The sequence below is a fragment of the Streptomyces sp. NPDC057428 genome (assembly GCF_042803195.1).
Taxonomy (GTDB): domain Bacteria; phylum Actinomycetota; class Actinomycetes; order Streptomycetales; family Streptomycetaceae; genus Streptomyces.
Genome location: NZ_JBHVCT010000034.1, coordinates 1 through 56395 on the forward strand (window position 1 = coordinate 1; position 56395 = coordinate 56395).

Genomic DNA, 56395 nt, shown 5'->3' on the forward strand with positions numbered 1-56395 from the left:
CACCATCGTCAGGGGTCCCGTCGTGCGTCCAGACCCTCCCACCAGCACAAATCACCCCTTGACAGCCCCGCCGATCAGCAAACTTCGCGGTCTTGCAGCAAGACCTGGACCTCGTACGCCGTCGACAGCGACGGCATCGGCTCGTCCGCATCCGTCAAGCTTCCGCCGGGCGACTACTTCTCCGTGGCGCTGCACAGTGACTGGCAGCGCCCGTCCTACCTCCTGACCCGCTCCTTCAAAGTCGGCACGGCGGCCACGACGGTCTCCTTCGACGAGCGTGCGGCGAAAGAGACCGGCATCCGGGTCGACGACACTACTGCCACCCGTGAATCCTCCGCTGTATGGATCTCGGTGCCGGGGAACCAGCTCGCCGGATTCGCCGGGTCGGGTGCGGACAAGGTGTACGTCACTCCGTTCTCGCAGCCCGGTGCGGCTCTGCGGATCCACGACGTGCTCAGCCGCAAGAGCAGCACGGCGAGCACCCCGAGCCCCTTCCGGTACGACCTCACGCGCACCTTCCACAACACGGTGCCCACCGCTCCGTACGCGTCGGTGAAGCGGGCCTCGCTCGCGAAGACGATCACCCGCGTGAATGCCCCAGGCACCCGGACCACCGCCGTGCTGCAGACGGTCCCGGACGTCGGGGAGTGGACCGGCGTCTATGTCGGCTCGGCCGTGCCCGTGGCGGACGCGGTCACCGAGTACGTCACGCCCGGCGTCTCCTACAGCAGGTCGCTCTCCTATGGAACCGGCGACTACTCCCTGCAACTCCCGCCCCGCACCCTGGCCGCCGGAACGGCGCCCGCGGAGACCGTCGGAGCAGCGCCGCTGCAACCGCTCAGGACCGAGGGCGCAGGGTCCCAGCGGCGGGGCGACACCCTCAGGCTGAACGAATCAGGCGGTCTCGGCGACGCCGCGGGACACCTCGGCTACGACACCCGCTCTGCGGTCTCCTACCGGCTGACAAGCGACGGCGTGACCTACGCGGAGACCACCGGTGCTGCGATCAACCAGCCCCTGACGGCTCAGGTTCCCTCCGGTTCCAGGACGTACGCCCTGGAACAGACGATCAGCCACCGCGTGCCGTACCGGAAGCTGTCCACGATGGTGCGCAGCGAGTGGATGTTCACATCCCGCACCGCTTCCTCGGCGATCGCAGTGCCGCTGATCGACACCCGCGTGGAACTCACCGGACTCAACGCCGCGAATCGTGCCGCCACCACCACCCCGGTCACCGTCACCGCCACCGCCAGTTCGCGCGCGCCCTCGGCAGCGGCGTCGGTCACCGGCATCGAGTACTCCATCGACGGTGGCTCGACATGGAACTCACTGCCGCACACCGGCGGGACAGCGTCCCTGACGGTTCCCGCCACCGCGGCCCACGTCTCCCTGCGCGTCACCGCCACCGACGACCAGGGCGGCAGCCTGCGTCGCACCATCGAGCGCGCCTTCGCGGGGCCGGGTACCCAGGGTGACGAGACGGTCGGCTCCACCCGGATTTCGAAGATCGTGGTCAACGGCGGTAAGGCGGTCGAGTTGTCCGACCAGCCGCTGCAGGACTTCAAGGCGACATTCACCGCCACGGATTCGGCGGGCATCGCGAGCGGCGACATGTACCTCTACCACGGCTCGTACGACGCCCCGGACGGGGTGCTCTACGGTTCCTGGCCGGCGACCTGCACCAAGGCCGGCGCGACCAGCTCCTCGTGCGAGACCCATTTCGCCTACATCGCTCCCCGCTGGACCCTCGGTCGCAACGCGCTGGCCGGCACCTGGAAACTTGCGGCCTGGGCAGAGTCGGCGGACGGCAAGAGTCTCACCGACCTGCACGCCGCCGCGTCGGTGAATATCCAGCGCGACTCGGCTCTCACCGCCAACGCAGCGCCGGAACCCGTAGTGAAGGGCAAGACGATCACCGTCACCGGCAAGCTCTCACGCGCCAACTGGGAAACGGGCGGCTACCACGGCTACTCCGCCCAGCCGGTCCGGCTCCAGTTCCGCAAGAACGGGACGACGGCCTACACGACGGTGAAGACGGTGAAGACGGACGGCGTAGGAAACCTCAAGACCACGGTGAAGGCGTCGGTCGACGGGTATTGGCGCTATTCCTTCGCCGGCACAGTGTCGACCCCGCCGGCCACGGCGGCGGGCGACTTCGTCGACGTGCGCTGACGGCGGACCCGCGCATGGGAAGGCCCTGGCCACCGGACTCCGAACACCTCAGGTCCCTGCCAGGGCCTTCGCCGTCCCTGCCGCGATCACGCGTCGCTGGGGAAGAACTCGGTCATCTCATGTGCCACCTGGCCGGTCGACAGGGCTCGCAGGCGAAGTTGGTGACTGATCGCCCGGTGTCCCAGTCGAGGGAGGTGGCGAGGTCGAACACGAGGTAGCGGTGCCACCGCTCCCGGAGAGGCGTGCGGCCGGTTCATGCCCGGGTACAGGCCGCCCAGACAGCGGCCACCGCGAAGGAAGCCCATCGAGTGCTGCGTACCGCGCTCACGGCGGCCGTCCTTGAGGAGCTGATCACGCGCAACGTCGCCTCCCTGGTGGAGCCGCCCCGCGTGAAGCAGCGGGAGATCAGCCCGTGGTCACTGAAGGAGACCCTGTCCTTCCTGGAGGCCGCGCGCAGTGACCCGCTGTCCGCCGCGTTCATGCTGGCCATCTGCATGGGACTGCGGCGCGGTGAACTGGTGGGCCTACGCTGGACGGACGTGGACCTGGACAACCGGGTGCTGCACGTCCGCCACCAGACCCAGCGCCGCCGGGGCACGCTGTACGACGACGACCCCAAGACCAGGCGACGCAGGGTCGTGCCGATGCCCGCCCTGTGCGTCGCACCGCTGCGCTGGCACCGGCTGAAGCAGCGGGAGACGTTCGCCGATACGGGTGTCACATGGTCCGAGGGCGGCTCCTCCGCTCACGCATCGCGCACGCATCGCTCACGCATGAGAGTGGTGGGGGCGTTGCCTCGGCATGGTCGAGGGGGACGCTCGGCGACGACTCCAACCCTCGCGTGGGTGTTCTGGTGATCCCGGCCGGCGTCGATGTTTCCTACGCGGCACCGACGTGAATCCCAGTTCCTTCCGATTTGACTCCGAAGGCAGCTCTGTCAGTGTGGTTGGTGTCATGCCCTCCGCATCCAGCGGCTCTGCCCGCGAAGGCGCCGCCGGGGCCCTGATGCCGAACGGCGATCCAGTTCTCGCTGCCCGGTTCGCCGTCCCCCGCGTGCCGAAGACGTTCATTGAGCGGCCCCGCTTGGCCGAGCGACTCAGCCGGTCCCTGGCAGGTCCGGGCCGTTTGGTGCTGGTCAACGGCCCGGCGGGCGCGGGCAAGACGTTGCTGGTCGCCGACTTGGCCACCGCACCGGATCTGCCGGGCCCGGTGGTGTGGCTGACCGTCGAGTCCGCCGACAACGCCCCGGGGAACTTCTGGGCCTACGTACTTGAGGCCCTGCGTCACCATAGGGTCGCACTTCCCGACGCCATCGGCGTTCCTGCTTGCCCCGACGAGGTCGACGACTCGCTCCTGTCCCGGCTCGCGGCCTACCTGAACAGCCGGACCGAGCCGGTGATCCTCGTTCTCGACGAGTTGGAACGGGCGTCCGCGCCGGAAGTCGCCGAGGGGCTGCAGTTCGTGCTCCACCACGCGGGCGCGGGGTTGCGCCTGATCCTGGTCAGCCGGAATGAGCCTCTGCTGCCGCTGCACCGGTATCGCGCCGCAGGCGAAATGACTGACGTGCGCGGTGCCCACCTGGCATTCCGGCCCGATGAGGCGGCCGAGCTCGCGCGTCGCCATGGCATGTCCCTCTCGGACGAGGCGGCCCGTAGTCTCACCGAACGGACCGGTGGGTGGGCTGCGGGGCTACGGCTGTGCGTTCTCGCGGCGCAGCAGGCGGACGACCCGGAAAGGTTCCTGAAGGACTTCGAGACAGGGCAGAGCACGGTCGCGGACTTCCTGCTGGCAGAGGTGCTTCAAACCCAGTCGGATGCGTGCCAGGACCTGCTGTTGCGGACCAGTATCTGCGAGCGGACCAATCCCGGTCTGGCGAACGCACTCACCGGACGGGACGACGCCGCTCTCGTTCTGGCAGAGCTGGAGCGTATGAACGCGTTCGTCGAGCCGATCGGCCACTCGTGGTACCGGCTTCATCCGCTGTTCGCCGAGATCCTGCGCGCCCACCTGAACACCAGGCACCCCGGGCTTGAACATGAGCTGCACGGCACGGCCGCCCGATGGCTGAGCGACGCCGGACTGCTCACGGAGGCTCTGCCACACGCCGCCGACGCCAGTGACTGGATGTTCGCGGCTGATCGGCTCGTCGACGACCTGGCGATCGGGCAGATTTTCGCGGGACTGGACGCGGACCGTCTCGGCGAGCTGTTCACCAGGATGCCGCCGGACACCCCGGGCCTGGCCGCCGACCTCGTTCGCGCAGCCTGTGCACTCGCTCGGTCCGACATCGACCGAGGTCTTGCGGACCTGGGCCGGGCCGAGGAGAACCTGCCCCCGATCGAGGCACAGGGCGCGTCGGCCGCCCACCTGAGCTGCGCGTTGCTGCGCGTGCTGGTCGGCTGGCTCCTCGGCTCGCCGGACATGACCGAGACCGCTGCCCGACGAGCCGCGGAACTCGACACACCGGGGGTCCTCTCGAAGCGTCTGGCGGCGCATCCAGAGATGCGGGCGCTGAGGCTCGCCGCTCAGGGATCGGCTCAGCTGTGGGCAGGACGCTTCGGCGCGGCCCGCGCGGAGTTGACCGCTGCGGTGGAGGCGACCGACGGCCCCTCGACGGTCCTGCCCCAGCACGAGTCCCTGGAGCGGCTCGCCCTGATCAACTTCCTGGAGGGATGGCCGGGGCGGGCCGAGGCCCTCGCGCGGCGGGCGATCACGGACGCCGAGCGGGCCGGCATGCCACCCTCGGCGCGCACCTCGCTGGGGGAACTGGTGCTGGCGGCCGTCGAGACAGAGCGCGACGATCTCGCCACCGCCCGGGCGCGTCTCCACCGCGCGACCCTTCCTCCCGCATGCACACGTGATCCGATCATTGCGTCATGGCTGGTCGTCGTCCACTCGCGTCTGCTGCTTGCCGGGGGCAGCCCCGCCAAGGCCCTCCGCGTTCTGGACGACATGCAGGAGGTGCCGTCCACCGAGATCCCCTCACCGTGGGTGGACGCGCAGGTGGCGCTGTCCATGGCCGCCGCGCACACGGCCCTGGGGTGCCCGCAGGCAGCGGATGAGGCTCTGGACGGGTGGTCGGGCACCGGACCGGAGTGCGTGATCGCCTTGGCTCGTGCCCGGATGGCAGCCAGCGACGGGAAAGCGGCGTGTTCCCTCCTCGGCACCTTGCGCAGCTCCGAAGGCCAGGGACCAGCCGTCATCGTCCGGATCCTGCTGGTGCGGGCCGAGGCAGCCTGCATGCTGGGCCACGAGGCTACGGCTCATCGCCTTGTTACCCGCGCCCTGGCTGCCGCCCGCCCCGAGCGCCTGGTGCGTCCGTTCCTGGAGGCCGGCCCATGGCTTCGGGGGCTGCTCGACCGCCCGTCTGTTCTGGGGCAGGCACATGACTGGCTTCCGGCCGGTCTCGTCGCGGAGCCACGTGCGGTGCACACGAACGGGGACGCCTTCGTTCCCATGACTGATCCGCTCAGTGACCGCGAACACGAGGTCCTGGTCCTGCTGGCGCAGATGATGTCGACGGAGGAGATCGCCGTCGAGCTCTTCCTGTCCGTCAACACGGTCAAGACCCACCTGCGGAACATCTACCGCAAACTCGCGGTGACCCGGCGGCGTGAGGCGGTGCGCCGGGCCCGGGAGCTCCACATGCTGTGACGCCCTCGGGCGATCGGCCGATGTCACCCGGGCAGGGTGATGTACCGCTTCGTGCGACAGCACAGCATGAGTATCGAGGGCACGGAGGGACCAGACCTGCGAGGGATGCGCTCATGCGATACGAGATCCGCGTCGAGGGACAGATGTCGAGGACGCTGACCAACGCGTTTCCCGAGCTGGAGAGCTGCATCGTGTCCGGACAGACCCTGCTGTTCGGACAGGTCACTGACGAGGCGCATCTCTACGGGCTGCTCGCACGCTTCCAGTCGCTGGGCCTGCACGTGGTGGAGATGCGCAGAATCACCCCCTGAGCTGACAGGGATCCTCGGGAGTGACCATCGACTTGCCACGGCGGGTCCGACGTGCCAGCCGACCACCCGCGTCCGTCCTCACCATCGAGGGGCTGTGGGACCGGTCGCCGATGGCGCCAAGCAGGTGTTGGGCTCAGCGTTCCCGGGCTGAGTGCCCACCTCTGCCGCCACCATTCTTTGATGCAGGAAGTTCGCGAACGCCGGGACCTCTTCGCGCCTCGGGGTGTCGCAGCGCCCCCCGCAGGTTCGCCGAGCGCCTGCATGCCCCGGAACGAGGGCGATCGAAGCCTGCATGGGGCAGGCGGCCCCGATCCGGCTGCGGACTTCCCACTCGGTCGTGGGTACGGCCGCACATCGATGACAAGACGGGCCCAGGGGCGAGGAAAAGCAGCCGATGAGTGGTGAGCGTACCCAGTGGCCATGTCCTCTGCTGGCGTGAAGCTGCCCCTCGGCTCTCTCCCGCGATGAGAACCCCCGCTCCACGTCAACTGCGCCAACCGGTCGACCCCAGGGCGGGTCGGAGCCCGTTCTCCTAGGCGGCTGGGACGATACGCGCATGGTAACCGGGACAAAGACAGCTAAGAGTCCGGCAAAGGCGCGAACCGTTCTGCTGACACTCGCGGCGGGTCAGTTCCTGATGGCGCTCGACAGCTCGGTCATGAACGTCTCGATCGCGACGGTGGCCGAGGACCTGAGCACCACGGTGACGGGTGTCCAAGGCGCCATCACGGCCTACACCCTCGTGATGGCCATGTTCATGATCCCCGGTGGCAAGGTAGGGGCGCTCATCGGCCGCAAACGCGCGTTCATGATCGGCTGCGTCATTTACGGCTGCGGTTCGCTCACCACGGCGCTCGCACCGAACCTGACTGTGCTGCTGATCGGCTGGTCGTTCCTCGAGGGGATCGGAGCGGCACTCATCATGCCTGCGATCGTGGCGCTCGTGGCAGGCAACTTCGCGACCGAGCGCCGTCCCGCCGCCTACGGTCTCGTCGCCGCCGCGGGGGCCGTGGCAATCGCGGTCGGGCCGCTCATCGGGGGTGTCGCGACGACGTACTTCTCCTGGCGGTGGGTGTTCGCCGGAGAGGTCCTGGTGGTGCTCTGCATCTTGGTGCTCGCCCGCCGTGTCGCCGACGCGCCGGTCGGCGAACGAGCTCGCATCGATCTTGTCGGCGCCGTTCTGTCCGCGGCAGGGCTCGGGGTCTTTGTCTACGGCGTGCTCCGCTCCGACGAATGGGGCTGGTTCCAGCCGAAGCCCGACGCGCCCTCATGGCTCGGGATCTCGCTGGTCGTGTGGCTGGTGTTGGGCGGCCTCTTGCTGATCTGGCTCTTCCTCGGCTGGGAGGCCCGCATGGTGGAGCGGCACAGGGAACCACTCGTCGACCCGGCCATGCTGCAGAACAAGCAGCTCACCGGCGGACTGACGATGTTCTTTTTCCAGTACCTCGTTCAGATGGGCGTCTTCTTCGTCGTACCGCTCTATCTTTCGGTCGCCCTGGGCCTGTCCGCGCTCAAGACCGGGGCCCGCCTCCTGCCGCTCTCCCTGACACTGCTGGCCGCAGCCATCCTGATCCCCCGTTACCTCCCTGACGTCTCGCCGCGGCGAGTGGTGCGGCTCGGGGTCCTCGCGCTGCTTGCGGGCGCGCTGGTTCTGATGGCCGCGCTCCACGTGGACGCCGGCGCGGAGATCGTCACCATCCCCCTGCTCCTGATCGGGCTGGGCATGGGGGCGCTGGCGTCCCAGCTCGGGTCGGTCACCGTGTCCGCGGTGCCGGAAGCGCAGAGCGCGGAAGTCGGCGGCGTCCAGAACTCCGTCACCAATCTGGGGGCCTCGATCGGCACGGCGCTCGCTGGGTCGATCCTGATCGCGGTGATGACGACGTCTTTCCTCGCCAACGTTGAGGAGAATCCGGCGATCCCGTCCGAGGTCAAGAGCCAGGCGACTGTCGAACTCGAAAGCGGCGTGCCGTTCTTGTCGGACGCCCAGCTCGAATCCGCGCTCAACGAAGCGGGCACGAGCAAGGAGGTGACTCAAGCGGCACTCGACGCGAACGAAGATGCCAGGATCGACGGTCTGCGTGCCGCAGTCGCCATCCTCGCCCTCGCCGCGCTCCTCGCGATGTTCTTCACCTCACGGATCCCGACCACCCAGCCCCGATCGGCGAGGCCATAGCCGTATGACGGCTGGGGTACATGCTCTCCTTGCTCACCGCTCCGACGAAGAAGGCCCGGAAGGGCCAACGCCGAGGCCGGAGAATCCTTGCGCTGCCACGGCAGCCGACGCCGAACCCGTCGCCGTTTGTCGCCTCGACTGCCATCCGCGAGTGCAGGCTCTGGTCGATCAGCGAGTGGACCGGTTTGTAGAGCATGGTCTCAAGCAGGACAGCGGTTCCTGTGTAGGCGAGCCACCGGCACATCGGCCAGCCTCCCTTGTGTCTAGACCCCACCCTGCGGCGTAGGCGTCCCTCGACGGAGATGCGGCTGCGGCGGTTGCGCGACGCGTCGTCTCCACATGGCCTCGCCGAGTGGATTGCGCATCACCCAGGACCAGGTGAGTGACGTCTGGCTTGCCGACCGCTGGCGGGCCCGCGAGAAACCCCCACGGCCGGGGAATCAGTCGTCCGCAGGACGGAATCAGTAGTCGTTTTCCTGGCGGCTTGGTCCCACCCGCTCCGCGTCGCCGGCCTCGGCACGGCCGGAGGCGGCAAGGAGAGCGAGCAGGGCGAGCAGGACCAGCAGGACGACGACCAGCAGCAGGATGGTCAGAGCCGTCGGATGGTTCCACAAGGCGAAGATCAGCGCAAGGATCAGGAGGAGACCCAGCGTGGTCCACCGGCGATGGGCCTGGGTCCAGGTGCCCATCCGGCCGGTGCGGATGTGGTGACCGTTCGCCCACCGCGCGGCGGAGTCCGCGGCGCGGTCGGAGGTGCCCCTGACGGCGAGCGGCAGTCGTCCGGGGCCGACCAGATAGGCGCCGAGCGCGGTGACGATACCGAGCACGATCGCCGTGCGCAGGCTGACCTTCAAGAAGTTCAGCAGGGTGTCAAACGCAGCCGCCGCGGCGGCCTCCGACAGGACCTTGGGCGGCAGGTGGTCCAGGTAGTAGCGGCGGGCGACGACCAGGACGATGGCCACGATCAGGCAGGCGACGGCGGAGCCGAGAGCGGTACGGGCCAGGGTCCGGCGTCGTCGGTGGGCCAGCAGCACACCGGCTGCGCCGATGAGCACGACGATCACGGGCATCCAGTTCCCGATCGTGTCCAGCATGCGGGCGCCGTCGCGGATCTTTTCCAGCTGGTCGGACTGGAATAGCACAAGCTCTTTGTCAACCTCGGGGATCTTGGAGGCGGGGGACAGGCCGGCGTCCACGAGCTCCTGTTTGACTTGGTCGACGGCTTCGCCGACGTCGAGGGCGACCGTTCCGCCGTTCACCCCCACGGCGCCGCGGCCCTCGCCGGTGAGCGCGTCCACGACCGCGGTGTGGGCGGCCCGGTTGGCGTTCGTCCAGATCTGCTCGAAGCGGTCGCTCTCCACGAAGCGCGTGGCCACTTTCTCGACCGTGTCGTTGATGGCGGAGTCGAGCTGCGGCCCCAGCCCCTTCAATGCCTCGGCGGCGCGTGGTGGCAGCCCCTGGGACTGCAGCCAGGCGGCGATGTCGGACGTGACCTGGGTGCCGTCCACCCGGACGTCGGCGGCCTGTGTGATGCGCCTCACCGCCGCGTCCTCGATCGCGGGTTCCGAAGCCAACGGCGAGACCGTCGACACGTATCGGTCCGTGTCCAGCGCGATGTCGTGCACCCAGACTGTGAGCAGTGCGACCGGCACCAGGATGCAGGTGAGCACGATGAGTACGGCTGAGCTGATGTTCCTGATGATCCCCACCCACCCCAAGCCGCGCTTGGGCCCGCCCCCCGACGCATCACGCGTGACGTCCCGCGAGGCTGCGTCCGGCTCGGACCGCTCGTGTGGACTGGGCATGGAGACTCCGTGGAAATGAGGGATTGGCCTGCCCCCATTTCCACCGAGGCAGGGCGGTATGGCACGCCCGGGCGGGCCGTACGGGCGAGACACGGTCACTTCACCCACGGCGGTACTGCCGCGCCGCTGCGAAGGCCGGATCCTTGCAGGCCGGGCGCAGGTACGGGCCTCGTACATCTCAACTGCCGAAGGTTCCGTGCGGACGCACGCTCCATGGCCGTGGGCCGGAGCGGTCGTGGAAGGCGCGGACGTCAGCCGCACAGTTCAGTCATGCTTCTTCGAGTCCTGTCGGCGTCGGCCCGCCTCGACGGCCTTGACCACCACCCGGGCAGCGACCCCCACCAGCAGGATCCCGCCGACCATCTGGATGATCACCATGACGCGTGCCGTCTCGGTGTGTGCGGTGACGTCACCGAAGCCGACGGTGCTCACCACGGTGAGCGCGAGATACAAGGCGTCGGTGCGGGTGAGGGGCTCGGTGAAGCTGCCGGGTGTGGCCCGCTCCAGCAAGAAGTACGAGGTGGCGAAGAGCAGTACGAACAGGGGGACGACGGCGGCGAGCGATTCCACGGCCCGCAGCTCAGGACGCGGGGAACGGGCGATCGCACGAACCTGCCAGAGGAACAGCGCCGTCACCCCGATCAGACCAACGACGAGACCGGTGACCGTTCCGCCGTCGAACCGCGTGTCCATGGGCAGCGTGTAGTAGGCGACGACCAGCCCGGCCGATACAACGATCGCCCGCGCCACTGTCGGCAAGGCCGTGCGCGGGCCAGGTTCTGCACGGTCACTTTTCATGTTCCTCAGCCTTCCGGATTGCTGTCAGGCCCAGCCGCCGCACCCGGTTCCAGATCATCGGAGGTTTGCTGCGCGGCACGCCGGGGCGGTCACGGGGAACCCGCACGCGCAGAGCGCCCGGGCGGATCCGGCACCGGACCGGGGTCGACAGGTTGAGGGCCTCGCCGTCCACGCCGACCGGGATCGCGTCGGCATCGGCCTCGATGACGACCTCCCAAGCGGTCAGCTGAGCGAGCCCGGGCGCCCCGGGGCCGCAGAGCACCCTCGCCGCCTGCGCCGCACTGCCGACCTTGACGCCCAGCACCCCGAGAACACCGGAGTCCAGCCGCTCCCGGTGGCCCAGACCCGCCGGGTCGTATGTCCGGTACGGGTTGTTGCTGACCAGTACGGCCTGCGGCTGCTCGACGGTCACGCCCCCTGCACGCATGCCCAGGCGCGGGCCGTTCCGGTGCGCGAGCAGATCGGGCAGGATCCGCAGGGGGGTGCCAACCTTGTCGTTACGGTAGGCGGGGCTCCGCACGACGGAGGCGTAGGCGCCGAACGACGCGTTGTTGACGAATACCCGGTCGTTGATGACACCCAGGTCGACGCGGAGCTCGACGCCGTCCCACCACACGCCCGCCGCCGTCAGCGCTGGCCCGGCTGCGCCCACGAGGAGGAGCAGCAGGCTGTCGAGCCCGGCGAACAGCAGCACGACGATCGCCCCGATGCCCCCCGTCACAGCCACGCGTGCGACCCAGCGTGGTGCGAGCACGAAACGGCTTTTGGACATGTCGGCCTCCCACAGGGCGGGTGTACTCCTCCATGTCACCGTGGGCGCTCCGGACTGACATCACCCGCACTGGGGGACCTCCGCACGGAGCGCCCCTCGCACAGGCCGAACGGGCCTCGTGTCTGTGGGTAGGTGTGGCAGCAGGTCCCATGGCGGCCTCCGGCGATCAGAGTCGTTCGCCTGCGCAGGATTCTGGTGGCGGGTAGGCGAGGCAGTACGCCGCGTGTCGGGACGTCGGCGCAAGTTCTGCGCACAACCGCTTTCGCCGAGCAGCCGAGCATGTCGGTGGCACTTTGGCAGCCGCTCCGCACCGCAGCCTCCGAGGCACTGCGGAATTCGGCTGCGGACGACCGGACGATCACCCCTTCCGGGTGAGGCACTCCACGGCGGACCACGCTGTCATGAAGGTGCACGACACCACGCCCAGAAGGGAACTTGACCCATGGCCCAGAAAGAGACAGGCGCCGAAGGCGTCACCGCCCTCGCCGAAGCGGACGCCCCCGTATTTGAGACGCTCGTCCAGATGACCCTCGACACGTTCGAACGTTCCGGGCTGGACGAGGAGGCATACCTTCTCGCGCGCATCGCCGCCCTGGTGGCCATGGACGCCTCCGCACCCTCCTATCTCCTCAACATCGGCACCGCCGCGGAAGTCGGGGTGCCGCTGGAGAAGATCCAGGGAACGCTCGTGGCGATCGCGCCTGTGGTGGGCAGCGCGCGGGTCGTGTCCGCCGCACGCGCCATCGGCGAAGCGTTCGGACTCGACATCAGCACCGAGGACCAGTTGCGGCAAAGCGACCGGGACCGCCCGTGAGCCCCGCCCGCCTTCAGGTGGGACACGGGCAGGTCCGCCGTTGTTCCTAACGGACGACACCAGGAGAAGCGATGAACAGTAGCGTGAATCTGGCCTACGACTTCCCAGTTCTGGGAGCTTTCTGGGCGATCCTGTGGTTCTTCCTGTGGGTCATATGGTTCGTCCTGCTCGTCCGCGTCGTCATGGACATATTCCGTGACGACGACCTGAGCGGATGGGCCAAGACCGGATGGCTGATCTTCACCATCGTCCTCCCATTCCTGGGCGTTTTCGTCTACGTCATCGCCCGGGGCAAGGACATGGGCAAGCGCGAGCAGAGTCACGCCAGGGCCAAGCAGGAGCAGACGGAGCGGTACATCCGCGAGACCGTCGGCAGCGCGGGCACCAGCAAGGCGGACGAACTCGTCAGGCTCTCCGAGATCCGTGCCAGGGGCGAGATCACCGACGACGAGTACCGCCGTGCCAAGGAAAAAGTCCTCCACTGACCCGCGCGTGCCCGTCCGGGCACGGGCTACCGTGGGCGCCGCCTCGGGTCGGTCAGCAGACCGACCGGGTACCGAACGGTACCCATGGGGCGGCGCCCGAGTGTCTGATGACGCCCCGCAGTACGTCTGCCTCCCACGGTGCCCGTTGCTGGTCCTGCCCCAGAATCTGCTCCCGAACGCCGAAAGAGGCAGGCTCCAGGCCAAGGAAGCCGACGAGTCGGTTCTGGCCGCCTTACGTGGGAGGCAACTCGTTCAGCAGGCAGGGCGAGCGCGTGGTCGCCGGTCAGCGGCTCATGCAGGCCGCCAGCGACATCTTCCTGGGCTGGGAGTGTGTCACGGGACTGGACGGCAAGCGGCGGGACTTCTGCATACGCCAGTTGCGGGACTGACCGGAAGAGCCGTGGCCGAGGACATGTCGCCGAAGGGGCTACGTCCGTTCGGTCGGCTGTGCGGCGCCACGCAGGAAAGCTCCCCGACATTACCCACGAGCGGAGGGCAGCGGTAGAAGTCACCCGTTCGGCGGGCCGTCCGGAGGGAGGCGGCATCGTTGGGGACGGTATGGCGGTACAGCACCGTAAATGCGTTGTTATTACCTCACCGTCTCCCCGGCGAACATTGCCGTTGTGACATCGCGCCTTTTGCAGCGTGAGGGGGGCCTGCTGCGAGTGGTGCCTCGATGGTTGCGGACGGCACGACGCGTCTGAAGGACAACGGCCGGGGCAGGGCTGGCCGGCGGAGGTGTGTATGAGTGGTTCGAACGGACCGGCCTGGGCACTAGAGGGGCGGGCCGCACTGTGCCAGATGCTGCGTGACCAGCTCGTCGAGACGATCGACGCCATTCGCTTGCATGCGACGGCTGTGCCGTCGCCTCTGCTCCACCCCGCCCACGTCACACGACGATTCATCGAACTGTGTGAGGAGATCGGCCTTCCGCCGGTCCGGCTCCACGACCTCCGTCACGGTGCCGCGACTCTGGCTCACGCAGCAGGTGCTGGCCTGAAGGACATCCAGGAGATGCTCGGCCACTCCTCGATCACCATCACGTCGGACACGTACACCAGCCTGCTCCCCGGGGCGGATCTGGCGATCGCGGAGGCTGCGGCTCGGCTCGTGCCGCGAGCGCGCACAACCCCTGAGAAAACCGCTCCCGAAGCGGAGAGCGAGCCCGACGACGCGGAGTCTGCCGACAGGGATTTCGTGCCGGATGGTGTTGATCCGTTGGGGAAAATCCGGGAGATCAACTCCCCGTCCGCTCACGCACCGCTCACGCAAACGGCCCCGGACGAGAAGTCCGAGGCCGAGTAAGAGCCCTCCCTGGGGGAGAAACCCCAGGTCAGAGCCGCAACGCGCTGTGCCCCCGGCAGGATTCGAACCTGCGACACCCGCTTTAGGAGAGCGGTGCTCTATCCCCTGAGCTACGAAGGCGTTCGATGATCCGGTCCGCGAGGACTGGGCCACCGCCGTCAGTGTAGCGGGTGGGATGAGGTCCCTACCTGGGGTTCCCCTCCCGCGCGCCATGCGGTGGAAACCCGGTGGTCCTGGTGGTGGGGTGAGGTGGCGAACGGGGGCCCGGGGAGCGCCCGCCCCGGCGGCCGGTTGACGCCCGTCAGGTGCGGGCCATAGCGTCGCCGGGTCGCTGAGCCTGCCGTGGAGAGGCCGTACGTGCCGCACACCGATCCCAGCCGTCATCTCCCTCCGGACCCCGATTCCGTCGGCCGGCCCGGCCACTCCACTCCTGCCGAAGATCCCGCAGGCCGCGCCCGTGCCCGCATCGAGAGGTCCCTGACCGCACCCGGTGGCCCTTTCGCCGTTGCCCGCGCCGAGCACGGACCTCTCGTGTACGTCAACGGGCCGCGCACGCTGCTGGAGTTCGTGGAGGCCACCTGGGCGTTCGGAGACCAGCCGTTCCTGCTGTCGGATGAACGCGTCTGGTCGTACGGCGAGTTCTTCGCCGCCGCCTCGGCTCTGGCGCGGCGGCTCACCGAGACGTACGGGCTGCACCCCGGTGACCGGGCCGTGGTGGCCATGCGTAACCACCCCGAGTGGCAGGTGGCCTTCTGGGCGGTGCAGCTGGCCGGTCTCGTCGCCGTACCGCTCAACGCCTGGTGGACCGAGGCCGAGTACGCCTACGCCCTCGACGACTGCGAGCCGCGCGTCCTGCTCGTCGACGGGGAGCAGCTGCCGAAGGTGGCCGCGTGGGGCACGACGGCGGGGGCACGTTTCGTCGTCTTCCATGACGACGGCGCGGATGGCACGCTGCCCGAGAGGGCCGAGCGGTACGCGGATCTGCCGGAGCCCGATCCGATGGAGGCGCCCCCCGAGGTGGAGATCCGGCCCGAGGACGATGCCACGATCATCTACACCTCCGGTACCACCGGCCGTCCCAAGGGTGCCGTGGCCACCCACCTCGCCCAGGCCGGCGCCGCTCTCAACCCGCGCTACCAGGCGGCGGTTTCCGCGCTCGCCCGGGGAGTCGTCCCCGGCCAGGGGCCCGCGCCGGTCACGCTGATGACCTTCCCCTTCTTCCACGTGGCCGCGTTCACCAGCCTCTATTCGGCGATGGCGACAGGAGGCACGCTCGTCCTGATGCCGAAGTGGGATGCCGAGGAGGCCCTGCGCCTGATCCGCAGGCACGAGGTCACGCACTACGCGGGGGTTCCGGCCACAGCCCTCCAGCTGCTCGCGGCGGCCGAGCGCGCGGGTGACGGCCTGGAGAGTCTGAAGGGGCTGAACACCGGTGGGGCCGCGGCGCCACCGGACCTGGTCGCCCGGCTGACGGCGCGGTACGGCGAGCGGATCGAGCCGCGCAACGGGTACGGCCTGACCGAGACCAGCGGTGGTGTGCTGGCCAACTTCGGCGCCGTCTACCGGGCCCACCCCGACTGCGTCGGTACGCCCACACCCGTCACCGAGGTACGGATCGCGGACCCCGCGGGGGAGCCGGTCCCCGACGGTGAGGCCGGGGAGCTGTGGCTGCGGGGCCAGTCACTCGTCCGCGGGTACTGGCGCGACGAGGCTGCGACGGCTCGGGCGTTCGCCGGCGGCTGGTTCCGTACCGGTGATCTCGCCGTCGCGCGGGAGGGCCTGGTGGCCGTTGTCGACCGCATCAAGGACATGGTCGTCCGGGGCGGCGAGAACGTGTACTGCGTGGAGGTCGAGGCCGCCCTGCACGACCACCCCGACGTCGAGGACGCGGCGGTGCTCGGCGTTCCGCATCCGGTGCTGGGGGAGGAGGTGGCGGCGGTCGTCCGGCTGCGACCGGGCGCCGAGGTCACGGCGGACGCACTGCGGGCGCACGTCGGCCGGAGCCTCGCCTCGTTCAAGGTCCCGGCCCATGTGCTGGTGTCGCGGGAGCCGCTGCCCCGGAACGCGACGGGCAAGATCCTCAAGCGGGAACTGCGCGAGCTGCGCGGGATGGTCGAGGGGCAGGCGTGAGGGGCCGAGCGGCCGGGCGCCCGCGCGGGAAGGCGTGAGCGCGTGGGGCACGGGTGCCTGCGCGACGAAGCCTGAGCGTTCAGGGCGGGTGACCGCGTCGCGCTGAACACCGTGAGTGTTCAGGGCCGCGTGACCCGTATCCGGTAGTTCCCGTCGTCGTCCTTGGCGATCACGGAAATCCGTATGTTGTTGGCCCGGTCGGTGAAGGTCTCGCCCGGTTCGAACGGGGCGTCGGAGAGCTCGGCGTGGACGTTGGGGCGCCGGGTACAGCCGCCGCTGTCCTCGGTGCTGTCGGCGACCGAGACGGGGCCCTGGCCGGTGTCCACGTCCGAACTCACCTTGTAGATCAGTACACCGGGCCGGCAGACCGCCTCGTCGTTGCCCTCCGGGGTCCGCACCTCCACGGCGTAACCGGACTGCGCGGTCAGCGGCACGAAGGCCAGTTTGGGGCCGCCCGAGGTGCCCAGCGGTCCGAGCGTGTGCTCGCTGGTTCCCGGCATGGCGGCGCAGCTGACCTGGTCGTTGTCCAGCCAGCCGAGCTTCCATTTGTGCCAGCCCAGGAGGTCGTTGTTGGCGCCCCAGTCCTCGGACATGATGTCCCAGTGCCCCACGGAGCCCCCGCCCTCCATCGTGTAGAGGTCGGGGAGTCCGAAGACGTGGCCGTTCTCGTGGGGCAGGACCCGGTAGCCGGTCTCCGGGTACGACCCCGAACCGTCGTCCTGGCGGCTGTAGACGAAGGACGTGTTGGCGAGCGGGACTCCGTCGGCGAGGGGCGCGTCGTCGTTGCCGGAGAAGGTCACCGACAGGACGGTGTCCAGCGCGGAGGGGCCCGCGTTGGGGGTGACCAGCACGTTGATCAGGTCGTACGCCGAGAAGTCGACCTTCGGGTCGGCGACGCTCACGAGGTCCTTGACGAGTTCGCGGTAGCCCGGTTCATAGGGTGATCCCCGCTCGATGCCGTACTCGGCGAACGGCAGCGGCATGCGCAGCCAGTCGGCGACGGGTGTTTCCGGGACGTAGGTCAGCCGGCCGTAGGAGCTGGTGCTGAACCAGTCGCTGGTCTGCGGGAAGAACTCCGCCAGCCGGTCCGCGGCGGGCTCGGTCGCCTGCGCGTCGGAGAAGTCGATCATCAGGTTCAGGGCCTTGATCCGGCCGGTGGAACGTGCGTATCCCGGCGGTGTCGGTATGCCCTCCGACATCTGTACGCCCATGGTCGTGGTTATTCGGCACGGTGCGAGACCGGGGCCCCGTGGCGCGGCCACCGGTCCGGCGGAGGCGCGGCTGGCGATGGGGAGGCTGGAGCTGGCCGACGCCATCGTGGCGATCACCAGTGCGGTCGCTCCGGCAAGTGCGAGAGGCCGTCGGTGGGCGCGTATCCGGTGGCGGGGCTGCTGCATGGGCGTCGCCTTCGGGTCCGCGGCAGCCGGCCGGCCCTGGCTGCACTCTGGCGATCAGCCTGTGCCGGGTCGTGTCGTACCGCTCGCTGGGTGCGCCGATGGAGGGGTTTTCGGCCCGGACCCACTTCCGTAGCACGTGATGCAGGTCACAAATGTGCGGGAAATAACCGGGGACCCTATCCCCGTTTGAACCTGTGTCCCCGCCAAGCGGGGAATCGCTCCCCGGTTGTGTCCCAGGGATCGCCACATACCGGAAGAAGGGCCGCCGTCGTGAGGACCGCCGTCGAAACCGCCGACTTTGCCGTAGGCCGCCGTACGACCCGCCCGCGGGCCGACGCACTGCGCAACAGGGAGCTGATCGTGTCGGCCGCTCGGGAGATGTTCGTCGAGTTCGGGCCGCATGTGCCGCTCGACGACGTCGCACGGCGTGCGGGAGTCGGAAACGCCACGCTCTACCGTAACTTCCCCGATCGCGCCGCCCTGATCCACGAGGTTGTCCTCGCCGTCACCTCCCGCACGGCCGATCGTGCGGAGGAGGCCGTCGCGGCCGAGTCCGACGCGTTCGCAGCGCTCAGCCGTTTCGTGCACGACGCGGCGGACGAGCGGATCGGCGCCCTATGTCCCATGCTGACGGGCGCCTTCGACAACGACCACCCAGACCTGCTCGCCGAGCGTCGTCGCCTCGAACAGGCCGTCGAAGGGCTGGTGGCGCGCGCCATGACCGCAGGGAGGCTGCGCACCGACATCGCCGTCGGTGACGTACTCGTCGCCCTCTCCCAGCTCACCCGGCCACTGCCCGGCACCGCCTGCCTGCGTATCGACCGGTTCACCCACCGCCACCTGCAGATCTTCCTGGACGGGCTGGAGCTCCCGGCCCGGTCCGAACTGTCCGGATCGGCGATGACCTTGGAGGACCTGCGCAGCGGGCTCTGATGCCCGCGCACCGGACAACGCACAGACCGACGCGCCCACAGAGGCCGATACCGCCCTTATGAAGCGGGCCGGGCCTGACCGACAGGTCGGGCCGCCCGCGCCACTTGCCTTCTTCCGGCTACGTAAGCGGCCCTTCCGCGGCCCCGTGGCCGACTTCACGACTCACTTCACGACCTCACGACTTCATGATCCTTCGCGTCCTTAGGTGGCCTCATCCATGTCGAAAACAGTCGACGTCCTTCCAGATCCCAGTCGCTGGAAAGCGCTGACATTCATCGCCCTCGCCCAGCTGATGGTCGTGCTCGACTCGACCATCGTGAACATCGCACTGCCCTCCGCGCAGGTGGACCTCGGCATCTCCGACGGCAACAAGCAGTGGGTCATCACCGCCTACGCGCTCGCGTTCGGTGGGCTCCTGCTCTTCGGCGGACGTATAGCCGACCTCTGGGGCCGTAAGCGCACGTTCGTGGTGGGCCTGCTCGGCTTCGCCGCGGCCTCCGCGCTGGGCGGTGTGGCCCAGGGGGAGGCCATGCTGTTCGGTTCCCGTGCCCTGCAGGGTCTGTTCGGTGCGCTTCTGGCGCCGGCCGCCCTCTCCCTGCTCGCGGTGATGTTCACCGACGCCAAGGAGCGGGCCAAGGCCTTCGGCATCTACGGTGCCATCGCCGGTGGCGGTGGCGCGGTCGGCCTGATCCTGGGCGGCTTCCTGACCGAGTACCTCAACTGGCGCTGGACCTTCTTCGTCAACGTTCCGTTCGCGATCGCCGCCGCCGCGGGTGCCTACCTCGTCATCCGTGAGCCCTCCGGCAGCCGCAACCGCTCGCCGCTCGACATCCCCGGCGTGGTCCTGTCCACGCTGGGTCTCGTCTCGCTGGTCTACGGCTTCACCCGCGCCGAGTCGGCCGGCTGGTCGGACTCGCTGACCATCGGCATGTTCGTCGCCGCCGGTGTGCTGCTGGGCGCCTTCGTGCTCACCGAGGCACGCGTGAAGTCGCCGCTGCTGCCGCTGCGCGTCGTCACCGACCGCAACCGCGGAGGCGTCTACCTCTCGCTGGGGCTCGCCATCATCGCGATGTTCGGGCTGTTCCTCTTCCTCACCTACTACCTGCAGCTGGTCAAGGGCTACACCCCGGTCAAGACCGGCTTCGCCTTCCTGCCGATGATCGCGGGCATGATCACCGGGTCCACGCAGATCGGCGCGCGGCTGATGACGAGGGTCCCGCCGCGGCTGCTGATGGGGCCCGGATTCCTGGTGGCCGCCGTCGGCATGCTGCTGCTGACCCAGCTGGACATCGACACCTCGTACGCGGGCGTCATCCTGCCGGGGGAGCTGCTGCTCGGCCTGGGTATGGGTTCGGCCTTCATGCCGGCCATGTCGCTCGCCACGCACGGTATCCAGCCGCGCGACGCGGGTGTGGCCTCCGCGATGGTGAACACCTCGCAGCAGGTCGGCGGTGCCATCGGCACGGCGCTGCTCAACACGATCGCGGCCGGTGCCACCAGCGCGTACGTCGCCGACCACGTCGCGGGTGCCACGGACCCGAAGCTGCTGCAGCTGCAGGCCACGGTCGCCGGTTTCGCGAGCGCGATCTGGTGGGCGGTCGGCATCCTCGTCGTCGCCGCGACGATCGCGGTGGTGCTGATCAACACCGGGCGCCCGGGTACCGGAAAGGCCGGCGCGTCCGGCGGCTCCGGAGAGAACGCCGACGGCGTCGAGGACGAGTTCATGATCCCGGTCGTCGCGCACTGACCCCGGTGAAGGGCCGCCGGGCGTGATGCCCGGCGGCTGCAGTCCCCGGATCTGCCCTGGTTCCGCTCAGCGGAGCCAGGGCAGATCCGCGTCCGCACCCTCTGGCTGCAGGCCTGCGGCGATGACCTGCATGATCTCGCCGAGGCTCTTCACCTGCTCGGGGGTGAGGCGGGCGAACATCGCCTGGCGCACCGCGTCGACGTGTCCCGGTGCCGAACGGGCCAGCATCTCGTGGCCCTCGTCGGTGAGCACGGCGTTCTGGCCGCGCCTGTCCGAGGGGCAGTCCTCGCGGCGGACCCAGCCGTTCTTCTCGAGCCGAGAGACCGCGTGCGAGAGCCGGGAGCGAGTGATCTTGGCGTCCTTGGCCAGCTCGGTCATGCGCATGCGCCGCCGGGGCGCCTGGGAGAGCTGGACGAGCAGCCCGTAGTAGATGTGCGGCATCCCGGCGTCGCGCTGCAGCTGGCGGTCGAGATGGTCCTCCATGAGCGTGGTGGCATGGAGGTAGGCGCGCCACACGCCCTGCTCTTCGTCGGTGAGCCAGTGGGGCTCGCCGGTGGGTGCCGTGGTCATGTGCGCCACTGTACGACCTTTTCTTGAAAGTTTGACTAGGTGAGGCTAAGGTCTCGGGGAGTAGGAACTTGAAGTTTCAAGGTGTCGCCCCGATGGGTCGATCTGCCGAATTCCCGGCGCGGCCGCAGATGTCTGTCGATGTCTGTCCCCGGTCACTGTGGAGAACACGCATACCTCGGTCGGCGGCAGCGGAATGGGAGTGCCATGACAGCCGCAGTGGACCGGATGCCCGCCCTCTACCTCTCGCACGGTGCCCCGCCGCTCGCCGACGACCCCGAGTGGCCGGGTGAGCTCGCGGCCTGGTCGGCCGGGCTGCCCCGCCCCAAGGCCGTCCTGATGGTCTCCGCGCACTGGGAGGAGGCCCCGCTCGCCATCGGCGCCACCGAGACCGTGCCGCTGGTCTACGACTTCTGGGGATTCCCCGAGCACTACTACCGGGTTAGGTACGCCGCGCCGGGCGCCCCGAAGCTCGCGCAGGACGTCCGCAAGCTGCTGCGCGCCGCGGGGACGCCCGTCCAGGACATCCCGGACCGCGGGCTCGACCACGGGGCGTACGTGCCCCTGGTCGAGATGTTCCCGGACGCCGGTATCCCCGTGCTCCAGGTCTCCATGCCGACGCTGGACCCGCGGAAGCTGATGGACATCGGTAGAAAGCTCGCGCCTCTGCGGGACGAAGGCGTGCTCATCGTCGGCAGCGGGTTCTTCACGCACAACCTGGCCGCCCTGCGGCACCAGGGCGGCGGCACTCCCGGCTGGTCGGCGGAGTTCGACGACTGGGGCGACCGGGCGCTCCGGGCGCAGGACGTGGACGCCCTGCTCGACTTCGAGCGCAAGTCGCCGGCCGGGAGGCTGGCCCATCCCCGCACCGAGCACTTCGCTCCGCTGTTCGTCACGCTCGGGGCCGCCGAGGGTGAGCTCGATCAGGGGCGCAGCGTCATCGACGGCTTCTGGATGGGGCTGGCGAAGCGGTCGGTGCAGTTCGGCTGAGCAGCGGTTTCTCGTACCAGGAGACGTCCCAGTAGCGCCCGAACTTGCGGCCCACCTCGGTGTACGTGCCGATGTGGCGGAAGCCGAAGGCGTCGTGCAGCCTGACCGACGCCTCGTTGGGCTGCGCGATCGCGGCGTAGGCGCGATTCAGGTCCTCCTCCGCCAAGGCGTCGAACAGGGCCTTGTAGAGGAGGGTGCCGATGCCGCGGCCGGTGCTGCCGGGCGCGCAGTAGACGCTCACCTCGACGGAGGTGCTGTAGGCGGCCTTGGGGCGGTACTGGCTGCTGGTGGCATAACCGAGGACCCGATCGGCGTTACCACCTGTACGGAGGTCCTGGGCAACCAGGAGGCGGTGGGGACCGTCTTCCGGGTGGGAGCGCAGCCAGGGCAGTCGCTCCGCGGGGGTGAAGGCGGCCGTGTCGAATGTGAGCGCCGTCTCGCGGACGTAATGGTTGTAGATGTCCGTAAGGGCCACCAGGTCGGCCTCTGTGCCAGGTCTGACCAGCGCTTCTGCGGGTATCCGCACCAAGTGTCCTCCCGTGGAGGCGGGCAGGGTACTGCATGATCTCAAAAGTGAATGGTCCCGGTGGGAATTCTGTCCGGATTCCAGTCGTTGTTTCCATCGGATGCAGGGCACCCGAAAGGGTGTCGCGACCTACTCAGTAAGGGAGCTCGCATGGCAACCCGTGCCGTCGCTCGTCGTTCGTCCGCCAGCACCGGCGGGACCGACCGGGCAAGCAGTGTTCGCGCCGTGGGCGGGGAGATCGCCGATCGCGACCTGGTCGGCATGTACCTGGACGAGATCGCTCGCACACCCCTGCTCGACGCCGCCAAGGAGGTCGAGCTCTCCCAGACGATCGAGGCGGGCGTCTTCGCCCGGCAGATCCTCGACGGCGAGGTGGAGAGCGATGCCGGCGGAGCGACGCGTGAGGAGCTGGAGGCGCTGGTCGCCGAGAGCGAGCGCGCCAAGGACGTATTCATCCGGTCCAATCTCCGGCTCGTCGTTGCTGTGGCCAGGCGCTACCCGAGGGCGGGTCTGCCCCTCCTCGACCTCATCCAGGAGGGGAACGCGGGCCTGGTGCGCGCGGTCGAGAAGTTCGACTACGCGAAGGGCTTCAAGTTCTCCACGTACGCCACCTGGTGGATCCGGCAGGCCATCACCCGGTCGATCGCCGATCAGTCCCGCACCATCCGGCTTCCCGTCCACCTCGTGGAGGAGCTCGGCCGGATCAGGCGCGTGCAGCGCGAGTTCAACCGTGAGCACGGGCGCGACCCGGACCACGCGGAGATCGCGGCCGAGCTGGACACCAAGGCCGAGCGGGTCAGCAACGTCCTGGACTGGGCGCGCGACCCGGTCAGCCTGAACATGTCGGTGGACGACGACGGCGACACGCAGTTCGGTGACCTGCTCGAGGACACCTCCGCCGTCTCGCCCGAGCAGTCCGTGATGACGCTGCTGCGCAGCGAGGAGCTCGAGGACCTGATCGGCAAGCTCGACAACCGCACCGCCTCGATCATCCGGATGCGTTACGGAATCGAGGACGGCCGGGAGCGGACGCTCACCGAGGTGGGCAAGCAGCACGGCCTCACGCGGGAGCGGATCCGCCAGATCGAGAAGCACGCACTACTCGAATTGAAGCGAATGGCTCACGACACGGGCTTTGACGCTGCGGCGTGAGCCGATAACCCGTAATCTCCCCATCAAGCCGGTTCGCACCGGCCCGACGACCGGTCTCCTTTCCGGTCCCATGAGCTGAGTCCCGGCGCCCACCCCCCCCCGGCGCCGGGGCTCATTCATGTCCGCTCCACGGCCGCGCCGGACGCCGCCCGGACCAGGCGGGCCCCCAGGACGCCGAGAGCCTCCACCAGTTCCGGCGGACCGTGGACCTGGAACTCGCACTCCAGCAGGGCGAGCCGCAGCCCCACCCACTCCAGGGAGTCCGAGCAGCCCGCGCGCAGGCGGCAGCTGTGCTCGCCCGAGGGCTCCGGCACACCGAGCGTCGCGGGCAGCCGCGCCCTCACGAACTCCGCGGAGGCCCGGAACGTCACGTCGAGGTGCAGCTCCGGCTGCGTCCGGGACATCGAGCGGGTGAGGAACTCCGCGGCGTCCTCGCTCCCGCGGGGCAGTTCCCGGGCGGGGAAGCGGGCCCCGGTGGCGAACGGCTCGCTCACCCGGTCCACCCGGAAGGTGCGCCAGTCCTCACGGCCGATGTCGTACGCGATGAGATACCAGCGCCGGTCCGTGCTCACCAGCCTGTACGGCTCGACCTGCCGCTTCGACTCGGAGGCGTCCCCCGCCCGGTAGGCGAAGCGCAGCCTCTCCCGCCCGGTGACCGCCGACGCGATCGTCGTGAGCGTCCGCGGATCGATGGTCGCGCCGTCGCCACGGGGGTGAGCGGCACCACCGCTTCCTCGTCGTCCAGAAGCAGCGGAGGCATGGCGGCACCCGCCACCGGGCGGTAGCCGCCGATCGATCCGCGCGACGCCTCGACGGGATAACCCAGGTCGCGGAGCCGTGCGACGTCGCGGCGGATGGTGCGCGGGCTGACCCCCAGTCGTTCGGCCAGTTCGCTGCCCGGCCACTCCCTCGGCGTCTGAAGGAGAGAAAGCAAGGTCAGCAGGCGTGCCGGGGTGTCCGTCATGCGACCAGGATGCCGCGCCTACAGACCGCTTTCCGGACTATCGGGCAACCCGACGACGGCACGCACGGCGCACCCCGCACACCTCCGGATCAGCAGATCCGGGTGCGGTTCTCCATGGCTCGGCGCGCGGACTGCTCGTCGTCGTACACCTCGCACATGTGGCGGCCGTCGGGTGTGGCCGTGTGCTCGACCTCCCACAGGCTCGTCTCGGTGCCGTCCAGGAGCAGGAACGCGTGCTCGTAGAGCGTGAAGCCGGCGTCACGTCCGTCGACGTGGAACTGGCGGCCGAAGACCTGGGTGATGTGGTGGGCGAAGGCGGCCCGCAGCCGTCCGGCCGTCGCGGGGCCCGGCCGGTCGCCGTTCTCGGCGCGGCGAAGGACGCGACGGGCGTGGTCCGCCGAGTCGTCCTGGGCGTACGTCCGGGGCGCGGGGGCCGGGGGGACGCTCATCAGCAGGGTGAGGATCTCCAGATCCTCCCGCAGACTGTCGCCGCCCGGCGCGGAGGCGGAGTCCCAGAAGCTGCCCGCCAGCCGGGCGGCGGCGATCCTTGCCTCGCCCTCGTCGTCGTACAACTCGTGGCGGAGCGAGGTCCCGGAGCTGTCCCTGCCGCCGCCGTGCACCAGTTCCCACAGGGTGAGCGCGGTGCCGTCGGAGAGCAGGTACGTGTGCCGGTAGGTCTCGCGGTGCAGAGCGGCGCTGTGGTGGGACGAGTAGAGGGAGCTGTTGTGCGCCAGGGCCGTGCCGAGCCGGTCGACCGTGGTGTCGGACAGATCGAAGGAGTTGAGGGCGCATCGCAGGAGTCGCTCGAGGTGCTGCTCGGTTGTCTCGTACGGATCGCTCAAGGTGCTGTCTCCAGGCCGTCGCCGCGTGTTACCCGATGCGTGCATAACGTAGTCCCTGGGTCTGACATCGTGACCGGGGTTCGCAAAAAACGTACCGCGCACGCAGAAAGTTCCCCTGCCTTCATGACGGGCCGTAGAGCTCGCTGTACGAGGGGAAGGCGCCCCCGGGACCCTCGGCGCCCCGGGCCGCCCGGACGGCCTTGACGATGGCGCGGGCCAGGACGTCGGCGGCCGCCGCCAGGATGTCGTTGAGGGCCGTCACGGGCTCCGGCGGCATTGGCACCTGACCGGTGGCGAGAGTGAAGACCGTGTCCCCGTCGGTGAGCAGGTGGACCGGCCGGACGGCGCGCGCGAGACCGTCGTGGGCCGTACCCGCGAGCTTCTGCGCCTGAGCCCGGGTGAGCGCGGCATCCGTGGCGACGACGGCGATCGTGGTGTTGAACGGCAGGTCCCCTCGCGCGCTGCCGCGCCGCGCCTCCTGGATCTCCACCAGTCGGCGGCCCGCCTCCGCGTGCACCGCCGGGTCCGGGTGGACGGGCGGTTCCCCGGCGCCGTACTCGCCGTACAGCACGCCGGTCCGCGGATCGAGGACGGAGCCGGCCGCGTTGACCACGGCCAGCGCGGCGACCGTGGTGCCGGACGCGAGGCGCAGGCTCGCCGTGCCCACGCCGCCCTTCAGCTGCCCGGCGACCGCGCCCGTCCCCGCACCCACGGAGCCCTCGGGCACCGGTGAGCCCGTCTCGGAGGCGGCCGCCGCCTCCACAGCTGCCCGTCCGGTCGACGCGTCGGGTCGGGCCCGCCAGTCACCGCCCCGGCCGAGATCGAAGAGGCAGGCGGCGGGCACCACCGGGACCACCTGTGCGGGGTCGGCTCCGACCCGGACGCCGCGCCCCCGCTCCTCGAGCCAGGCCATCACACCGGACGCCGCGTCGAGTCCGTAGGCGCTGCCACCCGTGAGGACGATCGCGTCGACCCGTTGCACGAGATTGCGGGGGTCGAGGGCGTCCGTCTCCCTGGTGCCGGGCCCGCCACCGCGGACGTCCACGGCCGCCACGGCCCCGCCCTGGGGGGCCAGGACGACGGTGGTCCCGCTCAGCGCGCGCTCGCCCGGCACCCGCGCGTGACCGACGCGGATCCCGGCCACGTCCGTCAGGGCGTCCTGCGGGCCGGGAGCAGGCAGTTCGTCGGTCATCAGAACTCCTCGTGAGGGTGCGGCGGTGCCGTGACCGTCCACCGGCGAACGTACAGGCGGCGGGATCCTGCGTGGAGGGGCGTGCACCAGGTGCGCGCGGGGCTGTGGCTGCTCGGCCCGAGGACCGCTGCGCGTCCGCCGTACCCTGGACGTATGAGTACCGCCCCCGCCTCCGGACCGCGAGAAGCGAAGCCGCAGCAGCCGCAGGAACAGCCGCCGCGGGAGTCCCGGCCTCAGCCGCCGGCTCTGATCTTCGACGATCCGCTGGACCGGCAGTCCTCGGACGACACGGATCGGGGGTGGGGCGAGCGGGCTCCGGCCGGTGACAGCGCCGCCGACCTCGCGCGCTTCCTCGACGAGAAGCCGCCTCATCACATCTGAGCACCGCGGCGGGCAGGCGCACTGTCCACTCGGGTAGGTCCGAGGGGTGAACCGGCGCGACGCCGCCGCTACCCGGCATGGGTCACCGCCACCGCGAGCCGGCCCACGGCCCCCGCGCCGGCCAAGGTCTTCGCGGTGTCCCGCCCCACGGACAGGACCACCAGGGCACCGCCGTCGCCGCCCGCCGGGTCTTTTGCCCCGGTGGACGACGGCCACCCCGTGCCTGTGCCGCGCGGCACCTGCGCCACGCGCACGTCGCGGGCCACCACTGTCGCCTCTGCGTCCCCGCCGGCCGCCGCGATGACGTCGACGCGGTCACCCGGCCGCAGCAGTCCGACCGTCGCCGCGTCGGCGATCCGCACCGGAGCGGACACGAACCGCACGGCCCGCCGTCGCTCCGGCTCCAGCTGAGTTGCGCCCGCGGTTGCCGCGGCTCCCTCGTCCCCGCTCAGTTCCGACGCGGCGAGGACCGCCGAGGCCAGCGCGAACCCCACCGCGAGCGCCCTGCGCCTGGCGCGCAACGCCCGCCGGACACGTCTCCTGCCGCCGCCGCGCACGCGCAGGGGCGGGAAGTGCGGGATCCCGCACGGGGCGGGAGGCGCGGGACGTGTATCGGGTACCGATGGGAACATGGCCAACACCACCTGCCGTTAAGGGAGTCCGCGGGGCACCAGCGGGGGAGCCCACGCGGACAACCGTGAGGGGAGCCGGGCGGTGTGCCCGCCCGACTCCCCTCACGATCCACCACCCGTGGATTTCCCGCTCCGCCCTGTGGACAGCCCGCACGATGTGGAAAACCCGGCCACTCGCACGGGTCGTCCGGCGTCAGGATGCTGCCGCTCGGAGCCGCCTCGGTCACCGCCCGCCCCGTCCATACCCGCGCCGCCGAACCCCCCGCGCCCTTCCCGGATCCCCCCGCCCCTGCCGAACTCCGCAGAACCGTCCGGCTCCGCGCTACGGCAGTTCGACACCCGTGTCGAGCCCGTCCAAGGCGTGCACGCAGACGCAGTCGCGGTCCTCGGTCGCCGGGAGCGCCGCCACCGCGTCGAAGAGCACCGTGCGCAGCCGGTCCACGTTGGCGGCGAACACCTTCAGCACCTCCGCGTGGCTGACGCCCTCACCGGCCTCGGCTCCCGCATCCAGGTCCGTGACCAGCGTCGTCGTCGTGTAGCAGAGGCCCAGTTCGCGGGCGAGCACCGCTTCCGGATGGCCCGTCATACCGACGACCGACCAGCCCATCGCGGCATGCCAGCGCGACTCGGCCCGGGTCGAGAAGCGGGGCCCCTCGACCACGACGAGCGTGCCGCCGTCCACCGGTTCCCAGTCGCGTCCACGTGCCGCGGTGAGGGCGGCCTTGCGTCCCGCCGGGCAGTACGGGTCGGCGAAGCCGAGGTGCACGACGTTCGACTGGACCCCGTCGGCCCGGATCTCGCCGTCGTAGAAGGTCTGGGTGCGGGACTTGGTGCGGTCGACCAGCTGGTCCGGTACGAGCAGGGTGCCCGGTCCGTACTCCGGGACCAGGCCGCCGACGGCGCAGGGCCCGAGTACCTGGCGTACGCCCACGGAGCGCAGGGCCCAGAGATTGGCCCGGTAGTTGATGCGGTGCGGCGGCAGGTGGTGGCCGCGGCCGTGGCGCGGGAGGAACGCCACCTGGCGGCCCGCGATCTCGCCGAGGAAGAGGGAGTCGCTCGGCGCTCCGTAGGGGGTGTCCACCCGGACCTCGGTCACGTTCTCCAGGAAGGAGTAGAGCCCCGAGCCGCCGATGACGCCGATGTCCGCTGTAGCCGTGTCTGCGTTGACCATGCGGTCACACTAACGGGGCACGCACGACAGGGACCCCGCCGAGTTGATCGGCGGGGTCCCTGTGAAACGTGTGGTGTGCGCGGCCTCAGGCGGCCGACGTGCTGCTCGACGTGCCGCTCGACGACGACGAGGAGGAGGCCGAGGACGACGCGGAAGCGGTCGGCTTCGACTCCGAGCCGGATGTCGACGACGATCCACTCGTCGATCCGGTCGACCCGGATGCCTTGGCCGTCGACGTGGACGGCGTGCTGCTCGACGAGGAGCCGCGGCTGTCGTTCCGGTAGAAACCGGAACCCTTGAACACGATGCCGACCGCCGAGAACACCTTCTTGAGGCGTCCTTCGCAGTTCGGGCACACGGTCAGGGCATCATCGGTGAACTTCTGCACCGCCTCGAGGCCTTCGCCGCATTCGGTGCACTGGTACTGATAGGTCGGCACTTGCTCCTCCTGGCACTCTCACTCAGTGAGTGCTAACGACGTTCCATACTGACGTATTCCGAGCCATCAGTCCACCGCGACCGGCTCGCGGTGACCGATCCCACGCGCCACCGTGCGTCCCGCGGACCGTGGTGCCAGCCGCGCCCGCAGGGCCAGCAGGGTCGCCAGCGCCAGTGCGGTGCCGACCAACGGGACGAGGAAACCGGTGCTCGAACCGTGTGCGTCGGCGAGCCGCCCGGCCACGGTGACGGCGATCGCCTGGCCGAGCGCCACCGCGCCCGTGAGCCAGGTGAAGGCCTCGGTCCTGGCCGATGCGGGGATCAGGGACTCGACCAATGTGTAGCCGCTGATCAGGGCGGGGGCGATGCACAGTCCGACGAGCAGTCCGAGTCCCGCCAGCAGCGGAGTCGAGTGCACAGCCCAGAGGCCGGACGCGGTGAGGGTAAGGGCCACGTAACCGACGATCAGCCTGCGGCGGGGGCTGCTCTTCCAGGCGATCGCCCCGCAGACGATTCCGGCCAGCATGTTGCCGGCGGCGAAGACCCCGTACAGCAGTCCGTTCACGCCGGGGCGGCCGATCTCCTCGGAGAACGCCGTCAGGGAGACCTGCATGCCGCCGAAGACGGCGCCGATGCCGAGGAAGCTGATCGCGAGGACGCGCACGCCGGGTACGGAGAGTGCCGAGCGGCGGGGTTCCGCCGCCGTCGTGGCGTCCCTGGGCACGGGCTGCGTGGAGCGCTGCGCGGCGAACAGGACGCCGCCGAACAGTGTCAGCGCCGCCTCCGCGATCAGTCCGGCCGCCGGGTGCACGCCGGTGCACAGCGCCGTCGCGAGGACGGGTCCGATGACGAAGGTGAACTCGTCCGTCACGGACTCGAAGGCGGCGGCCGTCGCCATCAGGGGCGAGGCGGGACGCCCCGGGGCGGCGCCCAGAAGCGCCGCCCAGCGGGCCCGCACCATGGGCCCGACCTGCGGTATCGACGCACCGGTGGGCACCGCGGCCAGGAACAGTGCCCACAGCGGTGCGTCCGCGAGGGCGAGCGCGGTGAGCGCGCCGACCGAGGCGGCGTGCACCACGACGCCGGGCAGGAGCACGATGCGCTGGCCGAACCGGTCGGCCAGCCGGCCGCTCTGCGGAGCGAACAGGGCCATCGAGACGCCGGAGACGGCGGCCACCGCGCCGGCACTGCCGTACGAGCCGGTCGTGTGCTGGACCAGGAGGACGATGCCGATGGTCAGCATCGCGAAGGGCTGCCGGGCAGCGAAGCCCGGGAGGAGGAAGGTCCACGCACGCGGGGTGCGCAGCAACTGCCCGTAACCGGGGCGGTCGGAGACCGTGGACGCCACGGTCCATGCCTTTCTGCCGCCTGGTGGCCGTGTCCCCGGGGAATGGCCCTCGCACCTGGGTGCGAGGGCTCACGGGGGCTGCCGAGAGCTGTCCTCTTCGCGCGGAACTGCGGTAGATGCCGGACGCTCGCTCCAGAGGCGAAGGCGCCACGACCGCCATACGGTCGCGCCAGCTCTGCGTCAGGCAGAGTTGGTCGATCAAGTTCGAATCATGTGGATCATGAGATCCAGTCCTTCATCTTACAGGTCTCCGCGTCGGCGGGCCTGTGATTGCGTACGGATGTGCGCAGGCGGCCTCCGATCAGCGGTGGATCCGTCGCCCGCCAGCCCGCTCACCGGGCCGGCCGTCACCGCCCAGGCCGAGCCTCTTGGCCAGTTTCGCGATGTGCGGTACGCCTCCCGAGCCGCTGTTCCTGCGGTCGGCGCCGCCAGTCCCCAGCCAGCCGGCCAGCTTGCCGCCCTCGCCCACCGCCCGCAGCCGCGCCTCCGTGTCGTCGCGCACCGGGTCGGTGGCGACCACCAGCAGTTCGTCCCCGGTGCGCAGCACGGTCGACGGTGCGGGCACGAAGCTCTTCTCGTCCCGTACGACGAGGGTGACGGCCGCCCCGGCGGGCAGCCGGAGCTCCGCCACCTCCACGCCGTGCATCTTGGACTTGCCGGGCACCGCGACGGACAGCAGATGGCCGCGCAGCCGCTCCAGAGGTGCGGACTCGATGCCGAGGTCCGCGGTTTCGGAGGGGTCCTCGGCGATGTTCAGGGCCTTCGCCAGCCAGGGCAGGGTCGGGCCCTGGATGAGGGTGTAGACGATGACGAGCACGAAGACGATGTTGAAGACCCGGGTGCTGCCCTCGATCCCGGACACCATGGGAATGGTCGCCAGGATGATGGGAACGGCTCCGCGCAGCCCCGCCCAGGACATCAGCGCCTTCTCGCGCTGTGGCAGCCGGAAGGGCGCCAGGCTGATGAAGACGGACAGCGGCCTGGCGACCGCTGTCAGGACCAGCCCTACGACCACGGCGGGCCAGAAGTCGTCGACGAGGTCGTGCGGGGTGACCAGCAGGCCGAGCAGGACGAACATGCCGATCTGGGCCAGCCAGCCGAGCCCGTCCGCGAAACCGCGGGTGGCCGGCCAGTGCGGGAGCTTGGAGTTCCCGAGGACCATCGCGGCCAGGTAGACGGCCAGGAAACCGCTGCCGTGGGCCATGGCGCCGGCCGCGTACGCGGCCACGGCGATGGCCATCACGGCGATCGGGTAGAGGCCGGAAGCGGGGAGCGCCACGTGGCGCAGCCCGAGGGAGCCGAGCCAGCCGACCCCGAGGCCGATGGCTGCGCCGATGGCCAGCTCCAGGGCTATCTCGCCGACCAGCACGTACCAGTGCTCCACCGGCCCGACGGTGGAGAACGCCACCACCAGGATGACCACCGGGGCGTCGTTGAAGCCGGATTCGGCCTCCAGGACACCGGTGATCCGCGAGGGGAGCGGGACCCTGCGCAGTACGGAGAAGACCGCCGCCGCGTCGGTGGAGGAGACGACGGCGCCGATGATCAGCGCCTGCCGCCAGTCGAGGCCGACGAGATAGTGCGCCGCGCTCGCGGTGACGCCCACGCTGATGCCCACGCCGACCGTCGACAGCACGGCCGCCGCAGGCAGTGCGGGTTTCACTTCTTTCCACTTCGTGCCCAGGCCGCCCTCGGCCAGGATGACGACCAGGGCGGCGTAGCCGATCACCTGGGTCAGCTCGGCGTTGTCGAACTTGACGTCGAAGATGCCGTCCTGACCCATGGCGATACCGATGCCGAGGTACAGGAGCAGGCTGGGGAGCCCGCTGCGGGACGAGATGCGTACCGCCGCCACGGCGACCAGCAGGACGACCGAGCAGACGAGCAGAAGTTCATTGAGCGCGTGGACAGTCAGGGTCCGTTCCTTCCCTGCGTGCGCCTTCCGGATCGGCCTCCGGCGGCCACTACTTCGTTACCTTACCTAATCTTTAACGCTTCCTTGACGCCTTCGAGTGCCCGTGCGAAGCGGTGTGCAAATGGATGCATCCCCATACCGCGTCCGAGTGGCTTCAGCGGGGCGCCTATGGTTGCTCCAGCATGCCCAGGACCACCCTGCCCCTCGAAGGACAGCGATGCCCGCCAACACAACCGCCCCTCCCCAGCCTGTCGATGCGAAGACGGCCGGCGGGAAGAAGAAGGGGCGACGCGCCCGCCTGCTCGTGATCGTCCTGGTGCTGGCCCTCGTCGCGGGTGTCGGCTACGGCGCGTTCTGGTCCGTCTCCACGGTCCGGGCCTCCTACCCGCAGACCACCGGATCGATCGAGCTCAGGGGGCTCTCCGGCGACGTCGACGTCAAACGCGACGACTACGGCATCCCGCAGATCTACGCGGACACCGACAGCGACCTCTTCCGCGCGCAGGGCTTCGTCCAGGCCCAGGACCGCTTCTGGGAGATGGACGTACGCCGCCACATGACCTCGGGGCGCCTCTCGGAGATGTTCGGCTCCGGGCAGGTCGAGACCGACTCCTTCCTGCGCACGCTGGGGTGGCGCAAGGTCGCGCAGGAGGAGTACGACACGGTCCTGGACGAGGACACGAAGAAGAACCTCCAGGCCTACGCGGACGGGGTGAACGCGTACCTGGCGGGCAAGGACGGCAAGGACATCTCCGTCGAGTACGCCGCGCTCGGGCTGACCAACGACTACAAGCCCACCGAGTGGACCCCGGTCGACTCGGTCGCCTGGCTGAAGGCGATGGCCTGGGACCTGCGCGGGAACATGCAGGACGAGATCGACCGTTCGCTGATGACCAGCAGGCTCAGCGACAAGGAGATCAAGGACCTCTATCCCGCCTATCCGAAGGATCACGAGTCGATCGTCGACAAGGGCGCGATCGACCCGGTCACCGGGAAGTTCAACCCTGACGCCGAACCGTCGGGCGACATCGGTTCGCAGACGGTCGAGGGCGCGACCGAGGGCGTGAACACCCAGCTCTCCGCGCTGTCCGACACCCTGGACGAGATCCCGGCACTGCTCGGACCGAACGGCAACGGCATCGGATCGAACTCCTGGGTCGTCTCCGGCACGCACACGGCGACCGGAAACCCGCTGCTGGCGAACGACCCTCACCTGGCGCCGCAGCTGCCCTCGCTCTGGTACCAGATGGGGCTGCACTGCCGGCAGGTCTCGGAGGCCTGCAAGTACGACACGGCCGGCTACACGTTCTCCGGGATGCCCGGCGTGATCATCGGCCACAACCAGGACATCGCCTGGGGCTTCACGAACCTCGGTGCCGACGTCACCGACCTCTTCCTGGAGAAGGTCTCCGCCGACGGCTACCAGTACGACGGCAAGACCGAGCCCTTCGTCACCCGCGAGGAGACCATCAAGGTCGCCGGCGGCAGCAGCCGGAAGATCACCGTCCGCGAGACCAACAACGGTCCTCTGCTCTCCGACCGCAGCAACGAGCTGAAGAAGGTCGGCAAGAAGGCCCCCGTCGGGAACTCCGCTCCCGACCGCGGCGACGGGTACGCGGTCGCCCTGAAGTGGACGGCGCTGGAACCCGGCCACTCCATGGACGCGGTCTTCGAGCTCAACCGGGCCAAGGACTTCACGAGCTTCCGCAAGGCTGCCGCCCACTTCGAGGTGCCGTCGCAGAACATCGTCTACGCGGACACCAAGGGCAACATCGGCTACCAGGCGCCCGGCAAGATCCCGGTCCGTCTCAAGGGCGACGACGGTACGCACCCCAGCCCCGGCTGGACGTCGGCCTACGGCTGGGAGAAGAAGCCGATCCCCTTCGACCAGCTGCCGTACGAGTACAACCCGAAGCGCGGCTACATCGTCACCGCGAACCAGCGCGTCATCGACGAGGACAAGTACCCCCACCTGCTCACCAAGGACTGGGGTTACGGCGCGCGCAGCCAGCGGATCAACGACCTCATCGAGTTGAAGATCAAGGACGGCGGGAAGATCTCGACCGACGACATGCAGCAGCTGCAGATGGACGACCACAGTGCCATCGCCGCGGAGCTGGTGCCCGAGCTGCTGAAGGTCCAGGTCTCCGACGAGAGCGTCCGGGAGACACAGAAGCTGCTGGAGGGCTGGGACTACACCCAGGAGTCGGACTCCGCGGCGGCCGCGTACTTCAACGGTGTCTGGCGCAACATCCTCAAGCTGGCCTTCGGTAACAAGCTGCCCAAGGAGATGCGGGCCAAGGGCGACTGCATCTACGTCGAGCCGGTCGCCGGATCCGGACCGGTCGATGACGAGGGCAAGCTCGTACGGGAATGCGGTCAGCGCGCCCCGGACGCGGCGCAGCCGGACGGGGGCGACCGCTGGTACGAGGTCGTCGAGAACATCCTGCACGACCAGGACAACGACTGGTGGAAGGTCCCGGCCAAGGGGCGCGAGCAGGCGATCGACAGCCGCGACGAGCTCTTCGCCCGCGCCATGAAGGACGCCCGCTGGGAGCTGACCGCCAAGCTCGGCAAGGACGTCAGCACCTGGAGCTGGGGCCGGCTGCACCAGCTGACGCTGCGCAACCAGACGCTCGGAAAGGAGGGCCCCGGCCTTCTGCAGCGGGCCCTCAACCGCGGTCCCTGGAACCTCGGCGGTGGCGAGGCGGCGGTCAACGCCTCCGGCTGGAACGCGGCGGGCGGCTACGGCGTCATCTGGGTGCCGTCGATGCGGATGATCGTCAACGTGGGTGACTGGGACAAGTCGCGCTGGATCAACCTGACCGGTGCCTCCGGTCACGCCTTCAGCTCCCACTACACCGACCAGACCGACAAGTGGGCCGACGGGGAACTGCTCGACTGGTCCTACACGAAGGACGGGGTGGACGGTTCGACCGTCGACACCCTGACGCTCAAGAAGTCCTAGCGCACGAAACGCCGCGCTCCGGCCGGCGTGACCACGGCGTCCACGGGGTGGTCGTGCGGTTCCTCGGGAACCCGCGTGACCACCTCGTCGTCGTAGAGAAGGACCACCAGGGCGGGATGCGCCCCGGCGGCCGAGAGCCGGGCCAGTACCCGGTCGTAGCTCCCCCCGCCGCGCCCCAGGCGCATCCCGCGCCCGTCGACGGCGAGTCCGGGCAGCAGGACCGCGTCTGCTTCGAGAACCGCCCGGGGACCGAGGCGCGGGCCGTCAGGCTCCAGGAGCCCCCGGCCGCTGGGTACGAGATGGTCGGCGCCCTCGAAGAGGCCCCAGTCCAGGTCGTTGTCCGCCATGAGGACCGGCAGTAGGACGCGTACGCCGCGAGCGCGCAGCACGTCCAGGAGCACGTGGGTCCCCGGCTCCCGCCCGACGGACACGTAGGCCGCCACCGTCCGCGCGTCGGCGAGTTCGGGAAGAGCCGCGGCGGTCGAGGCGAGAACCGAAGCGGCGTTTCCGACGTCTTCAGCAGTCAGCAGCCTGCGCGCGGCGAGCAGTTCCTGCCGCAGAGGCGGTTTCCGGGACATGTCATGGTTCAACGGGTACTCGCATAGCTCGTTAATGTGTATGTATGAGGGCGAAGTTAACCGGATGCTCATCTTCCGCCCATAGGCACCGGTTAAAGTGCTTCGCATGACTCAGTCGCACCCCAGGATCAGCAAAGCTGTCATTCCAGCTGCAGGTCTCGGCACCCGGTTCCTGCCGGCCACCAAGGCCACTCCCAAGGAGATGCTGCCTGTCGTCGACAAGCCCGCGATCCAGTATGTCGTCGAGGAGGCCGTTGCCGCAGGCCTCTCCGACGTGCTGATGATCACCGGTCGTAACAAGCGTCCTCTCGAGGACCACTTCGACCGGAACTACGAGCTGGAGTCCGCGCTGACCCGCAAGGGAGACGCGGAACGGCTCTCCCGGGTCCAGGAGTCCAGCGACCTGGCGACCATGCACTACGTGCGCCAGGGCGACCCCCGCGGCCTCGGCCACGCCGTGCTCTGTGCCGCGCCGCACGTCGGTGACCAGCCGTTCGCCGTCCTGCTCGGTGACGACCTCATCGACCCGCGCGACCCACTGCTCGCCCGGATGGTCGAGGTCCAGGAGCGCGAGGGCGGCAGCGTCGTCGCGCTGATGGAGGTCGAGCCGTCGCAGATCCACATGTACGGCTGCGCCGCCACGGAGGGCACCACCGACGGCGACGTCGTTCGCGTCACCGGGCTGGTGGAGAAGCCCGACCCCGCCGAGGCGCCCAGCAACCTCGCCGTCATCGGCCGGTACGTCCTGGACCCCGCGATCTTCGGAATACTGCGCCACACCGAGCCCGGCCGCGGCGGCGAGATCCAGCTCACCGACGCGCTCCAGCTGCTGGCCGAGGACGAGAAGGTCGGGGGCCCGGTGCACGGCGTCGTCTTCAAGGGCCGCCGCTACGACACCGGCGACCGCGGCGACTATCTGCGTGCCATTGTCAGACTCGCGTGCGAACGTGAGGACCTGGGGCCGGACTTCCGGTCCTGGCTGCGCAGTTACGTCACGGAGGAGTTGTAACAGCTTGTGAGCAGCACGATCTGGTCGGTGGACGAGCACCTGGACGACATCCTCGCCGCGGTGAGGCCGCTCGAACCCATCGAGCTGCAACTGCCCGACGCGCAGGGCTGTGTCCTGGTCGAGGACGTCGTGGTGGAGGTGGCCCTGCCGCCCTTCGACAACAGCTCGATGGACGGGTATGCCGTCCGGATCTCCGATGTCGAGGGCGCCAGCGAGGAGTTCCCGGCGGTCCTCACGGTCATCGGTGATGTCGCCGCGGGCGACGGAGGGCTGGCCGACGGCCGGTCCGTCGGCCCCGGCGAGGCCGCCCGCATCATGACCGGCGCCCCGCTGCCGGCCGGTGCCGAGGCGGTCGTCCCGGTCGAGTGGACGGACGGCGGCACCGGCGGCGGCCCCGCAGAAGCAATGCGCGCCCACAGCGACGCACCCGAGGGCGCGAGCGGAGAGGTCCGGGTCCACCGGCCGGTCAAGCCGCGGGCCCACGTCAGGGCCAAGGGCAGCGACGTGCGCCCCGGTGACCTGGCGCTGCGTGCGGGCTCGGTCGTCGGACCGCCGCAGATCGGGCTGCTCGCCGCGATCGGCCGTTCGACGGTGCGTGTGAGGCCCCGCCCCCGGGTCGTCGTGCTCTCCACCGGCAGTGAGCTGGCACAGCCGGGCGAGGAGCTGACCGGCGGCCGCATCTACGACTCCAACAGCTTCGCGCTGACGGCGGCGGCCCGGGACGCGGGCGCCATCGCCTATCGCGTGCCCGCGGTGGCCGACGACGCGGAGACGCTGCGGGCCACGATCGAGGACCAGCTGATCCGCGCCGACATCGTCGTCACCACGGGTGGCGTCAGCGTCGGCGCGTACGACGTGGTCAAGGAGGCCCTGTCCTCGGTGGGCGACGAGGACGAGGCCGGCGGGGGCATCGACTTCCGCAAGCTCGCCATGCAGCCGGGCAAGCCCCAGGGTTTCGGCTCCATCGGCCCCGACCACACGCCGCTGCTGGCGCTGCCCGGCAATCCGGTGTCCTCGTACGTCTCCTTCGAGCTCTTCGTCCGCCCGGCGATCCTGACGCTGATGGGCCTGGAGGACGTGCACCGGCCGAAGGTCCGGGCCGTCCTCAGTACCGACAAGGCGCTCTCCTCACCGGCCGGCAAGCGGCAGTTCCTGCGCGGGTCCTACGACGCGCAGGCGGGCACCGTCACGCCCGTCGGAGGGGCCGGATCGCATCTGATCGCGGCGCTGGCGCAGGCGGACTCGCTGATCGTGCTGCCCGAGGACGTCACCTCCGCCGAGCCCGGCGCGGAGACCGAGGTGATCCTCCTCCGCTGACATGCGCGCGGTGGCGGTACGGTATCTGGCGCTGTGCCTTACCGGGGGAAGCCCCCCGGACCCCCGCCCCGCGGCTTGACGCGGGGCAGGCGGGCAACCGGCGCCCTACCGCTAGGCGGAGTGAGTTGAGTACGCAGAACAGCCTGACGCACATCGACGAGGCGGGCGCGGCCCGCATGGTCGACGTGTCGCAGAAGGACGTGACGGCACGCGTCGCCCGCGCGAGCGGCCGGGTCCTCGTGTCGTCCCGTGTCGTCGAACTCCTCAGGGGCGAGGGCGTCCCCAAGGGCGACGCGCTCGCCACCGCACGGATCGCAGGGATCATGGGCGCGAAGCGCACCCCGGACCTGATCCCGCTGTGTCATCCGCTCGCGGTCTCCGGCGTCAAGGTCGACCTCACCGTCGCCGACGACGCGGTGGAGATCCTGGCGACCGTGAAGACGACGGACCGTACGGGCGTCGAGATGGAGGCGCTGACCGCCGTGTCGGTCGCCGCGCTCACCGTGATCGACATGATCAAGGCGGTCGACAAGAACGCGGTGATCACGGACGTCCGGGTCGAGGCGAAGTCGGGGGGCAAGTCCGGGGACTACCGGCGCCCTGTACCGGAGGGGAAGGACGCATGACCGCCCCCGGCAGTGGGGCGGACACCCGCACCTACCGCGCGCTCGTCGTGACCGCCTCCAACCGCGCGTCCGCCGGTGTCTACGCCGACAAGGGCGGCCCTCTCGTCGCCGAGGGCCTCGCCGGTCTCGGATTCGCGGTCGACGGTCCGCAGGTCGTTCCCGACGGGGATCCCGTGGAGGCCGCCCTGCGCGCCGGCGTGGCCGCGGGCTACGACGTGATCGTGACCACGGGCGGCACCGGCATCTCGCCCACCGACCGCACCCCCGAGGCCACCCGCTGCGTCATCGACCGGGAGGTCCCCGGCATCGCCGAGGCCATCCGGGCCGAGGGCCGGGACAAGGTCCCGACCGCCGCGCTTTCCCGGGGGCTGGCCGGCATCGCGGACGGCACCCTGATCGTGAACCTGCCCGGCTCGACCGGGGGTGTCCGCGACGGGATCGCCGTCCTGGGCAGGCTCCTGGTGCATGCCGTCGACCAGTTGCGCGGCGGCGATCACCCCCGACTCGGGAGCCCGAGCTGAACGTCCGGACCTGGCCGGTGATCCTGACCGACGGCGCCGTCACCCTCCGCCCGATAAAGCTGCGCGACCAGAGCGCCTGGCGCGAGGTGAACCGGCGCAACCGCGACTGGCTGCGCCCCTGGGAAGCGACCGTCCCGCCGCCCGCCCCCGGCGGCCCGGTGGCCCGGCGCCCCACCTACCGTCAGATGATCCGTCACCTGCGCACCGAGGCGAACGCCGGCCGGATGCTGCCGTTCGCGATCGAGTACGAGGGCCGCCTCGTAGGGCAGTTGACGGTGGCCGGCATCACCTGGGGCTCGATGTGCTCGGGCCACGTCGGCTACTGGGTCGACCGGAGCGTGGCAGGACGCGGCGTCATGCCGACCGCGGTCGCGCTCGCGGTCGACCACTGTTTCCGCACGGTCGGACTGCACCGGATCGAGGTGTGCATTCGGCCCGAGAACGCGCCCAGCAGAAGAGTCGTGGAGAAACTGGGATTCCGCTCGGAAGGACTGCGCCCGCGCTATCTCCACATCGACGGCGCGTGGCGGGACCATCTGATCTTCGCCCTCACCGCCGAGGAGGTGCCCGACGGGCTCCTGCGGCGTTGGCGCAGGGTGCGGCCGGGTACACCGCGCACACCGGGGGACGCGCCGCACACCCCGGGGTGAAATGAAATAAGTGTTCGAATTTGATCAGCGTGTGACGGTAATCGACCCGACTGCCGTCGAGTGTCGGTCCGAAGAATCGCAAAAAAAGTCCGTCATATGAGCCTGATCGTGCGACACACCGGGCCAATTGGCGGATGCTGCCGTGCAAACCCCTCTACGGTGTGAGCGTGAGCAGCAGCGGCCTCATCTACGCAGTCATCGTCGGGGCCTGGGCCGCCTACTTGGTACCGATGTGGCTCCGCAGGCAGGACGAGCTCAACGAAGCCCGTCCCACGGAGCGCTTCAGCACCGCCATCCGGCTGCTGTCCGGACGCGCGGCCATGGAGCGCCGTTATGCCAGGGAGCTGCGGGAGCGCGGGGCCGAGGAGGCGCCTGGCGACGTGGACCCGGATGCCGTCACGGACCGTATGGAGTCCGTCGACGTCCGGGCCTTTTCCGCGCCCCCGGAACATACGGAAGCCCGGTTGCGCGACCCGGCACCCGAACGCACCGAGCACGACCGCCCTCCGGCGCAGGTCCGGCGGCGGCGCCCCTCCGGCGCGGAATCGGAGCGTGAGCGGCGTCAGCGCTCGCAGGTGCTGGCGCGCCGGCGACGCACGACCACGATGCTCTTCATGGCCTTCACGCTCGGCGCGGTCGTCGCGGCCGTGGGCGGGCTCCGCTTCCTGTGGGCGCCCGCCGTACCGGCCGTGCTGCTGAGCACGTACATCGTGCATCTGCGGGCCCGGGAACGCCGGCGGTTCGTCTTCACCATGGACCAGCGTCGTGCCGAGGTCGCCGCTCAACGGCTGCGCGAGAACCGCCCCCGCAGGCACCAGCCCGCGGCGTCGGCTCCCGCCGAGCCGGACGAGGAGCCCGAAGCGCCCGCACCCGCTCCCACCGTCTCCCCGCAGGAGGCGGGCCGCCGCGCCCTCGTCGAGCAGACGGACCACGCGGAGTGGGTCGACCAGCAGCGCGAGCGCGGCCCGGCTCAGGGTGACAGCTGGGAACCCGTCCCGGTCCCGCTGCCCACCTACGTCACCGCCCCCGTCGCCCCGCGCGCCACGGGCGGGGTGGAGGTCGGCGACCCGGAGACCTGGAGCGCTGCCCGTTCCAGCCAGGCCGAGCCGAGCCGCCCGGACGCCGCCGAACCCGAAGCCGAGGCGCGTCCGCGCCGCAGGCCCGGCCAGCCTCGGCGCACCCGGGACAGGGGCCGCACCCCGCTCTTCGACCAGTACGACGAGGGCGAGCGGCCCCGCGCCGCCAACGAGTGATGGCCGGGCGTCCGACTCGGTGACCTGCCGGGATACGGATTTCCGAGCACCCCGTCCGGGGTGCTAGAGTTTCACTCGTTGCAAGGGCCTGTGGCGCAGTCTGGTAGCGCACCTCGTTCGCATCGAGGGGGTCTGGGGTTCAAATCCCCACAGGTCCACCGCACACACGAGATCCCGTCCGATCGTTTCGATCGGACGGGATCTCGTCGTTTCGGGCAATTGCCCGGGGCCGCCGTTGCGGAGAGGTGCTCCCTTCGGCAGGCCGGATCGGGCTGCTGGGTAGGGTCGGCCGGTATGCCCGAGGAACCCGATGCCGCGCCCTTCCGTATCCCCGCCGAGTTCGTGCGGTTCGCCGTGGCGCTGGAGCCCGCGGAGGTCGGGCGCGGATGCGTGTCCGGTCTGCTCACCGTGGAGGACGCGGTACGGCTCGCTTTTCTCCGGCGGTGCGACCTGCGGGAGCGTGCGGGGGATTTCGACGAGGTCGCGGGGACGGAACCGTCCGCGCCTGAACTCGCCGTCCTGTGCCAGCGGCTCTCGGACGAGGATGCGGATGCCGGTCGGGTGTGGGCGTACCTGGCCTTGAGCTGGGCCTGTTCGCGTTCCGGGGAGGAACGTGCCCGGCTGCTCGCAGAACTGGCGGCGAGGGGGGACGCGGACGTGGCCCCCTCGGCGCTCGATCCGGAGGGTGCGGGCCGCCGCCTGCTGGCCGCCGGGCGAGACGAGTTTCTGGTCGGCCGTGCCGCCTCGGGGCACGGCATGAACTGGCAGAGCGGCTCGGCCCTGCTGGGGACCGACCGGCCTGAAGAGGTCGACGCCGCGTTCGACCGGGCCGAGGAACTCGTGGGGGTGGCCGTGATCGGCCTGGCACTCAACCACCCGGACGCGGAGGCCATCCTGCCCAGGGTCGCCCGGGCGCTGGAGTCGGGCGGTGACGAGTTGCGCCACCAGGGCCGTGTCGCGCTGGCCCATGTCGCCCGGCTGCACTCGACCGTGGACCGTCGCTGTCTGGAACTCCTGCGGTCGCATCCCCGGGGCAACGAGGCCGACGACGACCTGTGGGGTTACGTCTCGCACCGGCGCCTGCCGTGGTGGCTGTGGCGTCACCACCTGGGAGAGCGGATGACCTGGCTCCTCCGCGACAAGTGGCGCGCCTGAGGCGCCGGAGCCGGGGCGGACGACCGTGCAGCGGAGGTGCGGATTCCGCCGGGGCTGTCACCCGGTAACCTGGGGCACCCTCGCCCAACCTCCCCTGCGGTGAACGCTGTTGGGGATCGCGCAGGTCCGGTGCGGGGATGCCTGTTCGTGGTTCCGTACGGAGGAGCGTTCTGTGACAGCCGGTATACCCAGCTCCCGCATCGACACCAGCAAGCCTCATCCTGCGCGCGTCTACGACTGGTTGCTGGGCGGTAAGGACAACTACCCGGTCGATCAGGCGGTCGGTGAGAGGCTCCCGGCCGAGGCGCGGGCCAACGCGGGACGGAACCGGGCGTTCATGCACCGGGCGTCCGCCTGGCTGGCGGGGCAGGGCGTCGACCAGTTCCTGGACATCGGTACCGGCATTCCCACCGCGCCGAACCTCCACCAGATCGTCCAGGCCGTCACGCCGCAGTCCCGCGTGATCTACGCGGACAACGACCCCATCGTGCTGCGCCACGCGGAGGCGCTCCTGGTGAGCAGTCCCGAGGGTGCGACGGACTACATCCACGCGGATGTGCGCGAGCCCGAGGCCATTCTCGAAAGCGCCGCGAAGTTGCTGGACTTCGGGCGGCCGATCGCGCTGTCACTGATCGCACTGATGCACTTCCTGCCCGACGACCACGATCCGTACGGCATCACCAGCACGCTGGCCGGGGCGCTGCCCAGCGGGAGTTTCCTGGTCCTCTCGCACGGCACCGCCGATCAGCACCCGGAGCTGAAGCAGGAGACCGAGTCGGCGTACAGGAAGGGTGCCATCGCGCTCAGGATGCGTACGCGTGAGGAGGTCGAGCCGTTCTTCGAGGGGCTGGAGCTCGTGGAGCCCGGTCTGGTCACGGCGCCCGAGTGGTACCGGGAGGGACCCGCCCCGGTGTACGAGCGGAGCGGGTTCTACGTGGGGGTCGCGCGCGTTCCGTAGGGGGCCCAGGAGGGGCCGGTCAGCGGCTTGGCCATGCAGATACTGCTGTCGTACGTGCGGTAGTGGCCGAACTTGGCGCAGGGTGTGTAGCCGCTCGACGTGTACAGCGCGATGGCCTCGGGCTGCTGGTCGCCGGTCTCCAGGACCATGCGTGTGCGGCCGGCCGCCCGTGCGTCGGCCTCCAGCGCGGCGAGGATGCGACGGGCCAGGCCGAGCCCGCGCCCCTCGGGGATCACGAACATCCGCTTGATCTCGGCGTCACCGTCGGAGTAGCCCTCGGCGTTGCGCTCCTGGCTGCGCCAGCCGCCCGTGGCGACGGGGCGGCTCCGCTCGTCGTAGGCGAGCAGGTACAGACCTCTGGGCGGGTCGAACATGGTGGGTTCGAGCGGCGTGACATCGCCCCCGTCGCCGTAGCGCGCGGCGTATTCGAGCTGCACCTGGGCGTTGAGTTTGACGGCGTCCGGGTGGTCGAATGGCCGCGACTGGATAATCATGCGAGTCATGGTACAGCTATGCACTAGGGGATGTAGGTACTGTATCCGGATGCTGACTGTTACCTCCGTGAATGTCAACGGGCTCCGTGCCGCCGCCAAGAAGGGCTTCGTCGAGTGGCTGGCGCGGACCGAGGCCGATGTGGTCTGCCTCCAGGAAGTCCGGGCGGAGGCTCAGCAGCTGCCCGAAGAGGTGCGTGAGCCCGAGGGCTGGCACGTCGTGCACGCCCCGGCCGCCGCCAAGGGGCGCGCGGGTGTCTCGGTCCTGACGCGGCACGCGCCGGAGCGTGTTCAGACCGGCTTCGGTGGCTTCGGCGTGCCGGGCGCGGAGGAGTTCGACGCGAGCGGGCGGTACGTCGAGGTGGACGTCCCGGGCGTGACGGTCGCGAGCCTGTACCTGCCGTCCGGCGAGGTCGGCACGGAGAAGCAGGAGGAGAAGGAGCGCTTCATGGCCGCCTTCCTGCCTTACCTCCAGGGGCTCCGGGAGCGTGCGGCCGCCGAGGGGCGAGAGGTGGTGGTGTGTGGCGACTGGAACATCGCCCACCAGGAGGCCGACCTCAAGAACTGGAAGGCCAACCGGAAGAGCTCCGGCTTCCTCCCCGAGGAGCGGGAGTGGCTGACCCGGGTGTTCGACGAGGCCGGGTACGTGGACGTGGTCCGCGCCCTGCATCCGGACGAGGAGGGGCCCTATTCGTGGTGGTCCTACCGCGGCCGGGCCTTCGACAACGACACGGGCTGGCGGATCGACTACCAGGTGGTGACCCCGGGTCTCGCCGGCCGCGCGGTCAAGGCGTGGGTGGAGCGGGCCGCCACCCACGGTGAGCGGTGGAGCGACCACGCGCCCGTGACCGTCACCTACGAGCGGTAGGAGTCGGGCCCTCGGGGCGCCTGTCAGCCGTCGTCGCGCAGGCGGCGGTCCAGGGCCATCGAGAGCTCCGCGTCCACCACCGCCTGGGCCAGCGTGCGCAGCTGCTCCGGCTCGGACTGCGCGGTGTGGGTGCGCAGGACGCGGACGAACAGGTCGGCCAGGGCGTCGGCGTGCTCGCGGACCAGGCGGCCCGAGGAGAGCACGGCGGAGAGCGGGACCCCCGCCCGGACGAGTTCCGCCGACGCGTCCAGCAGGCGGCGGCTGATGTGCACGATCTCGTCGCCGTCGGTGGCCAGATAGCCCAGTTCCAGCGCCCCGGCCAGGTTCTCCGCGGTGGCCTGGTCCAGGAAGTAGTCGGCGAGCTGCTCGGGCGTGAGCCGGACCGGGGTCTCCTCGGTCGGCTCGCCCAGGCCCAGCACCTCGGCGACGTCCCGGCCGCTGTCGAAGGTGGCAGCCAGGTCGGCGATGCCGTTGAGGGTGTGGCCGCGCTCCAGCAGGCCGGTGATCGTGCGCAGCCGGGCCAGGTGGTGGTCGTCGTACCAGGCGATGCGGCCCTCGCGGCGGGGCGGCTGGATCAGGCCGCGCTCCCGGTAGAAGCGCAGGGTGCGCACGGTGATGCCGGCCTCCCTGGCCAGCTCCTCCATGCGGTACTCGCGGTGCTCGCGTCCTTCAGCCACACCCGCACCCTATGTTGTACCGCCGGTAACTTTCCTTGCCCCGACCCCTACCCATCAGTACGGGGCTGCTCTACCCTCCCAACAGTGCCAGTGATTGCTGGCAGAGTCGTGTCACGTACCGCGGGGAGGCGGCAGCATGGCCGAGCACGAGCACGTACGAGTGGCGGTGATCGGATCCGGATTCGGGGGCCTCGGGGCCGCGGTCCGGCTCCGTCGCGAGGGCATCACCGACTTCCTGGTCCTCGAGCGGGCCGGTTCCGTCGGCGGCACCTGGCGTGACAACAGCTACCCGGGCTGTGCCTGCGACGTACCGTCCCACCTGTACTCCTTCTCCTTCGCGCCGAACCCGGACTGGCCGCGCACCTTCTCCGGGCAGGAGCACATCCGCGCCTACCTGGAGCACGTGGCCGACACCTTCGGACTGCGCCCGCACATCAGGCTCAACCGTGAAGTCACCGTCATGCGCTGGGACAACGACGAACTGCACTGGACGATCGAGAGCGCCGACGGCTCCACCGTCACCGCCGACGCCGTCGTCTCCGCCACCGGCCCGCTCTCCGACCCGAAGCTGCCGGACATCCCGGGCCTCGCCGACTTCCCCGGCAAGGTCTTCCACTCGGCGCGGTGGGACCACGACTACGACCTGAGTGGCAAGCGCGTCGCCGTGATCGGCACCGGCGCCTCGGCCATCCAGATCGTCCCGGCGATCCAGCCGAAGGCCGGCCGGCTCACCCTCTTCCAGCGGACACCGCCCTGGGTCATGCCGCGCGTGGACCGCGCCATCAGCGGTCCCGAGAAGTGGCTGCACCGCGCACTCCCCTTCACGGGCACCGCCCGCCGCGGACTGCTCTGGGGCATCCGGGAGCTGCAGGTGGGCGCGTTCACCAAGCACCCCGACCAACTGGGTCTCGTCGAGTCGATGGCCAAGGCCAACATGGCACGCGCGATCAAGGACCCGGCCCTGCGCGCCAAGCTGACCCCCTCGTACCGCATCGGATGCAAGCGCATCCTGCTCTCCAGCGCCTACTACCCGGCGCTCGCGCAGCCGAACGTCGACGTCGTCGCCTCCGGTCTCACCGAGGTCCGGGGTTCCACCGTGGTCGCCGCGGACGGTACGGAGACCGAGGCCGACGTGATCATCCTCGGCACCGGGTTCCATGTCACGGACATGCCGATCGCCGAGCGCGTGGTCGGCGCCGACGGGATCACGCTCGCCGAGGCGTGGAAGGGCGGGATGCAGGCGCTGCGCGGCGCGACCGCGGCGGGCTTCCCCAACTGGATGACGATCATCGGCCCCAACACGGGCCTGGGGAACTCATCCATGATCCTCATGATCGAGTCCCAGCTGAACTACATGGCCGACTACATGCGCCAGCTGGACGTCCTGGGCGGGCGCGCGGCCCTCGACGCGCGCCCCTCCGCAGTCGGTTCGTGGAACCGCCGGGTCCAGGACCGGATGAAGCGCACCGTCTGGAACACCGGTGGCTGCACCAGTTGGTACCTGGACTCCGCGGGCCGCAACACCACGGTCTGGCCGGGTACCACGGCCGAATTCCGCCGGGCGACGCGCTCGGTCGACCTGGGCGAGTACGAAGTCGTCCGGAAACCACACACCCACTCCGCGGCGCACGCCGTGACCGAGGAGGCAGCACGATGAGCCGGACGAGGACGAGGACCCAGGCTGAGGCGCCGCCCGTACCCGTACGCGAACTGACCGTCGTCTCCGCCGACGGTGCGCGGATCAACGTCGAGGTGCACGGACCCGACGGAGCCCCCGCCGTGGTCCTGGCGCACGGCTGGACCTGCAACACCCGCTTCTGGGACGCGCAGGTGCGTGACCTGTCGGTGGACCACCGCGTCGTCGTCTACGACCAGCGTGGGCACGGCCGTACCCCGGCGCCCGTGGCCGACGGCTACAGCACGAACGCGCTGGCCGACGACCTGGAGGCGGTACTGGGGGCCACCCTCGCGCCCGGGCAGAAGGCGGTGCTCGGCGGGCACTCCATGGGGGGTATGACGCTGATGGCCGCCGGCGGCCGGGCAGCGGTCCGCGAGCACGGTGCGGCCGTCCTGCTGTGCAGCACCGGGAGCTCGCGGCTGACCGCCGAGTCGCTGGTGCTGCCGATGCGGGCGGGGGCGCTCCGCACCCGGATCACCGCAGGGGTCCTGGCCGCACGCGCCCCGCTCGGGCCGGTCACCGCCGTCTCGAAGGTGATCCTCAAGTACGCCACGATGGGGCGCGGTTCGGCCCCGGAACGCGTCGATGCCTGTGCCAGGATCGTGCATGCGTGTCCGCGCAAGGTGCGGGTCGCCTGGGGTCACGTGCTCGCGGAGCTGGATCTCGAAGCGGGCGTACGGGAGTTGGTGCTGCCGACCGCGGTGATCGCGGGCGCCGAGGACCGGCTGACACCGCCCGTGCACGCGCGGGCCATCGAGGTGGCGCTGCCGCACAGCCTCGGGCTCACGGTGCTGACGGGTATGGGTCACATGACGCCGATGGAGGCACCCGAGGCGGTCACGGCGAAGCTCCGCGAGCTGGTGGCCGCGTACGTCACTGTGGAAGGTGCGGGCAACGCGGCGGCAGCCGTGAGCGAGGAGGAGGTCGCATGAGCGGCAGGCGGAGTCTCGAAGGACAGGTGGTCGTCGTCACGGGTGCGGCACGCGGGGTGGGTGAGCTGCTGGCGCGCAAACTCTCGGCGCGCGGTGCCACTCTGGCTCTGGTCGGTCTGGAGCCGGACGAGCTGAAGAAGGTCTCGGAGCGGCTGCACTCGGAGAGCGGTCACTGGTTCGCGGACGTCACCGACCACGTGGCGATGAGCCAGGTCGCCGCCGAGGTCAAGGAGCGCTTCGGCAAGGTCGACATCGTCGTCGCCAACGCAGGTGTCGCCAGCGGCGGGCCGCTCGTGGACTCGGACCCGGAGGCGTGGCGCCGGGTCGTGGAGGTGAACCTCATAGGAAGTGCGGTGACGGCGCGGGCGTTCCTGCCCGTGCTCATGGAGAGCCGCGGATACTTCCTCCAGATAGCGTCGCTGGCCGCGATCACCCCGGCGCCGATGATGAGCGCGTACTGCGCGTCCAAGTCGGGTGTGGAGGCGTTCGCCCACTGCCTGCGCGGAGAGGTCGGTCACCGGGGCGTCAAGGTCGGGGTCGGCTACCTGTCCTGGACCGACACGGACATGGTGCGCGGCGCTGACGAGGACGACGTCATGCGGGAGTTGAGGCAGCGGCTGCCGTGGCCGACGAACCGTACGTATCCGCTGGGCCCCGCCGCCGACCGGATCGTCGCCGGGATCGAGCGGCGCTCCGCGCACGTGTACGCCCAGTGGTGGCTGCGCGGCATGCAGTCGGTCCGCGGCTACCTCCCGACGCTCATAGGGACGGTCGGGCAGCGCGAGATGAAGCGGTTCGGGCCTCGTCTCGACGGTGTGGGCAAGGGGCTCGTCGGGGCCGGCGGAGAGGCGGATCAGCAGGCCCGAGCACGGCGATGATGATCGAAATGCGATGAATGTCCGGGTGTGTAAGTCTGAGCGAGGCCCCACCGGGGTCAAACCCACGCACCCACATAGGAGTGAACAGCATGGGCATCGCAGACCAGTTCAAGGACAAGGCCCAGGAGCTCGCCGACCAGGCCAAGCAGCAGAAGGCCGGCAACGGCAAGCGTGACGAGGCGCGCGAGCGCTCGTCCAACGCCCCGGGCCGCGCCGCGGACCAGGCGAAGGGCCGTCGGCCCGGCGCCGGGGACCGCGCGCAGGACGCGGCGGACCAGGCGCGTGAGCGTTCTGGGCGCTGACGGCCGACGCCACTGAGCGTCTGCGGTTGGTTGGGGTGCACCCGGGTGCCGGGTGCACCCCTTCTCGTGCGTACGGGGCCCGTTCTCGTGGCCACGGTGGCGTCGGGACTGCCTGGCCTGTGCGTCTCCGGCCGGGCGGCCGGCCCGCGTCACCTCGGAGGGAGCGGCGGCCGGCGCAGGTCCGGGACGGAGCTGTAGGTGGGCGGTGTGGCCGCCGGGTGCGCGGCCAGCAGGTCAAGGGCCACCCTGACCGCGTCGTCGAGTACCGCGTGGCGCCCCTCGGCCCAGTCCAGCGGGGTACGCAGGGCCTCCAGGTCGGGCTCGACGCCGTAGTTCTCGACGGACCAGCCGTACGTGTCGAACCAGGCCGCGTTCATGGGCACCGTGATCACCGTGCCGTCACCGAGCCGGTGGCGTCCGGTCATGCCGACCACACCGCCCCACGTGCGCTGACCGACCACCGGCCCCAGCTTCAGCAGGCGGAACGCGGCCGTGATCATGTCTCCGTCGGAGGACGTCGCCTCGTCGGCGAGGGCCACGACAGGCCCCCGGGGGGCGTTGGAGGCGTACGACACGGCCTGGGCGTTGCGGGTCAGGTCCCAGCCGAGGATCGTGCGGGTGAGCTTCTCCAGGACCAGCTCGCTGATGTTGCCGCCCGCGTTGCCCCGGACGTCCACGATCAGGGCCGGGCGCGAGACCTCGAGCCGCAGGTCGCGGTTGAACTGGGCCCAGCCCGATCCGCCCAGGTCGGGGATGTGCAGGTACCCGCACCTGCCGTGACTCAGGTCCCGTACGACCTCACGCCGCTTGGCCACCCAGTCCTGGTAGCGCAGGGGGCGTTCGTCGACGAGGGGGACGATCGCGATGCGGCGGGACCGCCCGCCGCACTCGCCGCCGGGCGGGCGGAACGTCAGCTCCACCGTCGTGCCGCCCGCCGCCGTGAGCAGGGGGTATGGACCGGCAACGGGATCGACCGGCCTGCCGTCGACGTGGGTGATGACGAAGCCCTCCCGGATGCCCGTACCGGCGAGCGGTGAACGCGCCTTGGAGTCGGACGAGTCGCCGGGCAGGATCCGCAGCACCGTCCAGTCACCGTCCCGGCACGCGAGGTTGGCGCCCAGCAGCCCGATCGCCCGCTGGTAGTGCGGCGGGCCCTCGTTGCGGCGGGCGGGCGAGACGTACGCGTGCGAGGTGCCCAGCTCGCCGAGGACCTCGCGCAGCAGATCGGCGAACTCGTCGGGGGAGGCGACCCGCTCGACCAGGGGGCGGTACTGGTCCAGTACGCCGTCCCAGTCGATGCCGCACATGTCCGGTTCCCAGAAGTAGGCCCGGGTGAGCCGCCCCGCCTCGCCGTAGGCCTGGCGCCACTCCGCCGCCGGGTCCACCTCGTGCAGGATGCGGCGCAGGTCGATGAAGACCGTCGAGTCGTTGTCCCCGGGCTCGTTGGACGGCACGGCCCGCAGTTCGCCGTCGTCCATGACGACCAGCCGTGACGCGTCCCCGCTGACCGCGAACCAGTCGAGGTGGCCCACGAGTTCGGTCTTGCGGGCCTTGGCGATGTTGAAGTGCTCCAGCGTGGGGCGGCCCGACATGTCGGACGGATTGGCGAAGGTCTCGCCCAGAGCGCCGGAGATCGGCCAGCGCAGCCAGACGAGGCCGCCGCCGCTCACGGGCTCCAGCGCCGAGTACTTCGACGCGGCGACGGGGAACGGGGTCACCCTGCTCTCCAGGCCCTCGAACTCCACGGTGACCGTCGGCCCTTCGACCGGGCCCTCCGCGATGTCCACCGGGTCCAGGCCGCCGGCCGCCGGCCGGCCGTCGGGCAGCAGGGCGAAGGGCGAGGGGGTGGCCGACGAGAGCGGGACCAGATAGGGGCGGCAGCCCAGGGGGAAGGAGAGGTCGCCGGTGTGGACGTCGTACACCGGGTCGAACCCACGCCACGAGAGGAAGGCGAGGTAGCGGCCGTCGCCGGTGAAGACGGGGTTCTCGTCCTCGAAGCGGCCGTTGGTGACATCCACTATCACCGGGGCGCCGGGGCCCGTGATCCGTGCCAGTTTGATCTGCCGCAGCGAGCGGCCGACGCCGGGGTGCGACCAGGTCAGCCAGTTGCCGTCGGGGGAGAAGGCGAGGTCGCGCACGGGTCCGTTGACGGACCTGATGAGCTCGGTGAGGTCCCCTTCGACGTCCTCGGCCGTCCTGGGGCCCCCGGCCCCCTCCGCCGTCCCGCTCTCCTCGGTGTCCCCGGCCGTCGCGATCTTCACGGGCCCTTCGGCCAGCCGCAGGCGTGGTCGTTCCTCCGGTTCGGCAGGCTCCGCGGAGTCGTCCGCGGTGCCCAGCAGGAGGAGTCTGCCGTCGTTCGAGGCGATGGCCAGCCGCTCGCCCTCCGGGTCCGCGATGAGCTCCAGGACCCTGCCCAGGCGCCCGGCGGCGAGCCGTCGGGGCGGACGGTCGCCGGTCGCCCTGGGGAGCGAACCGATCTCGACGGCGTCGTCGCCCTCGGCGTCGGTGACGTACGCGACCTGGCCGCTGCTGCCGAGCATCTCGGGCAGCCGGGTGCGTACCCCCGGGGTGTCGGCGATGGTGCGGGCCGGGCCGTCGCGGTGAGTGAGCCAGTACAGGCTGCCGCGCACGGAGACGGCGCTAGCCCGGCCCGTCTCGTCCACGGACAGTGCGTCGACGTGGGCGGCCGCGGACACCTGGTACGGCCGCCGCCCCGTCCGCGGACCGCCGAGCCGTACCTCCAGCTTGCGCGGGACCGCGTCCGGCGACTCCAGGTCCTCGGCCAGCCACAGGTCGCCCGCGCACTGGTAGACGACGCGGCGGCCGTCGCTGGAGGCGTGCCGGGCGTAGAAGGCGTCGTGGTCGGTGTGACGGCGCAGATCGGTGCCGTCCATCAGGCAGGAGTACAGGTTGCCGACGCCCTCGTGGTCGGACAGGAACGCGATGCGGCGCCCGACGAACATGGGCGCGTCCAGATGCCCGCCGATGTCGGGCAGGAGCCGCTCGCCGTGCAGCCACAGCCGGCCCGTCGCGCCGCCCCGGTACCGCTTCCACGCCGCCGGCTCGTGCGGGGGCTTGCCGGTGAGCAGCAGCGTGCGCCGCTCGCCGTCCACGTCGGCGACCGCGATGTCGGAGACCGGCCCCCACGGGAGTCTGCCGCCCGGGCTGCCGTCGGTGGGGACGCTGTAGGCCCATGAGAAGTACGAGAAGGGCTGGGCGTGCGAGGACACCGCGAGGATCTGGCAGGAATCGTCCCCCGGGTCGGGGCTCCAGCCGCAGACACGGGCGTCGGTCGAACCCCAGTACGTGAGTCTGCGGGCGGGCCCGCCGTCCACGGGGGCGAGGTGGATCTCCGGATCGAGCGTGCGCCAGGTCGTGTAGGCGATACGGCTGCCGTCGGGGGAGAAGCGGGGATGGCTGACCCTCGTCCGGTCGACGGTCAGCCGCCACGCCCGGCCGGGTTTCTGCCCCTCCGGGGCCAGAGGGGCGACCCAGAGGTCGTCCTCCGCCGCGAAGCAGAGCAAGTCCTCGTGGAGGTGCGGGAAGCGGAGATACGCGGCATCGTCACTCACCCTCCAATGCTTTCCGCGCGAGGGACCCGCGGCAACTTGTGGTGCAGCACACAAGCGAAACTGTTTCGTTTCGCCAGGCGGGGGGAGTTACCTTCCATGTGTACGAAACAGTTTCGTTCGCCGGGTTGATCATCGACTGACGTACGATCCAACAGGCACACAGGGAGGAGGCCGGCACATGGCAGGCAGCAGGCTCACGCCGGAACGCGAGAGCGAGCTGTACACCGCCGTGCTCGACCTGCTCGGCGAGGTCGGCTACGAAGCCCTGACCATGGACGCCATCGCCTCCCGCACCCGTTCCAGCAAGGCCACCCTCTACCGCCAGTGGGGGAGCAAGCCCGAGCTGGTCGTCAAGGCGCTCCGCAACGACAAGCCGGTGCACCTCGCCGATGTCGACACCGGATCGCTCCGCGGTGACTTCCTCGCCGTGATGGCGCGTACGGACGACTGCCAGATGGAGAAGAACTCCGCGCTGCTGCGGGGTCTGACCCATGCCATCCACAACAACCCCGATCTGTTCCAGGCGCTGCGGGAACTGCTGATCGAGCCGGAGATGACCGGCCTCGGGACGCTGCTCCAGCGAGCCGTGGACAGAGGGGAAGTGCGTGCGGACAATCCGGCGCTTCCCTACGTGCCCCACATGATGATCGGCGCGTTCGCCGCTCGGGAGCTGGTCGACCACCACCCCGTCGACCAGGCGTTCCTCACCGATTACGTCGAATCCGTGGTGTTCCCCGCCCTCGGCGTCTGACGTCCCCGCTCCTCCCGTACGGCCCTCTCCCCGACGCTCCACCTGACACGCCGCTCTCGTCGTCGGGCTGGTTCCTCACGCCCTTTTCCACTCAACGACCCGACCGGGAGTACATCCTCCGTGGCCACATTCCTTTACAAACTGGGACGGCTCGCCTTCCGGCGACGCCGCTACGTCGCACTGGTCTGGGTGGCGCTGCTGGCGCTTGCCGGATTCGGTGCCGCCTCCGCGTCGACCGCCACCTCCAGCTCCTTCTCGATCCCCGGCACGGAGGCCCAGCGGGCCTTCGACCTGCTGGAGGAACGTTTCCCCGGTGGCAGCGCCGACGGCGCTACCGCCCGTGTCGTCTTCAAGGCCCCCGAGGGCGAGAAGGTGACCGCGTCTGCCAACAAGGCCGAGATCAAGGACATCGTCGGCGAGCTGAAGTCCGGCTCGGACCAGATCGCCTCGGTCGCCGACCCCTTCGCCGCCAAGGCCGTCAGCCAGGACGGTTCCACCGCCTACATCTCCGTGTCCTACAAGGTCAGCTCGATGGAGCTGACCGACGGGACACGGGACGCGCTCAAGGACGCGGGCGAGGCAGCGCAGAACAGCGGAATGACCGTGGAGATCGGCGGTGACGCACTCCAGGTGATGCCCGAGACCGGCGCCACCGAGATCATCGGCGTCGCCATCGCCGCTGTGGTGCTGGTGATCAGCTTCGGATCGCTGATCGCCGCCGGGCTGCCGCTGCTCACCGCGCTCATCGGCGTCGGTATCGGCGTCTCGCTGATCACGGCCCTCGCCAACGTGCTCGACCTGGGCTCCACCACGTCCACGCTCGCGATGATGATCGGCCTCGCGGTCGGCATCGACTACGCGCTCTTCATCGTCTCCCGCTACCGCGCCGAACTGGCCGAGGGCAGGGAACGGGAGGAAGCGGTCGGGCGGGCCGTGGGCACGGCGGGATCCGCTGTGGTCTTCGCCGGTCTGACGGTCGTCATCGCGCTGGTCGGCCTGGCCGTCGTCAACATCCCGATGCTGTCGAAGATGGGCTTCGCCGCCGCCGGCACGGTCGCGATCGCCGTACTCATCGCGCTGACGCTCGTCCCGGCGCTGCTGGGCTTCGCGGGCAAGCGGGTCAACGGACGCAGGGCGCGCAAGGCCGCCGAGGCGGAGAACAAGCCCGAGGCGAAGCCGAACATGGGCACCCGCTGGGCGCGGTTCGTGCTGCGCCGGCCGGTGTGGGTGCTGCTGGTGGGTGTCCTCGGCCTCGGCGCCGTCGCCGTGCCGGCCACCTCGCTGGAGATGGGCCTGCCGGACGACGGCTCGCAGCCGAAGAGCACCACGCAGCGCCAGGCGTACGACACGCTGTCCGACGGCTTCGGCCCCGGCTTCAACGGTCCGCTGCTGGTCGTCGTGGACACGAAGGGCGCCTCGGACGGCAGGACCGCCGTCGACCGGGTCTCGCAGGAGATCGAAGGCATCGGTCATGTCGCCGCCGTCACCCCGGCCACCTTCAACAAGGCCGGTGACGCCGCGACCATCACGGTCATCCCGAAGGACCGGCCGAGCTCCACGGAGACCGAGGACCTCGTCCACGCCATCCGTGACGCCGGCGGTGAGATCAAGGACGACACGGGTGCCGAGGTGCTGGTCACCGGTGCCACGGCGATGAACATCGACTTCTCGGAGAAGATGAACGCAGCGCTGCTGCCCTACCTGGCGCTCGTCGTCGGGCTGGCCTTCCTGCTCCTGATGGTGGTCTTCCGCTCGCTGCTGGTGCCGCTGAAGGCGGCCCTCGGCTTCCTGCTCTCGGTCGTCGCGGCCCTGGGCGCGGTCGTCGCGGTCTTCCAGTGGGGCTGGTTCGGTTCCCTCCTCGGTGTCGAGCAGACCGGTCCGATCATGAGCATGATGCCGATCTTCATGGTCGGTGTGGTCTTCGGTCTCGCGATGGACTACGAGGTCTTCCTGGTCACACGCATGCGTGAGGCGTACGTCCACGGAGAGTCGCCCGGCCAGGCGATCGTGACGGGCTTCCGCCACGGGGCCCGGGTCGTCACCGCGGCCGCGGTGATCATGATGGCGGTCTTCGCCGGCTTCATCGGCTCCAGCGAGTCGATGATCAAGATGATCGGCTTCTCGCTCGCCATCGCCGTCTTCTTCGACGCCTTCGTGGTCCGCATGGCCATCGTGCCCGCGGTGCTCGCCCTGCTCGGCAGGCATGCCTGGTGGCTGCCGAACTGGCTGGACCGGATCCTGCCCAACGGCGACGTGGAGGGCGAGGGCCTGCGCAAGAACCTCTCCGACGGCCCGGCCGAGGGCGGCGGGGGGCGGGAACTGGTCCGCGCGTGACGAGCGGCCCGGCCCTTACCGGACCGGGCCTCACTGACTCCGGGGTCCACGTCCGAGCGGAACGCGTCCCCCGGTGCTCCGGTCGACCGTGGGGACGGGGGACCGGAGCGGCGGAGCGCCCCCCGTGCGCGCGGCACGGGGGCTCTCGCCGTGTGCGGACGCGTTCAGGCGCCGGTGGCGGACGGGGCGGCGGCCTTGCGCGTCACCGCGCGGGCGCGGGTCCTGGTCAGGAAGCGGATCAGCGGCGCGTTGTCGAGCTGGAA

Annotated in this window: 47 protein-coding genes, 2 tRNA genes and 5 pseudogenes (1 of these 54 cut by a window edge); 32 read left to right on the forward strand and 22 right to left on the reverse strand. The window is 70.2% G+C overall.

The features are described from left to right. On the forward strand, positions 1 to 2172 hold a 2172-nt coding region (locus ACFU5K_RS15810), incomplete at its 5' end, for a hypothetical protein (RefSeq protein ID WP_384061330.1). A gap of 148 nt (positions 2173 to 2320) precedes the next feature. Here ACFU5K_RS15810 and ACFU5K_RS15815 read toward each other — a convergent pair. After that, positions 2321 to 2413 (reverse strand): annotated as a pseudogene (locus tag ACFU5K_RS15815) (ECF transporter S component); the annotation flags it as partial. A 1-nt stretch (position 2414) separates the two neighbouring features. Between ACFU5K_RS15815 and xerC the strand changes: the two are divergent. The 4 genes and pseudogenes from xerC to ACFU5K_RS15835 all read left to right on the forward strand — a co-directional run. After that, positions 2415 to 2909, forward strand: a pseudogene (gene xerC / locus ACFU5K_RS15820) (tyrosine recombinase XerC); the annotation flags it as partial. A 217-nt stretch (positions 2910 to 3126) separates the two neighbouring features. After that, positions 3127 to 5826, forward strand: coding sequence for a LuxR C-terminal-related transcriptional regulator (locus ACFU5K_RS15825; protein ID WP_384061333.1), 2700 nt, complete (start codon positions 3127 to 3129; stop codon positions 5824 to 5826). A 113-nt stretch (positions 5827 to 5939) separates the two neighbouring features. Next, entirely contained in the window at positions 5940 to 6137 is a 198-nt protein-coding gene (locus ACFU5K_RS15830) for a hypothetical protein (protein WP_384061335.1), read from the forward strand. Positions 6138 to 6693: 556 nt separating this feature from the next. Further along, positions 6694 to 8310: an MFS transporter gene (locus ACFU5K_RS15835; protein ID WP_384061338.1), complete on the forward strand. Its 1617-nt coding sequence runs from the start codon at positions 6694 to 6696 to the stop codon at positions 8308 to 8310. Positions 8311 to 8404: 94 nt separating this feature from the next. Here the strand turns inward: ACFU5K_RS15835 and ACFU5K_RS15840 are convergent. The 4 genes and pseudogenes from ACFU5K_RS15840 to ACFU5K_RS15855 all read right to left on the reverse strand — a co-directional run. Further along, positions 8405 to 8554 (reverse strand): annotated as a pseudogene (locus ACFU5K_RS15840) (class II glutamine amidotransferase); the annotation flags it as partial. A 217-nt stretch (positions 8555 to 8771) separates the two neighbouring features. Beyond that, positions 8772 to 10115 (reverse strand): hypothetical protein, encoded by a 1344-nt coding sequence (locus tag ACFU5K_RS15845; RefSeq protein WP_384061341.1) that lies wholly within the window; start codon positions 10113 to 10115, stop codon positions 8772 to 8774. Positions 10116 to 10379: 264 nt separating this feature from the next. Continuing rightward, positions 10380 to 10913: a potassium channel family protein gene (locus ACFU5K_RS15850; RefSeq protein ID WP_384061343.1), complete on the reverse strand. Its 534-nt coding sequence runs from the start codon at positions 10911 to 10913 to the stop codon at positions 10380 to 10382. Next, a complete protein-coding gene (locus ACFU5K_RS15855; RefSeq protein ID WP_384061346.1) occupies positions 10903 to 11685 on the reverse strand; it encodes a diacylglycerol/lipid kinase family protein in 783 nt (260 codons plus the stop codon). Before ACFU5K_RS15855 ends, ACFU5K_RS15850 begins: the two co-directional genes overlap by 11 nt. 442 nt (positions 11686 to 12127) lie before the next feature. Here ACFU5K_RS15855 and ACFU5K_RS15860 point away from each other — a divergent pair, with 442 nt between their 5' ends. From ACFU5K_RS15860 to ACFU5K_RS15875, 4 genes and pseudogenes are all read left to right on the forward strand, one after another. Then, positions 12128 to 12499, forward strand: a complete 372-nt coding sequence (locus tag ACFU5K_RS15860) for a carboxymuconolactone decarboxylase family protein (RefSeq protein ID WP_384061348.1) — start codon at positions 12128 to 12130, stop codon at positions 12497 to 12499. Positions 12500 to 12570: 71 nt separating this feature from the next. Beyond that, entirely contained in the window at positions 12571 to 12984 is a 414-nt protein-coding gene (locus ACFU5K_RS15865; RefSeq protein ID WP_384061351.1) for an SHOCT domain-containing protein, read from the forward strand. A 193-nt stretch (positions 12985 to 13177) separates the two neighbouring features. Further along, a pseudogene (locus ACFU5K_RS15870) lies at positions 13178 to 13444 on the forward strand (DUF2252 family protein); the annotation flags it as partial. Between the two features lie 341 nt (positions 13445 to 13785). Next, positions 13786 to 14289: a tyrosine-type recombinase/integrase gene (locus ACFU5K_RS15875; RefSeq protein WP_384061354.1), complete on the forward strand. Its 504-nt coding sequence runs from the start codon at positions 13786 to 13788 to the stop codon at positions 14287 to 14289. A gap of 47 nt (positions 14290 to 14336) precedes the next feature. Here the strand turns inward: ACFU5K_RS15875 and ACFU5K_RS15880 are convergent. Then, positions 14337 to 14409 (reverse strand) — tRNA-Arg (locus ACFU5K_RS15880). A 237-nt stretch (positions 14410 to 14646) separates the two neighbouring features. On the opposite strand from ACFU5K_RS15880, the gene ACFU5K_RS15885 reads away from it, so the two are divergent. Beyond that, complete coding sequence (locus ACFU5K_RS15885; RefSeq protein WP_384061355.1) at positions 14647 to 16419, forward strand: class I adenylate-forming enzyme family protein; 1773 nt, start codon at positions 14647 to 14649, stop codon at positions 16417 to 16419. A 119-nt stretch (positions 16420 to 16538) separates the two neighbouring features. Here the strand turns inward: ACFU5K_RS15885 and ACFU5K_RS15890 are convergent, their stop codons facing one another. After that, on the reverse strand, positions 16539 to 17816 hold the full coding sequence (locus ACFU5K_RS15890; protein ID WP_384061357.1) for a M6 family metalloprotease domain-containing protein: 1278 nt from the start codon (positions 17814 to 17816) through the stop codon (positions 16539 to 16541). Between the two features lie 270 nt (positions 17817 to 18086). On the opposite strand from ACFU5K_RS15890, the gene ACFU5K_RS15895 reads away from it, so the two are divergent. Beyond that, a complete protein-coding gene (locus tag ACFU5K_RS15895) occupies positions 18087 to 18749 on the forward strand; it encodes a TetR/AcrR family transcriptional regulator (protein WP_384061359.1) in 663 nt (220 codons plus the stop codon). A 217-nt stretch (positions 18750 to 18966) separates the two neighbouring features. Further along, complete coding sequence (locus tag ACFU5K_RS15900; RefSeq protein ID WP_384061362.1) at positions 18967 to 20496, forward strand: MFS transporter; 1530 nt, start codon at positions 18967 to 18969, stop codon at positions 20494 to 20496. Between the two features lie 66 nt (positions 20497 to 20562). On the opposite strand, the gene ACFU5K_RS15905 is transcribed toward ACFU5K_RS15900, so the two are convergent. Further along, positions 20563 to 21075 carry a MarR family winged helix-turn-helix transcriptional regulator gene (locus tag ACFU5K_RS15905; RefSeq protein WP_384061365.1) on the reverse strand — a complete coding sequence of 171 codons (513 nt, stop codon included), beginning with the start codon at positions 21073 to 21075 and terminating at the stop codon, positions 20563 to 20565. Between the two features lie 195 nt (positions 21076 to 21270). Here ACFU5K_RS15905 and ACFU5K_RS15910 point away from each other — a divergent pair, with 195 nt between their 5' ends. Continuing rightward, positions 21271 to 22053 carry a dioxygenase gene (locus tag ACFU5K_RS15910; RefSeq protein ID WP_384061368.1) on the forward strand — a complete coding sequence of 261 codons (783 nt, stop codon included), beginning with the start codon at positions 21271 to 21273 and terminating at the stop codon, positions 22051 to 22053. Here ACFU5K_RS15910 and ACFU5K_RS15915 read toward each other — a convergent pair. Beyond that, complete coding sequence (locus tag ACFU5K_RS15915; protein WP_384061371.1) at positions 22001 to 22579, reverse strand: GNAT family N-acetyltransferase; 579 nt, start codon at positions 22577 to 22579, stop codon at positions 22001 to 22003. The genes ACFU5K_RS15910 and ACFU5K_RS15915 overlap by 53 nt on opposite strands. Positions 22580 to 22729: 150 nt before the next feature. Here ACFU5K_RS15915 and ACFU5K_RS15920 point away from each other — a divergent pair, with 150 nt between their 5' ends. Continuing rightward, positions 22730 to 23731, forward strand: coding sequence for an RNA polymerase sigma factor RpoD/SigA (locus tag ACFU5K_RS15920; RefSeq protein ID WP_384061374.1), 1002 nt, complete (start codon positions 22730 to 22732; stop codon positions 23729 to 23731). A 116-nt stretch (positions 23732 to 23847) separates the two neighbouring features. On the opposite strand, the pseudogene ACFU5K_RS15925 reads toward ACFU5K_RS15920, so the two are convergent. The 3 genes and pseudogenes from ACFU5K_RS15925 to ACFU5K_RS15935 all read right to left on the reverse strand — a co-directional run bounded on the left by ACFU5K_RS15925 (position 23848) and on the right by ACFU5K_RS15935 (position 26729). Next, positions 23848 to 24695: pseudogene (locus ACFU5K_RS15925) on the reverse strand (helix-turn-helix transcriptional regulator). An 89-nt stretch (positions 24696 to 24784) separates the two neighbouring features. Then, on the reverse strand, positions 24785 to 25537 hold the full coding sequence (locus tag ACFU5K_RS15930; RefSeq protein WP_384061378.1) for a DUF6227 family protein: 753 nt from the start codon (positions 25535 to 25537) through the stop codon (positions 24785 to 24787). Between the two features lie 121 nt (positions 25538 to 25658). Then, positions 25659 to 26729 (reverse strand): P1 family peptidase, encoded by a 1071-nt coding sequence (locus ACFU5K_RS15935; protein WP_384061379.1) that lies wholly within the window; start codon positions 26727 to 26729, stop codon positions 25659 to 25661. Between the two features lie 153 nt (positions 26730 to 26882). Here ACFU5K_RS15935 and ACFU5K_RS15940 point away from each other — a divergent pair, with 153 nt between their 5' ends. Beyond that, positions 26883 to 27110, forward strand: a complete 228-nt coding sequence (locus tag ACFU5K_RS15940; protein WP_384061382.1) for a hypothetical protein — start codon at positions 26883 to 26885, stop codon at positions 27108 to 27110. A gap of 68 nt (positions 27111 to 27178) precedes the next feature. Here the strand turns inward: ACFU5K_RS15940 and ACFU5K_RS15945 are convergent, their stop codons facing one another. The 5 genes from ACFU5K_RS15945 to ACFU5K_RS15965 all read right to left on the reverse strand — a co-directional run bounded on the left by ACFU5K_RS15945 (position 27179) and on the right by ACFU5K_RS15965 (position 32554). Then, a complete protein-coding gene (locus ACFU5K_RS15945; RefSeq protein WP_384061384.1) occupies positions 27179 to 27742 on the reverse strand; it encodes an RcpC/CpaB family pilus assembly protein in 564 nt (187 codons plus the stop codon). 322 nt (positions 27743 to 28064) lie between these two features. Further along, complete coding sequence (locus tag ACFU5K_RS15950; protein ID WP_384061386.1) at positions 28065 to 28913, reverse strand: S-methyl-5'-thioadenosine phosphorylase; 849 nt, start codon at positions 28911 to 28913, stop codon at positions 28065 to 28067. Positions 28914 to 28998: 85 nt separating this feature from the next. Further along, positions 28999 to 29352: an FmdB family zinc ribbon protein gene (locus ACFU5K_RS15955; RefSeq protein ID WP_384061389.1), complete on the reverse strand. Its 354-nt coding sequence runs from the start codon at positions 29350 to 29352 to the stop codon at positions 28999 to 29001. 66 nt (positions 29353 to 29418) lie between these two features. Beyond that, positions 29419 to 30699, reverse strand: a complete 1281-nt coding sequence (locus ACFU5K_RS15960; RefSeq protein WP_384061391.1) for an MFS transporter — start codon at positions 30697 to 30699, stop codon at positions 29419 to 29421. Positions 30700 to 31000: 301 nt separating this feature from the next. Next, positions 31001 to 32554 (reverse strand): potassium/proton antiporter, encoded by a 1554-nt coding sequence (locus tag ACFU5K_RS15965; RefSeq protein ID WP_384061395.1) that lies wholly within the window; start codon positions 32552 to 32554, stop codon positions 31001 to 31003. Between the two features lie 277 nt (positions 32555 to 32831). On the opposite strand from ACFU5K_RS15965, the gene ACFU5K_RS15970 reads away from it, so the two are divergent. After that, entirely contained in the window at positions 32832 to 35582 is a 2751-nt protein-coding gene (locus ACFU5K_RS15970; RefSeq protein ID WP_384061397.1) for a penicillin acylase family protein, read from the forward strand. Here ACFU5K_RS15970 and ACFU5K_RS15975 read toward each other — a convergent pair. After that, complete coding sequence (locus ACFU5K_RS15975; RefSeq protein ID WP_384061400.1) at positions 35579 to 36160, reverse strand: 5-formyltetrahydrofolate cyclo-ligase; 582 nt, start codon at positions 36158 to 36160, stop codon at positions 35579 to 35581. The two genes, ACFU5K_RS15970 and ACFU5K_RS15975, sit on opposite strands and share 4 nt — an antisense overlap. Positions 36161 to 36266: 106 nt before the next feature. Between ACFU5K_RS15975 and galU the strand changes: the two genes are divergently transcribed. The 9 genes from galU (at position 36267) to ACFU5K_RS16020 (ending at position 43649) form a co-directional block, all read left to right on the forward strand. After that, entirely contained in the window at positions 36267 to 37169 is a 903-nt protein-coding gene (gene galU / locus ACFU5K_RS15980) for a UTP--glucose-1-phosphate uridylyltransferase GalU (RefSeq protein ID WP_327117628.1), read from the forward strand. Between the two features lie 6 nt (positions 37170 to 37175). Further along, on the forward strand, positions 37176 to 38486 hold the full coding sequence (gene glp / locus ACFU5K_RS15985; RefSeq protein ID WP_384061403.1) for a gephyrin-like molybdotransferase Glp: 1311 nt from the start codon (positions 37176 to 37178) through the stop codon (positions 38484 to 38486). A 125-nt stretch (positions 38487 to 38611) separates the two neighbouring features. Further along, positions 38612 to 39112 carry a cyclic pyranopterin monophosphate synthase MoaC gene (gene moaC, locus ACFU5K_RS15990; protein WP_384061405.1) on the forward strand — a complete coding sequence of 167 codons (501 nt, stop codon included), beginning with the start codon at positions 38612 to 38614 and terminating at the stop codon, positions 39110 to 39112. Further along, entirely contained in the window at positions 39109 to 39633 is a 525-nt protein-coding gene (locus ACFU5K_RS15995) for a molybdenum cofactor biosynthesis protein B (protein WP_384061408.1), read from the forward strand. The genes moaC and ACFU5K_RS15995 overlap by 4 nt, the downstream gene beginning before the upstream one ends. A 17-nt stretch (positions 39634 to 39650) precedes the next feature. After that, complete coding sequence (locus ACFU5K_RS16000; RefSeq protein WP_384061411.1) at positions 39651 to 40283, forward strand: GNAT family N-acetyltransferase; 633 nt, start codon at positions 39651 to 39653, stop codon at positions 40281 to 40283. A gap of 167 nt (positions 40284 to 40450) precedes the next feature. Beyond that, positions 40451 to 41536, forward strand: a complete 1086-nt coding sequence (gene glpR, locus ACFU5K_RS16005) for a gephyrin-like molybdotransferase receptor GlpR (RefSeq protein ID WP_384061414.1) — start codon at positions 40451 to 40453, stop codon at positions 41534 to 41536. Between the two features lie 84 nt (positions 41537 to 41620). Continuing rightward, positions 41621 to 41694: transfer RNA gene (locus ACFU5K_RS16010), tRNA-Ala, on the forward strand. A gap of 136 nt (positions 41695 to 41830) precedes the next feature. Further along, positions 41831 to 42691: a hypothetical protein gene (locus ACFU5K_RS16015; protein WP_384061416.1), complete on the forward strand. Its 861-nt coding sequence runs from the start codon at positions 41831 to 41833 to the stop codon at positions 42689 to 42691. Between the two features lie 172 nt (positions 42692 to 42863). Further along, positions 42864 to 43649 (forward strand): SAM-dependent methyltransferase, encoded by a 786-nt coding sequence (locus tag ACFU5K_RS16020; protein WP_384061419.1) that lies wholly within the window; start codon positions 42864 to 42866, stop codon positions 43647 to 43649. Here the strand turns inward: ACFU5K_RS16020 and ACFU5K_RS16025 are convergent. Further along, positions 43622 to 44143: a GNAT family N-acetyltransferase gene (locus tag ACFU5K_RS16025; protein WP_384061422.1), complete on the reverse strand. Its 522-nt coding sequence runs from the start codon at positions 44141 to 44143 to the stop codon at positions 43622 to 43624. The genes ACFU5K_RS16020 and ACFU5K_RS16025 overlap by 28 nt on opposite strands. A gap of 49 nt (positions 44144 to 44192) precedes the next feature. Between ACFU5K_RS16025 and ACFU5K_RS16030 the strand changes: the two genes are divergently transcribed. Next, positions 44193 to 45008 (forward strand): exodeoxyribonuclease III, encoded by an 816-nt coding sequence (locus ACFU5K_RS16030; RefSeq protein ID WP_384061425.1) that lies wholly within the window; start codon positions 44193 to 44195, stop codon positions 45006 to 45008. 23 nt (positions 45009 to 45031) lie between these two features. Here ACFU5K_RS16030 and ACFU5K_RS16035 read toward each other — a convergent pair whose 3' ends face one another. Beyond that, the gene (locus ACFU5K_RS16035; RefSeq protein ID WP_384061462.1) at positions 45032 to 45652 is read right to left on the reverse strand and encodes a MerR family transcriptional regulator; all 621 of its coding nucleotides are present in this window, start codon (positions 45650 to 45652) and stop codon (positions 45032 to 45034) included. A gap of 169 nt (positions 45653 to 45821) precedes the next feature. Here ACFU5K_RS16035 and ACFU5K_RS16040 point away from each other — a divergent pair, with 169 nt between their 5' ends. From ACFU5K_RS16040 to ACFU5K_RS16055, 4 genes are all read left to right on the forward strand, one after another. After that, positions 45822 to 47342 (forward strand): flavin-containing monooxygenase, encoded by a 1521-nt coding sequence (locus ACFU5K_RS16040; protein WP_384061428.1) that lies wholly within the window; start codon positions 45822 to 45824, stop codon positions 47340 to 47342. Then, positions 47339 to 48295, forward strand: coding sequence for an alpha/beta fold hydrolase (locus ACFU5K_RS16045; protein ID WP_384061431.1), 957 nt, complete (start codon positions 47339 to 47341; stop codon positions 48293 to 48295). The genes ACFU5K_RS16040 and ACFU5K_RS16045 overlap by 4 nt, the downstream gene beginning before the upstream one ends. Then, entirely contained in the window at positions 48292 to 49173 is an 882-nt protein-coding gene (locus ACFU5K_RS16050) for an SDR family oxidoreductase (protein ID WP_384061433.1), read from the forward strand. Before ACFU5K_RS16045 ends, ACFU5K_RS16050 begins: the two co-directional genes overlap by 4 nt. An 89-nt stretch (positions 49174 to 49262) precedes the next feature. Next, positions 49263 to 49475, forward strand: a complete 213-nt coding sequence (locus ACFU5K_RS16055; RefSeq protein ID WP_384061436.1) for a hypothetical protein — start codon at positions 49263 to 49265, stop codon at positions 49473 to 49475. 149 nt (positions 49476 to 49624) lie between these two features. Here ACFU5K_RS16055 and ACFU5K_RS16060 read toward each other — a convergent pair whose 3' ends face one another. Beyond that, positions 49625 to 53047: a S41 family peptidase gene (locus tag ACFU5K_RS16060; protein WP_384061439.1), complete on the reverse strand. Its 3423-nt coding sequence runs from the start codon at positions 53045 to 53047 to the stop codon at positions 49625 to 49627. 178 nt (positions 53048 to 53225) lie between these two features. On the opposite strand from ACFU5K_RS16060, the gene ACFU5K_RS16065 reads away from it, so the two are divergent. Then, positions 53226 to 53798, forward strand: a complete 573-nt coding sequence (locus ACFU5K_RS16065) for a TetR/AcrR family transcriptional regulator (RefSeq protein WP_384061442.1) — start codon at positions 53226 to 53228, stop codon at positions 53796 to 53798. 120 nt (positions 53799 to 53918) lie between these two features. Then, positions 53919 to 56132 (forward strand): MMPL family transporter, encoded by a 2214-nt coding sequence (locus tag ACFU5K_RS16070; protein ID WP_384061445.1) that lies wholly within the window; start codon positions 53919 to 53921, stop codon positions 56130 to 56132. Positions 56133 to 56296: 164 nt separating this feature from the next. Here the strand turns inward: ACFU5K_RS16070 and ACFU5K_RS16075 are convergent, their stop codons facing one another. Next, positions 56297 to 56395, reverse strand: the 3' end of a protein-coding gene (locus tag ACFU5K_RS16075) for an SsgA family sporulation/cell division regulator (protein WP_384061448.1). It continues 267 nt past the right edge of the window; the window shows 99 of its 366 coding nt (coding positions 268-366); its start codon lies beyond the right edge, outside the window — the gene reads right to left on this strand; it ends in the stop codon at positions 56297 to 56299.

What these genes read in the sequence shown, in the direction of transcription:
- ACFU5K_RS15830 (WP_384061335.1), top strand. Translation starts at nt 5,940, where the DNA reads ATGCGATACGAGATCCGCGTCGAGGGACAGATGTCGAGGACGCTGACC.
- ACFU5K_RS16045 (WP_384061431.1), top strand. Translation starts at nt 47,339, where the DNA reads ATGAGCCGGACGAGGACGAGGACCCAGGCTGAGGCGCCGCCCGTACCC.
- ACFU5K_RS15875 (WP_384061354.1), top strand. Translation starts at nt 13,786, where the DNA reads ATGCTGCGTGACCAGCTCGTCGAGACGATCGACGCCATTCGCTTGCAT.
- ACFU5K_RS15975 (WP_384061400.1), bottom strand. Translation starts at nt 36,160, where the DNA reads ATGTCCCGGAAACCGCCTCTGCGGCAGGAACTGCTCGCCGCGCGCAGG.
- ACFU5K_RS15860 (WP_384061348.1), top strand. Translation starts at nt 12,128, where the DNA reads ATGGCCCAGAAAGAGACAGGCGCCGAAGGCGTCACCGCCCTCGCCGAA.
- ACFU5K_RS16015 (WP_384061416.1), top strand. Translation starts at nt 41,831, where the DNA reads ATGCCCGAGGAACCCGATGCCGCGCCCTTCCGTATCCCCGCCGAGTTC.
- ACFU5K_RS15855 (WP_384061346.1), bottom strand. Translation starts at nt 11,685, where the DNA reads ATGTCCAAAAGCCGTTTCGTGCTCGCACCACGCTGGGTCGCACGCGTG.
- ACFU5K_RS16055 (WP_384061436.1), top strand. Translation starts at nt 49,263, where the DNA reads ATGGGCATCGCAGACCAGTTCAAGGACAAGGCCCAGGAGCTCGCCGAC.
- ACFU5K_RS15900 (WP_384061362.1), top strand. Translation starts at nt 18,967, where the DNA reads ATGTCGAAAACAGTCGACGTCCTTCCAGATCCCAGTCGCTGGAAAGCG.
- ACFU5K_RS15945 (WP_384061384.1), bottom strand. Translation starts at nt 27,742, where the DNA reads ATGTTCCCATCGGTACCCGATACACGTCCCGCGCCTCCCGCCCCGTGC.
- ACFU5K_RS15850 (WP_384061343.1), bottom strand. Translation starts at nt 10,913, where the DNA reads ATGAAAAGTGACCGTGCAGAACCTGGCCCGCGCACGGCCTTGCCGACA.
- ACFU5K_RS15845 (WP_384061341.1), bottom strand. Translation starts at nt 10,115, where the DNA reads ATGCCCAGTCCACACGAGCGGTCCGAGCCGGACGCAGCCTCGCGGGAC.
- ACFU5K_RS16065 (WP_384061442.1), top strand. Translation starts at nt 53,226, where the DNA reads ATGGCAGGCAGCAGGCTCACGCCGGAACGCGAGAGCGAGCTGTACACC.
- ACFU5K_RS16040 (WP_384061428.1), top strand. Translation starts at nt 45,822, where the DNA reads ATGGCCGAGCACGAGCACGTACGAGTGGCGGTGATCGGATCCGGATTC.
- ACFU5K_RS16035 (WP_384061462.1), bottom strand. Translation starts at nt 45,652, where the DNA reads ATGGAGGAGCTGGCCAGGGAGGCCGGCATCACCGTGCGCACCCTGCGC.
- ACFU5K_RS15940 (WP_384061382.1), top strand. Translation starts at nt 26,883, where the DNA reads ATGAGTACCGCCCCCGCCTCCGGACCGCGAGAAGCGAAGCCGCAGCAG.
- ACFU5K_RS16050 (WP_384061433.1), top strand. Translation starts at nt 48,292, where the DNA reads ATGAGCGGCAGGCGGAGTCTCGAAGGACAGGTGGTCGTCGTCACGGGT.
- ACFU5K_RS15825 (WP_384061333.1), top strand. Translation starts at nt 3,127, where the DNA reads ATGCCCTCCGCATCCAGCGGCTCTGCCCGCGAAGGCGCCGCCGGGGCC.
- ACFU5K_RS15950 (WP_384061386.1), bottom strand. Translation starts at nt 28,913, where the DNA reads ATGGTCAACGCAGACACGGCTACAGCGGACATCGGCGTCATCGGCGGC.
- ACFU5K_RS15970 (WP_384061397.1), top strand. Translation starts at nt 32,832, where the DNA reads ATGCCCGCCAACACAACCGCCCCTCCCCAGCCTGTCGATGCGAAGACG.
- galU (WP_327117628.1), top strand. Translation starts at nt 36,267, where the DNA reads ATGACTCAGTCGCACCCCAGGATCAGCAAAGCTGTCATTCCAGCTGCA.
- ACFU5K_RS15935 (WP_384061379.1), bottom strand. Translation starts at nt 26,729, where the DNA reads ATGACCGACGAACTGCCTGCTCCCGGCCCGCAGGACGCCCTGACGGAC.
- ACFU5K_RS15910 (WP_384061368.1), top strand. Translation starts at nt 21,271, where the DNA reads ATGACAGCCGCAGTGGACCGGATGCCCGCCCTCTACCTCTCGCACGGT.
- ACFU5K_RS15835 (WP_384061338.1), top strand. Translation starts at nt 6,694, where the DNA reads ATGGTAACCGGGACAAAGACAGCTAAGAGTCCGGCAAAGGCGCGAACC.
- ACFU5K_RS15865 (WP_384061351.1), top strand. Translation starts at nt 12,571, where the DNA reads ATGAACAGTAGCGTGAATCTGGCCTACGACTTCCCAGTTCTGGGAGCT.
- ACFU5K_RS16030 (WP_384061425.1), top strand. Translation starts at nt 44,193, where the DNA reads ATGCTGACTGTTACCTCCGTGAATGTCAACGGGCTCCGTGCCGCCGCC.
- ACFU5K_RS15890 (WP_384061357.1), bottom strand. Translation starts at nt 17,816, where the DNA reads ATGCAGCAGCCCCGCCACCGGATACGCGCCCACCGACGGCCTCTCGCA.
- ACFU5K_RS15995 (WP_384061408.1), top strand. Translation starts at nt 39,109, where the DNA reads ATGACCGCCCCCGGCAGTGGGGCGGACACCCGCACCTACCGCGCGCTC.
- ACFU5K_RS15920 (WP_384061374.1), top strand. Translation starts at nt 22,730, where the DNA reads ATGGCAACCCGTGCCGTCGCTCGTCGTTCGTCCGCCAGCACCGGCGGG.
- ACFU5K_RS16025 (WP_384061422.1), bottom strand. Translation starts at nt 44,143, where the DNA reads ATGATTATCCAGTCGCGGCCATTCGACCACCCGGACGCCGTCAAACTC.